This window comes from Dyadobacter sandarakinus, from assembly GCF_016894445.1.
Classification (GTDB): Bacteria; Bacteroidota; Bacteroidia; order Cytophagales; family Spirosomataceae; genus Dyadobacter; species Dyadobacter sandarakinus.
Genome location: NZ_CP056775.1, coordinates 5,899,385 through 5,957,055, shown reverse-complemented (window position 1 = coordinate 5,957,055; position 57,671 = coordinate 5,899,385). Strand labels below are relative to the sequence as shown.

At 49.1% G+C, this 57,671-nt stretch carries 56 protein-coding genes and 1 other RNA gene (1 of these 57 cut by a window edge); 33 read left to right on the top strand and 24 right to left on the bottom strand.

The features are described 5' to 3' along the window. The 3 genes from pta to HWI92_RS24725 form a co-directional block, all read right to left on the bottom strand. On the bottom strand, positions 1-412 hold the start of the coding sequence (gene pta, locus HWI92_RS24735; RefSeq protein ID WP_204660076.1) for a phosphate acetyltransferase. The gene continues 1,688 nt to the left of window position 1, outside the view; only the first 412 of its 2,100 coding nucleotides appear in the window; the start codon lies at positions 410-412; its stop codon lies beyond the left edge, outside the window. A 23-nt stretch (positions 413-435) separates the two neighbouring features. After that, the gene (locus tag HWI92_RS24730; RefSeq protein ID WP_229248614.1) at positions 436-1,464 is read right to left on the bottom strand and encodes an FAD:protein FMN transferase; all 1,029 of its coding nucleotides are present in this window, start codon (positions 1,462-1,464) and stop codon (positions 436-438) included. A gap of 172 nt (positions 1,465-1,636) precedes the next feature. After that, positions 1,637-1,822 (bottom strand): hypothetical protein, encoded by a 186-nt coding sequence (locus HWI92_RS24725; protein WP_204660075.1) that lies wholly within the window; start codon positions 1,820-1,822, stop codon positions 1,637-1,639. 138 nt (positions 1,823-1,960) lie between these two features. Between HWI92_RS24725 and HWI92_RS24720 the strand changes: the two genes are divergently transcribed. The 5 genes from HWI92_RS24720 (at position 1,961) to HWI92_RS24700 (ending at position 7,709) form a co-directional block, all read left to right on the top strand. Next, positions 1,961-2,200 carry a hypothetical protein gene (locus HWI92_RS24720; RefSeq protein ID WP_204660074.1) on the top strand — a complete coding sequence of 80 codons (240 nt, stop codon included), beginning with the start codon at positions 1,961-1,963 and terminating at the stop codon, positions 2,198-2,200. Between the two features lie 56 nt (positions 2,201-2,256). After that, complete coding sequence (locus tag HWI92_RS24715; RefSeq protein ID WP_204660073.1) at positions 2,257-3,840, top strand: amidase; 1,584 nt, start codon at positions 2,257-2,259, stop codon at positions 3,838-3,840. Between the two features lie 92 nt (positions 3,841-3,932). Continuing rightward, positions 3,933-5,624, top strand: coding sequence for a hypothetical protein (locus HWI92_RS24710; protein WP_204660072.1), 1,692 nt, complete (start codon positions 3,933-3,935; stop codon positions 5,622-5,624). Between the two features lie 180 nt (positions 5,625-5,804). Further along, positions 5,805-7,058, top strand: coding sequence for an asparagine synthetase B (locus tag HWI92_RS24705; RefSeq protein ID WP_204660071.1), 1,254 nt, complete (start codon positions 5,805-5,807; stop codon positions 7,056-7,058). A gap of 57 nt (positions 7,059-7,115) precedes the next feature. Continuing rightward, positions 7,116-7,709, top strand: a complete 594-nt coding sequence (locus HWI92_RS24700; protein WP_204660070.1) for a Uma2 family endonuclease — start codon at positions 7,116-7,118, stop codon at positions 7,707-7,709. Here HWI92_RS24700 and lpxB read toward each other — a convergent pair whose 3' ends face one another. After that, a complete protein-coding gene (gene lpxB, locus HWI92_RS24695; RefSeq protein ID WP_204660069.1) occupies positions 7,710-8,822 on the bottom strand; it encodes a lipid-A-disaccharide synthase in 1,113 nt (370 codons plus the stop codon). 50 nt (positions 8,823-8,872) lie between these two features. After that, positions 8,873-9,289, bottom strand: a complete 417-nt coding sequence (locus HWI92_RS24690; protein ID WP_204660068.1) for a 6-pyruvoyl trahydropterin synthase family protein — start codon at positions 9,287-9,289, stop codon at positions 8,873-8,875. 180 nt (positions 9,290-9,469) lie between these two features. On the opposite strand from HWI92_RS24690, the gene rfaD reads away from it, so the two are divergent. The 3 genes from rfaD to HWI92_RS24675 all read left to right on the top strand — a co-directional run bounded on the left by rfaD (position 9,470) and on the right by HWI92_RS24675 (position 14,384). Next, a complete protein-coding gene (gene rfaD / locus HWI92_RS24685) occupies positions 9,470-10,435 on the top strand; it encodes an ADP-glyceromanno-heptose 6-epimerase (RefSeq protein WP_204660067.1) in 966 nt (321 codons plus the stop codon). Between the two features lie 125 nt (positions 10,436-10,560). Beyond that, the gene (gene sufB / locus HWI92_RS24680) at positions 10,561-12,006 is read left to right on the top strand and encodes a Fe-S cluster assembly protein SufB (protein WP_204660066.1); all 1,446 of its coding nucleotides are present in this window, start codon (positions 10,561-10,563) and stop codon (positions 12,004-12,006) included. Between the two features lie 107 nt (positions 12,007-12,113). After that, a complete protein-coding gene (locus tag HWI92_RS24675) occupies positions 12,114-14,384 on the top strand; it encodes a cation:proton antiporter domain-containing protein (RefSeq protein WP_204660065.1) in 2,271 nt (756 codons plus the stop codon). On the opposite strand, the gene HWI92_RS24670 is transcribed toward HWI92_RS24675, so the two are convergent. Continuing rightward, positions 14,374-15,267 (bottom strand): 1-aminocyclopropane-1-carboxylate deaminase/D-cysteine desulfhydrase, encoded by an 894-nt coding sequence (locus tag HWI92_RS24670; protein WP_229248600.1) that lies wholly within the window; start codon positions 15,265-15,267, stop codon positions 14,374-14,376. The genes HWI92_RS24675 and HWI92_RS24670 overlap by 11 nt on opposite strands. 39 nt (positions 15,268-15,306) lie before the next feature. On the opposite strand from HWI92_RS24670, the gene HWI92_RS24665 reads away from it, so the two are divergent. Continuing rightward, complete coding sequence (locus HWI92_RS24665; RefSeq protein ID WP_204660063.1) at positions 15,307-16,335, top strand: RluA family pseudouridine synthase; 1,029 nt, start codon at positions 15,307-15,309, stop codon at positions 16,333-16,335. A gap of 52 nt (positions 16,336-16,387) precedes the next feature. After that, positions 16,388-16,831 carry a GNAT family N-acetyltransferase gene (locus tag HWI92_RS24660; protein WP_204660062.1) on the top strand — a complete coding sequence of 148 codons (444 nt, stop codon included), beginning with the start codon at positions 16,388-16,390 and terminating at the stop codon, positions 16,829-16,831. Between the two features lie 5 nt (positions 16,832-16,836). On the opposite strand, the gene trmD is transcribed toward HWI92_RS24660, so the two are convergent. The 10 genes from trmD to fabG all read right to left on the bottom strand — a co-directional run bounded on the left by trmD (position 16,837) and on the right by fabG (position 27,195). After that, complete coding sequence (gene trmD / locus HWI92_RS24655) at positions 16,837-17,511, bottom strand: tRNA (guanosine(37)-N1)-methyltransferase TrmD (protein ID WP_204664853.1); 675 nt, start codon at positions 17,509-17,511, stop codon at positions 16,837-16,839. Next, a complete protein-coding gene (rimM, locus tag HWI92_RS24650; protein ID WP_204660061.1) occupies positions 17,501-18,061 on the bottom strand; it encodes a ribosome maturation factor RimM in 561 nt (186 codons plus the stop codon). Before rimM ends, trmD begins: the two co-directional genes overlap by 11 nt. A 90-nt stretch (positions 18,062-18,151) precedes the next feature. Continuing rightward, positions 18,152-18,703 carry a 30S ribosomal protein S16 gene (locus HWI92_RS24645; RefSeq protein WP_204660060.1) on the bottom strand — a complete coding sequence of 184 codons (552 nt, stop codon included), beginning with the start codon at positions 18,701-18,703 and terminating at the stop codon, positions 18,152-18,154. Positions 18,704-18,842: 139 nt separating this feature from the next. Continuing rightward, positions 18,843-20,351 carry an OmpA family protein gene (locus HWI92_RS24640; protein ID WP_204660059.1) on the bottom strand — a complete coding sequence of 503 codons (1,509 nt, stop codon included), beginning with the start codon at positions 20,349-20,351 and terminating at the stop codon, positions 18,843-18,845. 53 nt (positions 20,352-20,404) lie between these two features. Further along, an RNA gene (rnpB, locus tag HWI92_RS24635) (RNase P RNA component class A) lies at positions 20,405-20,814 on the bottom strand. A gap of 108 nt (positions 20,815-20,922) precedes the next feature. Next, complete coding sequence (locus HWI92_RS24630; RefSeq protein ID WP_229248597.1) at positions 20,923-22,347, bottom strand: DUF4403 family protein; 1,425 nt, start codon at positions 22,345-22,347, stop codon at positions 20,923-20,925. 7 nt (positions 22,348-22,354) lie between these two features. Beyond that, complete coding sequence (locus HWI92_RS24625; protein ID WP_204660058.1) at positions 22,355-23,326, bottom strand: Smr/MutS family protein; 972 nt, start codon at positions 23,324-23,326, stop codon at positions 22,355-22,357. Positions 23,327-23,336: 10 nt separating this feature from the next. Then, positions 23,337-24,269, bottom strand: coding sequence for a DUF2279 domain-containing protein (locus HWI92_RS24620; RefSeq protein ID WP_229248589.1), 933 nt, complete (start codon positions 24,267-24,269; stop codon positions 23,337-23,339). 33 nt (positions 24,270-24,302) lie between these two features. Then, positions 24,303-26,375, bottom strand: coding sequence for a VWA domain-containing protein (locus tag HWI92_RS24615; RefSeq protein WP_204660056.1), 2,073 nt, complete (start codon positions 26,373-26,375; stop codon positions 24,303-24,305). Positions 26,376-26,448: 73 nt separating this feature from the next. After that, positions 26,449-27,195, bottom strand: a complete 747-nt coding sequence (fabG, locus tag HWI92_RS24610) for a 3-oxoacyl-[acyl-carrier-protein] reductase (RefSeq protein WP_204660055.1) — start codon at positions 27,193-27,195, stop codon at positions 26,449-26,451. Positions 27,196-27,317: 122 nt separating this feature from the next. On the opposite strand from fabG, the gene HWI92_RS24605 reads away from it, so the two are divergent. The 3 genes from HWI92_RS24605 to HWI92_RS24595 all read left to right on the top strand — a co-directional run bounded on the left by HWI92_RS24605 (position 27,318) and on the right by HWI92_RS24595 (position 28,637). After that, a complete protein-coding gene (locus tag HWI92_RS24605) occupies positions 27,318-27,578 on the top strand; it encodes a type II toxin-antitoxin system Phd/YefM family antitoxin (protein WP_204660054.1) in 261 nt (86 codons plus the stop codon). Continuing rightward, positions 27,575-27,835: a Txe/YoeB family addiction module toxin gene (locus HWI92_RS24600; RefSeq protein WP_204660053.1), complete on the top strand. Its 261-nt coding sequence runs from the start codon at positions 27,575-27,577 to the stop codon at positions 27,833-27,835. Before HWI92_RS24605 ends, HWI92_RS24600 begins: the two co-directional genes overlap by 4 nt. 88 nt (positions 27,836-27,923) lie before the next feature. After that, positions 27,924-28,637, top strand: a complete 714-nt coding sequence (locus HWI92_RS24595) for an SDR family oxidoreductase (protein ID WP_204660052.1) — start codon at positions 27,924-27,926, stop codon at positions 28,635-28,637. 39 nt (positions 28,638-28,676) lie between these two features. Here HWI92_RS24595 and HWI92_RS24590 read toward each other — a convergent pair whose 3' ends face one another. Continuing rightward, positions 28,677-29,750 carry a hypothetical protein gene (locus tag HWI92_RS24590; protein WP_204660051.1) on the bottom strand — a complete coding sequence of 358 codons (1,074 nt, stop codon included), beginning with the start codon at positions 29,748-29,750 and terminating at the stop codon, positions 28,677-28,679. Next, positions 29,741-30,376, bottom strand: coding sequence for an ABC transporter ATP-binding protein (locus HWI92_RS24585; RefSeq protein ID WP_204660050.1), 636 nt, complete (start codon positions 30,374-30,376; stop codon positions 29,741-29,743). Before HWI92_RS24585 ends, HWI92_RS24590 begins: the two co-directional genes overlap by 10 nt. 243 nt (positions 30,377-30,619) lie before the next feature. Between HWI92_RS24585 and HWI92_RS24580 the strand changes: the two genes are divergently transcribed. Next, on the top strand, positions 30,620-31,651 hold the full coding sequence (locus HWI92_RS24580; RefSeq protein WP_204660049.1) for an isoaspartyl peptidase/L-asparaginase family protein: 1,032 nt from the start codon (positions 30,620-30,622) through the stop codon (positions 31,649-31,651). Positions 31,652-31,686: 35 nt separating this feature from the next. Beyond that, positions 31,687-33,102, top strand: a complete 1,416-nt coding sequence (locus tag HWI92_RS24575) for an alpha-L-fucosidase (RefSeq protein ID WP_204660048.1) — start codon at positions 31,687-31,689, stop codon at positions 33,100-33,102. Here HWI92_RS24575 and HWI92_RS24570 read toward each other — a convergent pair. Then, positions 33,099-33,305: a type II toxin-antitoxin system RelE family toxin gene (locus HWI92_RS24570; RefSeq protein ID WP_204660047.1), complete on the bottom strand. Its 207-nt coding sequence runs from the start codon at positions 33,303-33,305 to the stop codon at positions 33,099-33,101. The genes HWI92_RS24575 and HWI92_RS24570 overlap by 4 nt on opposite strands. A gap of 71 nt (positions 33,306-33,376) precedes the next feature. Continuing rightward, entirely contained in the window at positions 33,377-33,664 is a 288-nt protein-coding gene (locus HWI92_RS24565; protein WP_204660046.1) for a hypothetical protein, read from the bottom strand. A gap of 206 nt (positions 33,665-33,870) precedes the next feature. On the opposite strand from HWI92_RS24565, the gene HWI92_RS24560 reads away from it, so the two are divergent. The 6 genes from HWI92_RS24560 (at position 33,871) to HWI92_RS24535 (ending at position 43,756) form a co-directional block, all read left to right on the top strand. Then, positions 33,871-35,334: an alpha-L-fucosidase gene (locus HWI92_RS24560; protein ID WP_204660045.1), complete on the top strand. Its 1,464-nt coding sequence runs from the start codon at positions 33,871-33,873 to the stop codon at positions 35,332-35,334. Between the two features lie 193 nt (positions 35,335-35,527). Beyond that, positions 35,528-36,127 (top strand): RNA polymerase sigma factor, encoded by a 600-nt coding sequence (locus HWI92_RS24555; RefSeq protein ID WP_204660044.1) that lies wholly within the window; start codon positions 35,528-35,530, stop codon positions 36,125-36,127. 87 nt (positions 36,128-36,214) lie between these two features. Next, positions 36,215-37,324: a FecR family protein gene (locus HWI92_RS24550; protein WP_204660043.1), complete on the top strand. Its 1,110-nt coding sequence runs from the start codon at positions 36,215-36,217 to the stop codon at positions 37,322-37,324. Positions 37,325-37,499: 175 nt separating this feature from the next. Then, entirely contained in the window at positions 37,500-41,078 is a 3,579-nt protein-coding gene (locus tag HWI92_RS24545) for a TonB-dependent receptor (protein WP_204660042.1), read from the top strand. A gap of 45 nt (positions 41,079-41,123) precedes the next feature. Then, entirely contained in the window at positions 41,124-42,788 is a 1,665-nt protein-coding gene (locus HWI92_RS24540) for a RagB/SusD family nutrient uptake outer membrane protein (RefSeq protein ID WP_204660041.1), read from the top strand. 5 nt (positions 42,789-42,793) lie between these two features. Next, complete coding sequence (locus tag HWI92_RS24535; protein ID WP_204660040.1) at positions 42,794-43,756, top strand: sugar phosphate isomerase/epimerase family protein; 963 nt, start codon at positions 42,794-42,796, stop codon at positions 43,754-43,756. Positions 43,757-43,850: 94 nt separating this feature from the next. On the opposite strand, the gene HWI92_RS25705 is transcribed toward HWI92_RS24535, so the two are convergent. The 3 genes from HWI92_RS25705 to HWI92_RS24525 are packed head-to-tail and all read right to left on the bottom strand — an operon-like array spanning position 43,851 to position 44,315. Continuing rightward, positions 43,851-43,913, bottom strand: coding sequence for a hypothetical protein (locus tag HWI92_RS25705; protein ID WP_445447115.1), 63 nt, complete (start codon positions 43,911-43,913; stop codon positions 43,851-43,853). Positions 43,914-43,926: 13 nt separating this feature from the next. Next, positions 43,927-44,112: a type II toxin-antitoxin system YoeB family toxin gene (locus tag HWI92_RS24530; RefSeq protein WP_445447111.1), complete on the bottom strand. Its 186-nt coding sequence runs from the start codon at positions 44,110-44,112 to the stop codon at positions 43,927-43,929. Then, positions 44,109-44,315, bottom strand: a complete 207-nt coding sequence (locus tag HWI92_RS24525; RefSeq protein WP_204660039.1) for a hypothetical protein — start codon at positions 44,313-44,315, stop codon at positions 44,109-44,111. The genes HWI92_RS24530 and HWI92_RS24525 overlap by 4 nt, the downstream gene beginning before the upstream one ends. A gap of 163 nt (positions 44,316-44,478) precedes the next feature. Here HWI92_RS24525 and HWI92_RS24520 point away from each other — a divergent pair, with 163 nt between their 5' ends. From HWI92_RS24520 to cobA, 9 genes are all read left to right on the top strand, one after another. After that, entirely contained in the window at positions 44,479-45,636 is a 1,158-nt protein-coding gene (locus HWI92_RS24520) for a sulfite exporter TauE/SafE family protein (RefSeq protein ID WP_204660038.1), read from the top strand. A gap of 99 nt (positions 45,637-45,735) precedes the next feature. Next, a complete protein-coding gene (locus tag HWI92_RS24515) occupies positions 45,736-46,923 on the top strand; it encodes a trans-sulfuration enzyme family protein (RefSeq protein ID WP_204660037.1) in 1,188 nt (395 codons plus the stop codon). A gap of 25 nt (positions 46,924-46,948) precedes the next feature. Then, positions 46,949-47,284 (top strand): hypothetical protein, encoded by a 336-nt coding sequence (locus HWI92_RS24510; RefSeq protein WP_204660036.1) that lies wholly within the window; start codon positions 46,949-46,951, stop codon positions 47,282-47,284. Next, on the top strand, positions 47,281-47,727 hold the full coding sequence (locus HWI92_RS24505) for a type II toxin-antitoxin system VapC family toxin (RefSeq protein ID WP_204660035.1): 447 nt from the start codon (positions 47,281-47,283) through the stop codon (positions 47,725-47,727). Before HWI92_RS24510 ends, HWI92_RS24505 begins: the two co-directional genes overlap by 4 nt. A 6-nt stretch (positions 47,728-47,733) precedes the next feature. Then, on the top strand, positions 47,734-48,435 hold the full coding sequence (locus tag HWI92_RS24500; protein ID WP_204660034.1) for a phosphoadenylyl-sulfate reductase: 702 nt from the start codon (positions 47,734-47,736) through the stop codon (positions 48,433-48,435). Positions 48,436-48,543: 108 nt separating this feature from the next. Next, entirely contained in the window at positions 48,544-49,503 is a 960-nt protein-coding gene (cysD, locus tag HWI92_RS24495; RefSeq protein WP_204660033.1) for a sulfate adenylyltransferase subunit CysD, read from the top strand. 188 nt (positions 49,504-49,691) lie between these two features. Beyond that, a complete protein-coding gene (locus HWI92_RS24490) occupies positions 49,692-50,936 on the top strand; it encodes a sulfate adenylyltransferase subunit 1 (protein WP_204660032.1) in 1,245 nt (414 codons plus the stop codon). A gap of 188 nt (positions 50,937-51,124) precedes the next feature. Next, positions 51,125-53,353: a ferredoxin-like domain-containing protein gene (locus tag HWI92_RS24485; RefSeq protein ID WP_204660031.1), complete on the top strand. Its 2,229-nt coding sequence runs from the start codon at positions 51,125-51,127 to the stop codon at positions 53,351-53,353. A gap of 82 nt (positions 53,354-53,435) precedes the next feature. After that, entirely contained in the window at positions 53,436-54,206 is a 771-nt protein-coding gene (gene cobA / locus HWI92_RS24480) for a uroporphyrinogen-III C-methyltransferase (protein WP_204664850.1), read from the top strand. Here cobA and HWI92_RS24475 read toward each other — a convergent pair whose 3' ends face one another. Next, positions 54,207-54,548 (bottom strand): hypothetical protein, encoded by a 342-nt coding sequence (locus HWI92_RS24475; RefSeq protein ID WP_204660030.1) that lies wholly within the window; start codon positions 54,546-54,548, stop codon positions 54,207-54,209. A 178-nt stretch (positions 54,549-54,726) separates the two neighbouring features. Here HWI92_RS24475 and HWI92_RS24470 point away from each other — a divergent pair, with 178 nt between their 5' ends. Genes HWI92_RS24470 through HWI92_RS24460 form a run of 3 tightly spaced genes read left to right on the top strand, consistent with a single transcriptional unit; the run spans position 54,727 to position 57,563 of the window. Next, positions 54,727-55,641: a lysophospholipid acyltransferase family protein gene (locus HWI92_RS24470; protein ID WP_204660029.1), complete on the top strand. Its 915-nt coding sequence runs from the start codon at positions 54,727-54,729 to the stop codon at positions 55,639-55,641. Then, on the top strand, positions 55,634-56,620 hold the full coding sequence (locus HWI92_RS24465) for a glycosyltransferase family 9 protein (protein WP_204660028.1): 987 nt from the start codon (positions 55,634-55,636) through the stop codon (positions 56,618-56,620). Before HWI92_RS24470 ends, HWI92_RS24465 begins: the two co-directional genes overlap by 8 nt. 40 nt (positions 56,621-56,660) lie before the next feature. Beyond that, positions 56,661-57,563: a carbon-nitrogen hydrolase gene (locus tag HWI92_RS24460; RefSeq protein WP_204660027.1), complete on the top strand. Its 903-nt coding sequence runs from the start codon at positions 56,661-56,663 to the stop codon at positions 57,561-57,563. The last annotated feature ends 108 nt before the right edge of the window (positions 57,564-57,671 follow it).

The following is a 57,671-nucleotide window of genomic DNA, read 5'->3' as shown; positions in this document are numbered from 1 at the left end:
GTACGGGCGCGCCGAGGTTTTTGGCAATCGCAGCATTGGTTTCAAATTCAAATGCAATCCCTTCGCCGAGAAAGTCGCTGCCTTCAATAACTGTGAAATCATAAGCTTCTTCCAGCTCTTTGAACTTCCTGATCACGGTTTCGATGATACCGCCCCAGTTCTGGGATTCACTCTGCTGCAAAACCTCCTGGCGCGTGAAGGCAAAAGTGTCTTCATAAGCGATGGGCAGGGAAAAGTAGCTCAGGATGGTTTCAATGTGCTTATCCTTTGTATCTGGCACCTGCTGGGAGATGATAGGCTTGAAAAAGCCCACCTTTTTTGTCTTGCCCAGCAGCATGTGGATCAATCCGAGTGCCACCACAGATTTGCCGGAATAAGGTTCGGCGGATGCGATGAAGATATTTTTTGTCATAAAAAAAGCAATGCTGCACAGGTTTATTCGAGCATATTCCAGTTGGCAACACGTTCATCCTGTTTTTCTACCAGCCAGACTTTGCTGCCGGGAAAACGTTTGAGGTAAACTTTGCTTTTCTCGATTCCTGCGACACTGAAAGCGGTTGCCAGCGCATCTGCCACGGTACCATCGGGTGAGATCACCGTTGTCCGCACATGAAATAACAGACCAATGCCTGTTTTAGGATCAACGATGTGCGAATAACGTACCCCTTTGTATTCCATAAAACGATAGGTAGGACCCGAAGTAGCCAGGGCAACATTGGCAAGCTCCATGGTTTTGAGCGAATCGCTCCCATTCGAAACTGTAATTTTCCAGCCTTTGGATGCGGGAGGTGCATCCGTCAGCACGATTTTGCCGCCTGCATCCATCATAGCCGATCTGATCCCGAAGCTTTTCAGTACGCGGATCGCCTCTTCTGCCGCAAATCCTTTTCCCAATCCGCCAATGTCCAGCCGCATGCCTTTCTGGGTAAGCATAACCTTGTAACCGTCTGGATTCATTTTCAGTTTTGAAAACCCGGTGCGGTTCAATGCGTCCCGGATTTCATCTTCGGGAGGAAATATTCCCTTTCTGGTTGCGTGACGCCACAATTGCACCACCGGCCCAAGTGTCGCATCGAATGCACCGTCTGTTTTGGCACTGATATCCTGCGATATGGCGAGTATTTCATATAATTCCTTACTTACAGGTACCCACTGCCCGCTGCCGGAAGTTGCTGACAATCTGTTGATTTCACTTCCATCCAGATAGTCGCTCATGATTTCGTTGAGCTTTTCAACCCTTGCGAAAGCTGCTTTTGCAGCACGGAATGCAAGGGAATCATCCTTCGCATAGAATACCAGCTTGAAGGGTGAGCCCATCATTCCTTTTTCGTAGGTATAGCGCTTTTCCCCGCTGTCTGCCGGTGCATGGGCGGCCGCAGCCAGACCCGGGAAAAGTACAATGCAGATAAAAAACCAATGATGCAGCGGGCGTCTTTGTATTGTCTGAAAATAGGTGAAGTTCATGTAAGTGAGCTGTTACGCAAGTTTCTGTCGTAGGAAGCGGACGAAAATTAGTTCATTTTGCCGAATACCTCCGGTTTACAGACGTAAAATCCCCTTTCAATATTTTTTCAGCGCACAAAAAAAGGGCAGAAACCGGTTGATTTCTGCCCTTCCCAATACATCTATATGCACGTCAGCTGCAAAACTGGATCAGGTTGGTCCTGTCTGGCTGGTCATGCTCGGCTGCTACTGCGTCTTTGATTAATCCTGCGCCAATGAATGGGAGTGAGATGATTGTGGAGATCACCATAGCGACAAAAAGTATCGTCGCAAAAAGCAGCTTCCCCGTGTAGAATATAATGTTGCTTATGAAATTCATGATCTTATACGTTATGTGATATTTTTCATTGTCAAAAGTAAATAAATAAGTATGCCAAACAAATTCGTATGAAGAATATCTTATATATTTATATGATTTTAAGAAACCTCTCTATCACATACCTATCACTCGTCAAACATGCGCATACTTTCGATCCTGCTGCATAAAGTTAATTACACAAGGAGTTTTGCAGATGTAGAACTTTTTGGCAAGCCTACACATACTTTAACTATTGAGTCAGTGATTGTTATGCTGATCAAGCTGCTGCTCGGAGCCATTTTGCTTGCAGCCACGATCATTACCGGCATCATCATCCTGCCATTCTGGCTTGTTTTCTGGATAGGGAAAAGACTTGACGAGAAACCGCCTTTGCTGTAAAAAATCAATTGTCATACGCTTATATTGCATAGGTACAGCATCCTTTTTCTGAACCTATGAATAGAAGATCTTTCGTCCGGCTGTCGTCCTCTGCATGGCTGGGCTCGCTGGCGCTTGTGCGATGCTCGTCCGGCAAAACAGAAGACAAAAACACCGCCTTCGAGCTTTCAGAATTGTCCATCGCTGACCTGCAGGCTGCCATGAGCAGCGGAAAATTTACTTCCCGCTCCATTACGCAGCTGTACCTGGACGAAATTGCGCGTATTGATAAAGCCGGCCCAAAGCTGCGTTCGGTAATCGAGATCAATCCCGATGCACTTTCCATGGCCGAGGCACTGGACACTGAGCGCAGGAAAGGCAAACTACGCGGCCCGCTGCATGGCATTCCCATATTGCTGAAGGACAATATCGATACGGCTGACAAAATGCAGACTACCGCCGGCTCACTTGCCCTGGAAGGAAATCGTGCCTCAGCGGATGCATTGTTGACAAAAAACCTTCGCGAGGCCGGAGCGGTAATCCTGGGCAAAACCAACCTGAGTGAATTTGCCAACTTCCGGTCCAATCAATCATCCAGCGGGTGGAGCAGCCGCGGCGGGCAGACGCGGAACCCGTACGTTCTTGACCGTTCTCCCTGCGGATCGAGCTCAGGGTCGGCGGTGGCAGTAGCCGCCAACCTTTGTGCCGCAGCGGTAGGTACTGAAACAAATGGCTCCATCGCCTGCCCTGCTTCCATGAACAACATCGTGGGCATCAAGCCAACCGTCGGGCTGATAAGCCGCACGGGCATTATCCCTATTTCTGCTACCCAGGATACCGCAGGCCCATTTGGCCGGAACGTAGCCGACGCGGCTGCCTTGTTGATTGCCATGATTGGTCATGATGTCCATGATCATTTTGCTAAGGTCAAAGAGGAAGAAATCCTGGACCTGCCCTCGTACCTGCTGCCCGGCGGCCTTAAAGGCAAACGCATTGGTGTGGAAAAATCCTTTCTTAAAAAGCAGGCAGGCATTGACGCACTTTTACAAAAAGCATTGGAACAAATGCGCTCGGCCGGCGCTACAATCGTGGAAGTGGAGTACATGAAAAGCGAAGACCTGGGTGAGGCAGAATCCACTTTGCTGCAATATGAATTCAAGGACGGCCTGAACAAATACCTTGCAAATTCAAATGCAAAAGTAAAATCCTTACAGGAAGTTATTGATTTCAACAAGGCCCATGAAGCTACGGCTATGCCCACCTTCAAGCAGGACCTCCTGGAAATATCCCAGGCAAAGGGAAACCTTGATGATCAGGAATACAAAGCGGCACTTGCAAAGATCCTGCATGTCCGGATGTTGCTCGACAGCCAATTTACCGATCACCAGCTGGATGCGCTCTGCGGACCTGCCACAGGCCCATCCTGGTGTATTGATCCCGTTAATGGCGATTCGTGGACAGGGTATGGTGCTTACGGGCCGGCTGCAATCGCAGGATATCCATCCATCACAGTGCCGATGGGTTTTGTACAGGAACTTCCGGTCGGGCTATCGTTCCTGGGCCGGCAGTACCACGACAGGCAGGTGGTAAACATCGGGTATGCCTACGAGCAGATTTCCAGAAACCGCAAACCGCCCCGGTTTCTGCCCAGCATCCAATAGCAGGCGTTTTTCTATTTTAAATAAAATCAATCAGATAAAGTAACCGGTTATTGCATTGCACTTTTCTGTAACAAACTGGAACATACAGCGAAATGCAGCGAAGAATATTTTTAAGCCGGAGCCTGACATTATGCGCCGCCCTGCCGGTGCTCAGGCTCGACCTTCAGCCCCATATGCCGGAGTGGCTGGTGACCTTGGTCAAGCAAAATGACCTGGGTGTTGCATCGCTCCTGAATTATCAGGTAAAGGACGAAAACAGTGAAAACCTGGGCGGGCTGAGAGACAGCTTCGACATCCTGAATCCGCATAGTACCGCAGCTCTGGTACAGTGGGGTACCTGTGCCGTTTTTTCTCCAAAATCCAGGTTCTACCAGTCGGAAGAATTGCTTTCAGCCATGAACCTCGCCGTTATGTACCTGCTTAAAACACAGCATTCTGACGGCACCATTGACCTGCTTTCTACCAATTTTCACTCTACACCTGATACGGGTTTCCTGGTAAAAAGGCTGGCCATTGCTTATTCGTTGCTCAAAAAATCGGCAGCACCCGGAGCTGGCAAGGTAATGGACAATCTGAAAACCTTTCTGCTGCGTTGCGGTGAGGCGCTTATTGTCGGAGGCATTCATACTCCCAATCACCGCTGGGTGGTATCCGCCGTGCTTGCCCGGCTTAACCAGCTCTGGCCTGATCCTAAATACGCCGCAAGGGCTGAACAGTGGCTTTCCGAGCACATCGACCTGGATGCCGACGGACAGTATAATGAGAAAAGTACCTTCATTTATTCCTCACTCAGCGACAGGTTGCTGATAACCATTTCCAATAGCTTCAAGAAAACCGGGCTACTCCAATATGTGCGTAAGAATTTGGATATGACCATGTACTATGTTCATCCCAATGGGGAGATCGTGACGGATGCATCGGGCAGGCAGGATAAGGCGGTAGTCGGAACACTGGAAAACTACTATTACCCTTACCGGTACCTGGCTGTCTACGATAAAAACGGTCAGTATGCAGCCATGTGCACGATGATCGAGAAAACAGCGGGCCTCAAAATCGCGGGCTATCTGGACTACCTGCTGGACGATCCGGCGCTTTGGGCTGAGCTACCCGTCGCGAAACCTGTACCTGTTAATTTCGTGAAAGCATTCCCTAACTCCGGGCTGGTACGTATCCGCCGCGATCAATGGGATGCTACGCTGATCGCCAACAACCCGGTATGGCTTACTTTTATGAAGGGAAGTGCGGTACTGCAGGGCATACGCTTTGCTTCTTCTTTCTTTGGAAAAGGCCAGTTTGTAAGTGAGAAACTGGATGCTGACGGCCCAGGCTGGAAACTCACGCAAAAGCTCGAAGGTCCTTATTACCAACCCTATCCCAAGGACTACATCCCGACCGATGGCGACTGGGAGAAAATGCCCAGGTATTTCAGGCCGCAAAGCGAAGTCCAGAAGCTGGAAACGATCATCTCTATCAAAGAAATAGAACATGGGATGGAGATTACCATCAAAACCAGGGGTACGGAGCGGGTACCTGCTGCATTGGAGCTGATATTCAGGCCGGGCGGCACTTTACATTCCGTCAGTAAGCTTGACCAGACAAAAGATACCTGGTTGCTGGGCGATACAATGGGCACCTATACCCTGAATGGTGATCAGATTTCTTTCGGGCCGGGAAAAGCACTGCATAAGAATGTAGCGTTGCGGGGTGCCCTGCCACCCATGGACGCACCCACGGTCTTCATTACCGGCTTTACGCCATTCAGCCATACCATCCGGCTCACTTAGGCGGCGATCAGCATTATAAAAGCCAGCCGGCAGGCAGCTTCCAGCTTCCGGAACAATCTGGGCAGTGTTCATGAAAAATGCTAAAAATCACGGCATTAAGCCCGGATGATTTAGACTTATTTTTCATAAATTTGATAAACCTCCCCTTCGATACAGCTCTGGATTTAAACTGCGACGGCCATGCTGAAAAGGGCTTTGTTCTTCATTCTTCTTGCATTTTCCGGAATTTGCCAGGCCAATAGCATCCTGATCCCAATGGACCAGCTGCAGACCAACCATTTGAAAGCATACGGCCTGGCGTATGTTCTGCTGAAAGGGGAAATTGACGTTGACTGGCTGCTCAACTATCGGGGCGGCAGCTTTATGGTGCAGTACAGCAAAACCATTGAAAATGAATGCAAGCTGCGGGCAATTTCCTATGAGGTCCTTTCCAATGCTGCAAGCCAGCAGATCGTTGCTGAGATCAGCAATCCAAATGTCAATATGGACGTCGTAAAGCTGCATAAAGCGGCAAAAATCGCTGTGTACTCACCTATCAAGATCAGTCCGGCAGAGTTTGAAAATACAGATGCCGTGCTGCTGGTGCTGAAATATGCAGAGATCCCTTTTGATGTGGTTTATGATGAAGAAATCCTGCGCGGCGATCTGCCGAAATACGATTGGCTGCATTTGCACCATGAAGATTTCACCGGGCAGTTTGGAAAAAACCTGCGCCGTACTACCCAGGCCGACATTCAGGCGCAGGAAGCAATTGCAAGCCGGTTTGGATATGCCAAGGTTTCGCAGATGAAGCTGGCAGTGGCCAAATCCATCAAGGAGTTCTGTGCCGGCGGAGGATTTTTGTTTGCCATGTGCTCCGGGGCCGAGACTTTCGATATTGCACTGGCAGCCGAGGGCGTGGACATTGTTGACAACATGGATGGTGATGGGATTGATCCGGATGCGCAGTCGAAGCTGGATTTTGATAAAACCTTTGCATTTCAAAACTTCAAATTGCAGCTCGACGAGTACGACGGGATGAACTTTTCGGATATCAACTCATCGGCGGGCCGGTTCCGCGGCTGGGGCGAAAGCAATGAATATTTCAGTTTGTTTGATTTTTCTGCAAAATGGGACGTCATACCCGCTATGCTCGTCCAGAACCATGAACATCTTGTCCGGGAGTTCTTTGGCCAGACTACGGCGTTTTCCAAATACACGATCAAACCCAGTGTGCTGGTAATGGGTACCAGTAGCTCGTCTGACCGGTACATCTATGGGGAACTCGGACGCGGGCAATGGACATTTTACGGCGGACACGATCCGGAGGGGCGCGGAGGAGGGGGTCGCCGGATGCCGACAGATCTTAATTTATATCCCAACTCCCCGGGTTATAGGCTCATCCTGAACAATGTACTCTTTCCTTCGGCTCGCAAGAAGAAGCGCAAGACCTGAGCCGCAGCATTGGGGATTCACAGGATTTTGGCTAGTTTTACCCTAAACCGACATGCTATGACCCCTATAACGAACATCAATCAGCTCGACCTGAACGGTACATACACTTACGCCGACTACCTGCTATGGCGCTTTGAAGAGCGCCTGGAACTGATCAAAGGCCGCATTTTCAAAATGTCGCCTGCGCCCAATGTACGGCACCAGCGGATTTCTACCCAGCTTCAAGGCAGGCTTTTCAATTATCTGAAAGGACAATCCTGTGACCTGTTCAGCGCACCTTTTGATGTGAGACTCTCCAGTTCCAAAAAGTTGTCGAACTCCAATCCGGAAATATATACGGTTGTGCAGCCTGATTTGTGTGTCGTTTGTGATGCATCAAAACTCGATGAACGTGGCTGCCTGGGTGCGCCTGACCTGATTGTGGAAATCCTTTCGCCTGGTAATTCGCGCAAGGAAATGGACCTGAAATTTCAGCTGTATGAAGAATGCGGCGTGCGGGAGTACTGGCTGGTAGAGCCGGTTGAAAATGCCGTATTTGTCTACGTCCTGAATGATATGGGCGTATATGTCGGGCTGAAACCCGCAGTTTCCACGCTGCGCTCCTACATCTTCCCGGACATGGAAATCGACCTCGAAAAGGTTTTTGCGTAATCAGCTTTTCAAATACCTGACGATCATACTGCCGGTACGTTGCGATGCGCCGGAATCTCCTACTTTCTGCCGAAGCGCAGCATAATCTGATTTCATGCGGGCCTGATCCTGGCCACCGGGCAGGATCTTTTTCAATTCACTGACAAGCATCTCTTCATTCAGATCGTGCTGGATCAGCTCGCGTACCGTCTCTTTTTCCATGATCAGGTTGACCAGCGAAATGTAGGGAACACGGATAAGCCTTTTGGCTACGGCGTAGGAGATTGTACTGGTTTTGTAACAAACAATTTCAGGCACACCGAGCAGTGCCGTTTCCAGCGTAGCAGTACCCGAAGTTACCAATGCAGCCTCTGCATTGACCAGCAGATCATAGGTAGCTTCATAAACGATGGATACACCCGCATTTGCGAGATATTGCTCATATAGAGATGCAGGCAGGCTATTTACACCTGCGATAACAAACTGATATGCGGGAAAATGCGGCCGCACTGCCAGCATCACGTTCAGCATTCCCTCGATTTCCTGCCGCCTGCTGCCCGGGAGCAATGCAATGATCGGCTTGCTGCTATCCAGGTTATTTTTTGCCCGGAACGCCGGATCAGGCGTAAATGCCTTAATCGCGTCCATCAAGGGATTACCCACATAGTCGACCTTAAAGTCGTACTTTTTATAAAAATCTACCTCAAACGGGAAGATTACGAACATGCGGTCGACAGTCTCTTTAATTTTCCAGGCACGCCGCTGGTTCCAGGCCCATACCTTGGGGGATATGTAATAAAAGACCTTTAAGCCCCGCGATTTGGCAAAAGCTGCGATACGAAGATTAAATCCCGGATAATCAATGAGGATCAGCGCATCGGGCTGCCAGGAAAGGATATCGGACTTACACTTTTTCAGAAACCCCCGGATCGTGCCCAGGTTTTTGGCGACCTCCCAAAATCCCATAAAAGCCGTATCCTTATAGTGTGTAACGAGCTTCATGTGCTCAACTTGCATCATATCACCTCCCCACCCCCGGAACTCGGCCTCCGGATCGCTGGCACGAATGCCCTTGATCAGGTTGGAGCCGTGCAGGTCGCCGGAACGCTCACCGGCTATGAGGTAGTACTTCATTCAGTTTTGAGGGAGTGAGTTAGTGAGTTCGTGATTGAGTTTTTGAGTTATTAACCGTAGTACTCGACGAAGTTTTTGGGGGTTTCGATGAGTTTGATGTAGTGCAGCTTGGCGTCAGCGGATACTGCTGAGATTGCGGGAGCAAGGATTTTCCAGATTTCGGTCACGAATATTTCACAGGAAGCCATTTTTCCCTGCATGAAGTCCACGTCAAGGTTCAGGTTCTTGTGGTCAACCTTATCAACAATTTTCTCCTTGATCAAATCTCCAAGCACTTTCAGGTCAATCACAAAGCCGGTATCAGGATCAGGTTTTCCCTTTACCGTAACAATCAGCTCAAAATTATGTCCATGCCAGTTGTTATTGGCGCAAGGGCCAAATACCTCCTGATTCCGCTCGTCTGACCACGCCGGGTTAAAAAGTCGGTGTGCCGCATTGAAATGCTCCTTTCTGGTTACATAAATCATAATTCTCCTTCAACCTTGGTAAACTGAATGCAAAATTACAGCTTGTATGCTTAGTTTTACATTTTAACAGCCTGAGAACTGGAAAAAATCCAATTTCAGGCATTTTCCTGCAAGCAGATCTCGTAAAATCAAGGCACTTACCCGGCATTTGTTTTACCATTTAAACCATTGATCTCCACTATGATAATTGTTACAGGTGCAGCCGGATTCATCGGCAGCGGGCTTATCAGCCGCCTTAATCAGGATGGTTTTAAAAGTATCATCGCCGTGGATGATTTTTCCAAAACGGAAAAGACCGGAAACCTGGAAGGCAAAACAATCCTTCAGAAAGTAGAACGAACCGACCTAGCGACGTGGCTCGACGAGCACTACCGCGATGTTGAATTTATCTTTCACATCGGCGCACGCACGGATACGACCGAGTTTGACAAGCATATTTTTGACGAACTCAATGTCAATTATTCCAAAATGATCTGGGAAAAATGCGTGGCCTACCAGCTTCCGCTGGTGTACGCATCCTCAGCAGCTACCTATGGTTTGGGAGAGCATGGCTACGACGACGATGAGTCGGCCATCGGCGGATTGAAACCGCTCAACCCTTACGGAGATTCCAAGAACGAATTTGATAAGTGGGCCCTGCAGCAGGAGAAAAAACCGTTTTTCTGGGCAGGGTTGAAGTTTTTCAATGTATATGGCCCCAACGAGTACCACAAAGGCAGAATGGCATCGGTCATTTTCCATGCCTATAACCAGATCAATGCAACGGGTAAAATGAAGCTTTTCAGATCCCACCATCCTGATTACAGGGACGGAGAACAAATGCGTGATTTTATTTACGTCAAAGACCTGATCGATGTTTGTATATTCCTGATGCACCATCGGAAAAATCCGGGTATTTACAACCTGGGAAGCGGGCAGGCACGGACTTTCAAAGACCTGGTCACCAGCACCTTTGAAGCTATGGGCAAGCAACCCGACATCTCGTATATTGATACACCGGCGGATATCAGGGACAAATACCAGTATTTCACAGAAGCAAACATGGCAAAACTGCGCAGTATCGGCTACGAAAACCCATTTACCTCCCTGGAAGATGGCATCCGCGACTATGTGCAGCAATACCTGGCGACGCACACCTACCTATAAAGGTCCGGGCCGGGTTCCACAAGCGGTTTCTCAGCAATTTTGCGTATTTTTGACGCTCAAAACAAACTCTATCCCGGTTGTATATGTTACCCTTTAGCATAACACAGGGTGATAATTGAAAGACTATGAGCAAAGAAGAAGAATTGTTGGAAGAAATCACCAGTTCGGAATACAAATATGGTTTTGTAACGGATATCGAGGCGGATGAAGCTCCGGCGGGGTTGAATGATGATATCGTCCGCTTTATCTCTGCCAAGAAAAACGAACCCGAATGGATGCTGCAGTGGAGGCTGAAAGCCTATCATATGTGGCTGAACATGGAAGAGCCTCAATGGCCTAATGTGCATTACCCGAAAATTGATTTTCAGGCCATTAAATATTACTCCGCTCCGAAAAAGAAAAAAGCGGTTGAAAGCATTGACGACATTGACCCCGAGCTGCGCGATACTTTCGAAAGGCTGGGCATTTCATTGAATGAACAAAAGAGGATTTCCGGAATTGCGGTTGATGCCGTGATGGACTCGGAGTCGGTTTTTACGACATTCAAGGGTACGCTCAAAGAAAAAGGAATTATTTTCTGCTCAATCAGCGAGGCAATCCGCGAGCATCCTGACCTGATCAGGAAATACCTGGGATCGGTGGTACCGCCCAAAGACAATTATTATGCAGCGCTTAACTCGGCTGTATTTTCCGACGGATCTTTCGTATACATTCCAAAAGGTGTTCGCTGCCCGATGGAGCTCTCGACTTACTTCCGCATCAATGCGGCAGGTACCGGGCAGTTTGAGCGTACACTGATCGTGGGAGATGAAGACAGCCATGTCAGCTATCTCGAAGGTTGTACTGCACCTATGCGGGACGAAAACCAGTTGCATGCGGCCGTAGTTGAGATTTTTGCGCATGAGAATGCAAATGTTAAATACTCGACCGTTCAGAACTGGTATCCTGGCGACAAGGATGGTAAAGGGGGTATTTACAACTTTGTAACCAAACGCGGACTTTGCGATGGTGCAGGTTCCAAGATCTCCTGGACGCAGGTGGAAACCGGCTCAGCGATCACCTGGAAATATCCGTCTGTGATCCTGAAAGGCGATAACTCAATCGGTGAATTCTACTCGGTAGCAGTGACCAATAACATGCAGCAGGCTGATACAGGTACCAAAATGATCCACGTTGGTAAAAATACCAAAAGCAGGATTGTTTCCAAAGGTATCTCTGCCGGTAAAAGCCAGAACTCCTACCGCGGACTTGTGCAGGTTTTTAAAAGAGCAGAAAAGGCCCGTAACTTTTCACAATGCGACTCGTTGTTGCTGGGTGATAAATGCGGAGCCCATACATTCCCGTACATCGAGGTGAGCAATCCTTCTGCAACTGTCGAGCACGAGGCAACTACTTCAAAAATTGGTGAAGACATTCTTTTTTACTGCAACCAGCGGGGTATTCCTACGGAGCAGGCAGTAGCATTGATCGTAAATGGTTATGCAAAAGAGGTGTTAAACCAGCTTCCGATGGAGTTTGCGGTAGAAGCCCAGAAATTACTTGAGATCAGTCTGGAAGGCAGCGTAGGCTAGCAGAACGATCCTCTTTTTACCCGATTAAATCCTGAAAGCCTTTGATTCGTCAGAGGCTTTTTGTATTTTATTGATCTTACCGAATGATTCACTAACGCTAAACCTTCATGACGCACGTTCCCCAGCTGATCGTAGACCTTTCCTTAATACTCACAATGGCGGGTATCATTACCCTTATTTTCAAGAAATTGAAACAGCCCATTGTGCTAGGCTACATACTGGCGGGATTACTTGTTGGTCCTAACTTTCATCTTTTTCCCACCATCACGGATATCAAGACGATCGAGATCTGGGCTGAGATCGGGGTAATTTTCCTTCTCTTTAACCTGGGTTTGGAATTCAGCTTCAAGAAGCTGGTGAAAGTAGGAAGTACTGCTGCAATTACAGGTTTATTTGAAGTTACACTGATGCTAGTGACGGGCTTTGTGACGGGCCAGCTGCTGGGCTGGGACAAAACCAACAGCCTCTTTCTGGGCGGAATTATCGCGATCTCGTCCACGACCATTATCTTCCGGGCATTTGACGAATTGGGCCTGAAAACGCAGCAATTCACAAGAGTAGTACTGGGGATACTGGTGATCGAGGACCTTACCGCCGTGTTGCTGATGGTGTTACTTTCCACCTTGTCCATCAGCCAGCAGTTTGCAGGTTATGAGCTCCTGCAGTCCATTGCCAAGTTGTTCTTCTTTCTTACGCTGTGGTTTCTCGGGGGCATATTCGTCTTTCCAACCCTGCTTCGCCGCTACCGTAACCTGATGAACGACGAAAGTGTACTGATCACCTCCATAGCCTTGTGTTTCGGGATGGTGTTTCTTGTGACAAAAGCAGGGTTTTCAGCTGCACTGGGTGCATTTATCATGGGCTCGATCCTGGCGGAGACCACCCACGCCGAAAAGATAGAACACCTGCTCAAACCCGTCAAAGACCTTTTCGGGGCTATATTCTTTATTTCAGTAGGAATGCTTATTAATCCGGGGCTGCTTGTGCAGTACGCCGTGCCTACTGCCATCCTGGTGTTCGTTGTTATTTTTGGTAAAACGATTTTCGTGACCCTGGGCGCAGTCATCTCGGGCCAGCCTTTGAAGCAGTCGCTGCAATCGGGTATGAGCCTTTCGCAAATCGGTGAATTCTCATTCATTATTGCCAACCTTGGAGTGGCCTTAAAAGTTACCGGTGATTTCCTCTACCCCATTGCAGTCGGCGTATCCGTGATCACCACATTTACCACCCCCTACATGATGAAAGCCTCAGAGCCGCTGTACGACTGGCTCGACGGGGTACTGCCTGAAAAATGGCGGCTTTATCTTAACAGGTACAGTACAAGTACCGGAGGCATTTCACAAACCACCCACTGGAACCTGATCCTGAAATCCTATGCACAAACGGTTATACTCAACACAGTTGTTATTGTAGCTGTCACGCTGGCTGCATCCCGCCAGCTTGCCGACTTGCTGCACACGCATGTCCCCGAAACCTTCCTGACGAATTCGGTGCTGGCTGTTATCACCTTCCTGCTGATCGCACCGTTTTTGTGGGCATTGGTTTTCAAAAGATCGAACAGGAAAGCCTACTCGTCTATCTGGCTGCACAGAAAATACAGCCGCGGGCCGCTCCTGCTGCTGGAACTCTCGCGCGTAGTCATTGCAGTGATCCTGATGGGCTTTTTACTGAGATCTTTCTTCTCTACTCCTACTACCCTGACCATTGCAGCCGCGATCATGCTGCTATGTTTTAGTGTTTTCTACCGCCGTCTGCAGCAATTTTACAGTCGCATTGAAGATCGTTTTCTGCAGAACCTGAATGCACGCCAGCTGGAAGGCAGCGGCAAGTCAAGGAGGATATTGCTTCCCTGGGACGCTCACTTTGCATTTCTGGAAGTAAGTGCAGATTCGTCCCTGATTGGCAAAAGCCTGCAGGATCTGGCCATACGCGAAAAATTCGGCATTAATGTGGTCTTGATTGAAAGAGGAAGCAAGACGATCCAGCTGCCCAGGCCCACCGAGGTACTGTATCCATGTGACAGGATTGAGGTAATCGGGACCGACGATCAGCTGGATGAGTTCCGGAAACATATTGAAGTAAGTACCAATGGAGACGCCTATATGGCTCCGGAAGAAAGCGTGGTACTGGAAAGAATTGAGGTTAAAAGCATTTATAACATACGCGGCAAGTCTATCCGCAACAGCCAGATCCGTGAGAAAACCCAGGGAATGATCGTCGGACTGGAAAGAAATGGCGAGCGTATCCTGAATCCCGACTCTTCCATGATCATTGAAAATGGCGACGTGCTGTGGATCGCCGGTGACCGTGAGCTGATCAGGGAGTTTGTAAACCTGAAAAACGCCAATAACGAAGAAGAAGCGGAAGTTATCTCCTGAGCAAGCCCTGCAAACCTCCGGTATGTACCGCTACAATGGTAGCATTGGTGAGATTTCCTTTTTCAATAAGATCAAAAAGCCCGTAGAACATTTTTGCAGTGTACACCTGTTCAAGCTGGATCTGATTTTCTTCTTTGAACTTGTCCATAAATGCAAGCAGGTGTTCATTCCACCGGGCATAGCCGCCAAAATGGTAATCTGTATAAAAGGTTAGCCTGCCATAATCAGGCACATCGGTGAGCAGCTTTGTAATATCTTTTTGTAAAAAACCGCCACCCTTTAACGCAGAAAAAGCAAGCACATCTGCATGCGCTGCCATGATCCCGGCTGCTGTACCACCGGTACCGGCCGCCACGGCGAAGTAGTCGGGCTGGAAACCCAGCTGATTTTTCACCTCTTCTACCATTTCCCCTACCCCCTTCAACGCCAGATCTGACGTACCGCCCTCGGGAATGATAAAGGGCTTGTCAAACTGTGTTTCAAGCTCAGAAAGGAAGTTGGCGCTGGTACGCAGCCTGTATTTCTCACGCGAAATAAAATGGAGTTTCATCCCCCGCTCCCGGCAAAACTGCAGTGTGTGCGTTTCGTTCAATGCATAGTCTTCTCCCCGTACCATTCCGATCGTTTCAAACTCCAGTGCAGCTCCGGCGGCAGCTACTGCATACAAATGATTTGAAAAAGCACCACCGAATGTCAGCAGTGTGGTGGCACCTGACTCCCGTGCTGCGAGAAGGCTGTACTTAAGTTTACGCCACTTATTGCCGGAAACATACGGATGAATGAGGTCGTCGCGCTTGATGTACAGGCGTATACCTGCATTCCGGGTTAGTTCATTTGAGAGCTCCTGCAGGGGCGTCGGCAGGGAGGAACCTGTTAAGTCCACTTTATTTGATATTTTTGTTTTACTACCAACAAGAAAAAAATGTCGCAGGATACTGCTGAAATACTTCCGGAAGAAGACGATCTGTACGAGCATTACCGCATTGTTGCCGATAAAGGCCAGGGATTGATCCGGCTCGACAAGTTCCTGAACCTGCATGTAGCCAATGCATCGCGGACAAAAATACAAAACGGAATTGACGCAGAAGCTGTGAAGGTGAATGGGCAGGCTACCAAAGCCAGCTACAAGGTAAAGCCCCTCGATGTAATTACGCTTTCACTGCCCGAGCCGCCTAGGGACACTGAAATTATTCCGGAGGACATTCCTTTGGACATTATTTATGAGGATGACGTGTTGCTGGTGGTTAATAAGCCAGCCGGAATGGTGGTACACCCCGCTTATGGTAACTGGACCGGCACGCTGATCAATGCATTGGTGTACCACTTTCAGCATTTACCTACCGGACGGAATGGTGAAGGCCGGCCCGGCCTTGTACACCGGATTGATAAGGATACATCCGGACTCCTCGTGATTGCAAAAACCGAATTTGCCATGTCGTTCCTGGCAGGCCAGTTTGCCGATCACAGTATTGAGCGCACTTACAATGCCATTATCTGGGGAGAGCCCAAGGAACCCAAAGGAACCATTACCGGTCACGTAGGCCGGAGTGTGCGTGATCGCAAGGTCATGGACGTATACCTTGACGGTACCCATGGTAAGCATGCGGTAACCCACTATGAGGTTCTGCGCCAGCTCAGGTATGTTTCTTTGGTAAAATGCAACCTTGAAACCGGCCGTACACACCAGATCAGGATACATATGAAGCACCTGGGACATCCGATTTTCAATGATCCTGTTTATGGGGGCGACAAGGTACTCCGGGGGAATTCGGTAGGAAGTTACAAGGCCATGGTAGAAAGTTGCTTTAAGCTGCTGCCCGGACAGGCACTGCATGCACGCTCACTCGGCTTTATACATCCTGCAACCCGGAAATGGATTCAGTTTGACTCCGAGCTGCCGGTAGGCTTTCAGGAGATCCTCAGCAAGTGGGAAACCTTTGTAAACCCCTGAATGGGCTAGTATATTTCCCTTTCGGGGGTGTTTTAATGATAAATACAAAACTATGACTGTAATAACCCGCCAGGGAACCCTTGAAGATATACCCGCTATTTTTGAGCTTGTAAAGGAGCTTGCCATTTATGAGCGTGCGCTCAATCAGGTATCAAATACGCCCGAGAAAATGGCGCGGGATTACAAAGATAAACTTTACGATTTTTTTGTGGCGGAACACGATTCCAAAATTGTCGGACTGTGCCTCTACTATTTCCGGTACTCAACCTGGAAAGGGAAACGCCTGTATATGGAAGATATTATCGTAACGGAATCCATGCGGGGAAACGGGATCGGCAAAATCCTTTTTGATGCAACAGTTGCCGCTGCCAAGCAAACCGGCTGTACCGGCATGCTTTGGCAGGTGCTCGACTGGAACACTTCTGCAGTAGGCTTCTACCGCAAGTACGGCACCAATTTCGATAACGAATGGATCAACTGCAGTCTCGATTTCTGAGACTGCTACTGCAGTAAATCCGGGCGGCGTTCACGGGTTCTTTTTACAGATTGCTCATGCCGCCAGGATTCAATTTTAGCTTCATGCCCGGACATTAAAATTTCCGGAACCTTGTGACCTTCAAAATCTGCCGGTCTGGTGTAAACAGGCGGTGCCAGCAGGTCGTCCTGAAAAGAATCCGTTAATGCCGACGTTTCATCATTTAGTACACCCGGCAGCAGGCGGATTATTGCATCGGAAAGTACTGCAGCGGCAAGTTCACCTCCGGAGAGTACATAGTCCCCAATGCTTATTTCCATGGTTACAAAAAGATCACGCACACGCTGGTCCACACCTTTGTAATGCCCGCAGATCATCATCAGGTTACCTTTCAGGGAAAGCCTGTTAACCATGCCCTGCTGCATCAGCTCACCGTCGGGAGTAAGATAAATGATCTCGTCATAACTCCTCTCCTGCTGCAACTTTCTGATACATCCTGCAATCGGCTCTATCTGCAGCACCATACCTGCTCCCCCGCCAAATGCGTAATCGTCAATCGTACGGTGCTTGTTAGTGGAATAATCCCTTATGTCATGAACCACCACTTCGGCAAAGCCCGCCTGCTGAGCGCGTTTCAGGATTGAATGCGCAAAAAAGCTATCGAGTAAGCTCGGGACGCATGATAGAATATCAATCCGCATCGTCGGGAGTGTTGTCAGATTCATTGTCCAGATATACTTCCAGCAGACCTTCGGGAAGATTAACGATCAGCTTCTGTTGCTGCTTGTCAGCCCTGAGCACGATATCGTCAGCAGTCGGTATAAGCACTTCCGAACCCTGGTAATCCATAGCGATAAGATCTTGGCCATTCAGGGAATATACCTCGCGTACAATCCCAAGTTCTCCCCGGGTTTCGTCCACAACCTGGTACCCTTTAATCTCATGATAATAAAATTGGTCACCTTCGAGTTCTGCAAGCTCATCCAGCGGCAGGTAAAGTGAGTTACCTACCAATGCCTGCGCTTTTTCAATGGTATCAACATCTTCAAATGCTACGATAGCATTGCTCTGTTTCTGAATATTAAGGTCGTCAATAAAATAAGGCACCAACTCCCCTTTTACCTCCACATACACGGATTCGAGGCCTTCGTATTCCTCCGGATAGTCCACGTCAAGGTAAATGACCACATTACCGCTGACACCGTGTGTACGGAGAATGTAGCCGAGCAAATAACAATTATCCTGTTTCACCAGTATGAATGTCTTAGACTTGTTTATAAAAAATATGAGTCTGTACGGAAGCACCGACAGACCCATAAAAACTGTATTTCGAAGTATTGCTTATTCTGCCGATTCTTCGGTTGCAGCTGTTGTTGTTTCGTCGGCACCTTCGGCGCTAACTTCCGTTTCCGGCTCAGCAACTTCCTCAGCAGGAGGCGTATTTTTCTTGGCGATTGCTTCTGCACGCGACTGGCTAACTTTACGTTCAGCGTCCAGTTTGGCTTGTTTTTCAGCATCTTTCTTCTGAGCCAATGTATCCGCTGCAGTAGTTTTACGGTCAGTTTTAGAGCCTTTCCACTCTTCAAAGCGAGCGTCAGCAACTTCCTGCGTAATAGCTCCTTTGTTTACTCCCACCTGAAGGTGCTTGCGGAGCATTACTCCTTCATGCTGAAGAATCGACTTCGCTGTATCCGTAGGCTGAGCTCCTTTTAGAAGCCAATCCACAGCTTTGCTTGATTCCAGTACGATGGAAGCAGGATTTGAATTCGGGTTGTAAATACCCAGTTTCTCAATAAAGCGACCATCACGTGGTGCTCTGGCATCTGCGACAACGATATCGTAAATCGCTTTCTTTTTGCGTCCACGACGCGCTAACCTGATTTTAACTGCCATTTCTTATTTTGGTTATTTGCGGGAACTCGTCCCTTAATTAAACAGGGTGCAAATGTACTGATTTTCTTTCTATAAAGATGTACACCCATAAAAAAAGGGAGGCTTTAAGCCTCCCTTTTCGAAGTATGTTTTTGTCCGGCTATCTGCGGAAACCAGCAGGATAAGTAGAGCGGATCGTGTTCATCGGCAGGATTTTGATCTCTACACGACGGTTAGACTGCAAACCTTCCACTGTTGTATTCTCAGCGATCGGGCGATATTCACCGTAATATTCTGTAAGAATACGGCTAGGATCCTGCAAGCCTGCACGGATAATGAATCTCTTGGCAGCGTCAACCCTGCGGCGTGATAGCCCTACGTTGTAGTTGTCAGAAGCACGTGCATCCGTGTGTCCTACCAGTACAATGCGGCAGTTGGTACGCATGTTCAGAAGTTCCACAACCTTGCTCAATGTCTCTTTTGAAGGATTGCGGATGATCGCTTTATCCGTATCGAATTCGATGTTGCTGAACAATGCTTCGCACTCGTCTTTAGGCAGATTGTTTTTGATTGCGTCGCGGATGATCTTATCCAGATCCATAGCTACACCACCACCTGATACTACACTTCCAGCAGGAGTGTTAGGCTCTTTGTCAAACAAATCGGCTACGCTGTCACCATCAGAGTCAGTATAAAGGCGTGGATCAACCGGCTTGGGCATATTAGCCTTCGCGATAGAATCCGCATCGTTCATTGTAGGATTGTAAGGAACCGGAATTAGTGACTGAGGATTAGTCCAGCGCAGGTGGTAGCGGCCGGCAGCAGCGTCATATTTTCCACCTTTGGCACGTACTGCATTTTTACCCAGCTTGTAAGTCAGTGCCAGGTTCAGCATTCCGTAAGCATCATTTTTAGATTCACCCTTTGCAAACGTCCAGATGCCTTGCTGGGTAGTATAATCGCTCAATCCGCCCACAGTTGCATCCATTTTCTCGGTATTCACAAAGTTGTGCGTGTAATCAATACCAAGATCAAAACGTGAAGAAAGTTCGTAGTGAACTGTCAGTCCGGTTGGAACAACCCATTCACGGGTGTACGTTGAACCATTACGTTCCCACTCACCTGCTGTTTTAGAGCTTGCATCCGAGTTGGTGGAGAAGCTGCCGGTAAGGCCACGGGTAACGTTTGTATAGTCTACGTCAGTGTGGTAATAAATGATACCGCCACCCAAGTGTGCATCCACTTTCCATCTGCGCATCTTTTTGTATCCGAAAAGCAGACGTGAAAGATTGGCAGTTCCGTCCAGTGTAACCTGTACAAAAGAAGGGCTGTTGAAAGTTGCATTATAAACGTTTCCTGACAAAGAGCTCACATGACCATCCTTGGAACCCTGCAGACGACCATTGTAACCAACAAGCTGAATTCCAAAAATCGGTGAAAGCTGCTTGTTGACCGAAAGACCCCATCCGCCGGTAAGCACTTCATTGTCTCCGCGTTTGAAGCCGTTGTATTGCGATAAATCTCCGAAGAATTTTGTTATACCCCCATAACCTGTGATGGACCAGGTATTCATTTTATTGGGTCCTTCGTACGATCTGTTTTGGGCAAACGTACTTGAACTCAGCAGGGACAAACAAAGTAAAGCAACGTAAAGATTCTTTCTCTTCATGGGAAACACCAGTTATGTGATTCAAATATTCACTGTTAATTAACTCAAAATCAGAAAAGAACAAGCCTGTAAGCCGGATTCTGTACCTTTCATTGAACTAAGTCGACAAAAGTTCCTGCCATTTATCCAGGATTCCGGTCACCCGGAACCTCTAACGATCTACCCGTGCCGGCGTCTTGAAGACGGGGACGAGTAACCCCACAAACCAGCACCTATTTGATCTTTCAGCCCGTAAGGTTTACCGTGCCTCTGCGGTCACCCGGAGAGCGGTGGGCTCTTACCCCACCTTTTCACCCTTACCTCAGCATAAAATTTTATGCCAAGGCGGTATAATTTTCTGTGGCACTTGCTGTCAGCAAACCGTTTCCGGCGTGCTGCCTTCCCGTTAGGAAGTACGGTACTCTGCGCTGTCCGGACTTTCCTCCCCGGTCTAAAAAACCGCGGCGGCAGGACGGCTTATTCCCTTCCGTTGCGCACAAAGCTAAGAAATACTTTCGTTCGTTCGGCAGTTAATATACCATAAAAAGTAAAAAAATATAGCAATCTCCCCCCTAATTGTACAAAAATTCCTTTACAAAGCTTTCAATCCGTCTACCCTCAAGTTCACCTTTCCTGACGCAAATACAACGGAATACAAATGCTCCGGCGTGAGGTAAACCTTATCGGGTTCAATGGTGTTGAGCGCTCCTTTGAGGCTGATGCCCTCGGCTACCTTGTAATTTGCCAATGCTTTCTGTATGGTACTCTTTGCATCTGTAATCTGTGTACCTACGGGAAAAATCATCTTCTTTTCCATCATCCTGGTAAACTGCCCCTGCAACAGCCAGCTGGCTGTTTTTACCATTGCATTGCGGGTCTCCAGATCGTAGTCTAGTTCTTTAAAAGAAAGCTGCTGGGATGCAGGATCATACGTAGGGATACCTTTGAGAAATACAAATCCGTTGATACTTCCCTTCAGACCGGCCTTGATGACCAGCTTTTCATTCTGACCGTACATGTCAATAGAGGTGACTTCCACATACTGCCCGCCCAGAAAGGAAAATCTTTCCCCTGCAAACTTTGTCGTAGCAAGCCTGGCGGCATCTTTGTAGGAAATAAGGCTGATCAGCCCTACCTTAAATTCATCCGGTACCTGCGCCACTATTTTTAGGTTAGGGAGCTTGCTGCTGCCTTGTATTTCAGGCTTGGTGGCGGACGTAATGGTTTGCGTGTAACCTTTGATGCCGATGGTAGCCCGCAGCACATTGTTCTTGGCCAGCAATGGTGTCATCACTACCTCCCGGGGTGTTACCAGGAGCCAGGTATCAAACTCTTTAGCAAGCATAACCGGCTGACGAGCAAGGTTCCAGGCCAGCTCGGCATTTTTTTTCAATTCCAGATTGCCGGATACCTGCTCGTCTATCGCAGTTGTGATTTTATCAAAATTCTTGTTCAGCATCCGGCTCACCATGCTCTTGATAGGGATTTTGAATGCACCCACCTTTACATTCGGCTCCGAGATCCAGTCATAGCTGTCTACATAGGTCTCCGACCGGATCTGCCAGTTAGGCTGAATACCGATCTTTGAAATCAGCCGGATGCGCAGCGAAAACTCCGTATCCTTATAGCCCGACATCGTCATCCCGAGGGGGCTGATCTTGTAACCCGCACTCACCCAGATTTTAATCGGAACCTCAAACAAAAAGGAAGAATCAATGGCAACGATCTTGATCGGGCTCAGTTTCCAGACTTTGGCTTTCAGGTTATCCTGATTCTCGTCCTCGTAGCTGTTGTCCTCATAAATAACGCCCTGGATACGCGCATTAAGCTGATTTTCAATTTCCTGAATAGGAAGCTCAACCGGCACGTTCAGTACCGAAAGATGTTTTTCATTCTGGATTTCCTGATCCGAGTATTTGTAGGCTTCCATAGGTGCTTTGGGATCGGGGCTTTTCGGCCGGCATTGCCACAGGCACACCGAAGTGCCCATGATGATCAGCAACAACCAGCATTTCACATTGATCTTACTTGATTTTAACAAGGGTTGCACCGTATCCGAACTTTTCTTTTTGTGCATCTCTAAAAAATTGTACGTGCTGGTTTTTGCCAAGCCGCCGGTGAAGCTCACTTTTCAGCTTTCCGCTTCCTGCCCCATGAATAAACGTGATCTCTTCCATTCCGTTTGCAATAGCCATTTCGAGGTTACTTTCAAAGGCGGCCAGCTGCGCCTGAAGGATCTGGTCACCCGACAAACTCCGGATGTCCGTATCCAGTTTTTCCGCATGAAGATCTACCACATCACTGGGCTTGGCCAATCCGGTGGTACCTGGCTGCACCACATTCAGGCCGTCTTTCAATGCATCAGGCAGGTCACCCGCAGCGGACTGTTCCTTTTTCAGGTTTTCTATATCCAGCTGATATACAAATGCATCCTTGTCCAGTACGGGTGCCTTTTTCTTGTTTTTATAAAAAGATTGCGCTCTGCATTTGATCCGGGTCGTTAAGCCCTGTGGCAGTACATGGATACCCGTCCTGTAATAAAGCATCCTGAACTCAAATGTGGGCCAGGCTTCAAAATCCTTTACCAATAATTCGGTCAGCTTTTGTGCTGAACGTGGCTGCAACACGCCGCCAGCCAGCCCGTTACTAACCTGCTCCGATGTTGCGGCAGCCGTAAACGGGAGAATCCAGTCGGTGTTGTTAATCAGGTGTGCAGTTACTGCCCGGTCATTTACCGATACAAATGCAAGATAAATTCCTTTTTCGGCAAACGGCTGATTACGAGGGACCACCGGCTCGGGAGTAACTTTCCGCACTGCGTCATCCTTGACCATCCGCTGCGATTCTACCGGCGAAATCGTTACGATTTCCTTTTTCAGTACCGGAATCCGGAAACCATCCTCTATTTCAACTTCCACTACATTTCCAGGCAGAAAAGCATAAATAACGCCCTCTTCCCTGCCATGTACCAACCTTACTTTATCTCCGATATTCATTTTTGTGTATTTAAAAATAGAAGGGTTTGAATCCAAACCCGTTTTTGTCTATCTGCAATGCAGGTGCCGGGATTTTCAGCGAACCCGCCAGAAAACCCAGTGTACGAACAAATTTACTCCGCGTTTTGATCCTCGTCAGGTCAATGTCCAGAGAAAGATAAAACTGCCGGTAAGGCACATACCCCATTTCTTTACTTTTGCTTTGCTCAGCGGATACCATATCGTGAATGCCATATCCCACCGAAATGCAGAGCCACTCCGGCCAGCCCGAACCTTTGAAGAATGTCCCCGGACTGGCTGAGAGCCAATAGGTTTGTCCATTGTAATCTTTCAGCCAGCGCTCATATGGATTGCTGCCGAGCAAACCCGGCCTCACTGCCGCCAGCCGGGTTGAATGAAATGAAAACTTGGGCTGAATGCGCGGCTCATCCCACCATGCAACCTGCAGGAGATAGATCGCCGAGCCGGCCATATTGGCTACCATATCCCCGGGCGAGAAGCCATAATCGGGAGAAAATCCATCCAGGATTTCAATAGGAGTTTGAAAAATAATCCCTGAAACTGCACCGTAAATCAGCATTTGCTTCTTTGAAATGCCTGTTTTCCGGTAAATGGCGGCCGTATGGCGCGCAATCTGGTACGATGTGTAAAGGTGCCCCATTTTGTCCATTTGGAGCCACTCGTACGTATCATCCTTAATGGTGAAGTTGGTCAGCGGATTCTTGTACCATGATCTGCTGAGTCCGTACAAGGTGCCCAGGTACAAGGCAGACTGCCCTGCAAAAATACCCCGCAGCCGCTTATAGTTGGGGCGGACAGCCGTATCTGCCTGCACCCTGGCCGAATTGGTCTGCGCAAAAAGCGCCTCCCTGCCGCTCAGCAGGAAAACCAGTAAAATGAAGGTAAAAGATCGGAGGCAGGTACTTGAAAAGTATTTCGTCAAAACTGGAAATCTGTTATTCGGCCACGGCATGGGTTAGTAGCCGCCATGGTACTTTCTCAAACCCCATTCTACCCCCAAAAGCAGGATAAGCACAAAGAAAAGCCATTTCATAAAAATAAGCTCTACCATGTCCTCCATGCTGTCGAGGCGATCCGCGGGCCTGTTTTCCCGGAGTTTTTGTAAAAATGTGCTGAGTGAAGCCGCAGTCAGGAATTCGCCTCCTGAACGTTTGGCCAGCTCGCGGAGCATTCCAAAATCTGCGGTAGTATTGTTCATTTCCAGATCAGCATTGCGTACAACAAACTGCCCGGTGACACGCTCCTGCTTTCCAAGCACAGTAGCAGATGCCGCATACTGATACACGCCGTCCGAAAGACCGCTCACATTGAAGCGCGGATTTTCTTTGGTATGGGTGTAGGCAAACTGCCGGTTCCTGCCTTTTTCATCACGGATGTCCAGCTTCACCTCCTGCCCAAAAACCGGCTCGTAGATATCATTATAGATTTCAGTCTGAAAAATAACCTGCTCGCCCGCATCAAATTCATTACTCACAGGATATACCCTGAACTTTCTTTTATCCTCCCGCACAGAAAGTACCTGTATGATCTTCTGAAAAAAATTATCAACTACCTCCTGGCTGCCGGTCTGTGCAAACTCTTCCTGGCGCCATTGCCAGATTCCCTCCCCGGCAAGCACGGCGGTTTTCTGCTCACCATTGGTATTAAGTACCAGCAGCGGTTTGCTGGTGTTCAATGTTCCAATTTTTTGAAAAAGCACGGTTTCAGATCCTGAGGATACGTTGTACTCGCCAAAAGGCACTGAGAGCGGCGGCAGACGTTCAAGCAGTTTCAGATTTTCGGGGTCGAAGTTTAGCTGCTGGAAAGAGGTATTGTACCGTGCGGTAACTTTGTCTGTCTGGTTGCTGGAAGTATTGATCGTCAGGGAACGGTTCAGCGAGTTGGCCAGCGGCACGGCCGACTGGTTTCCCAGCACAAAAAACAAAGGTGTTTTCTCGTCTATGTACTTCCTTACCAATGCATTGCCCAATCCAAGCACATTGGGTACCTGGTGCAGGATTACCAGATCATAAGGTTTGGCAGCCGGGGGCGTGTTGGAGATGGAGAGGATATTTACATCCAGCTCATAATTGTCATTTGCCTCAACCAGGCTACGGATGCTTTTGATGTCGGGATGCGGCGCCAGAGCAAGTAGCAGGATCTTTTGCCGGCCATCGATAATGTCAATGTAAACATCTTTCTTATTGTTGCCGACAGAGGTTTCACCGGAAACATTGCCCAGCTCAATGGTAAAATGCTGCACGCCTTTCTGACTGGATGAAGCCTTAAAGTTCACCGCATTGAAGTAAGCCGGACTGTTGATATTCAAATTCTGAGTGGATATTACCCTGCCATTCTGTTTCAATGTGATGCTCGTCGACTTGCCGGCTAATCCATTTGCAACGATTTCGGCCCGGATCGGAAATTCATTACCGAGGTAGGCAATGCGGTTGGTTACTACATCCTTGATCCGGATGTCCAGATCAGGCACGGTATCCCCTACTGCGAGCGTACTGATACGGAATGGAAACTGATTGTAGGTTGGGGATATGCCCTGGTTCACGATCCCGTCAGAAACCAGCACGACATCGGTCAGGTTACGTCCTTCAAAGTTGCCCTTAACCGTTTGCAGCAGCCCGTTGAGGTCTGTTTTATTTTCATTAAAACGAATGGAATCCACGTCAGCAGCTGTGCGGTTTTTGTCCAGCGTTTGCACACTGACTTCAAACCCCTCAGCCGCCAAGCTCGCTGATGCCTCCCTGATCTGGCGGATCAGCGCCTGCGCATAGGGTTTTACCGACTCCGAATTGTCGATCGCCAGCACAATTTTCGCCTTATCGACGGAAGTTTCTGTTTTTTTGACCAGCGGGCTGAGCAGCAGAAAACAAATCAGCGATACCGCCACTCCCCTGAATGCGGCCAGGAGGTAGTTCACTTTTTTACCCCACGACGCCGAAGGCTGGTACAGCAGGTAAGCATATGCCACACCAGCAATCAGGCAAAAAAGAATGAACCAGTAAGGAGTTTGGAAAATGAGTTCAGACCGCATGTATCAACAAAAAAAGCTGGCAGCTTACAATATACAATGAATCTGCCAGCTATTCCATTAACGAAGTAAAAGTCTAGGTCAGCATACCGCCGTCCACCTGAATTACCTGTCCGGTGATATACCGCGAAAGATCCGAGGCCAGGAACACGCAGGTATCGGCCACTTCTTCGGGCCGGCCACCGCGCTTCATGGGAATGGATTGCTTCCATTCTTCCATGGCTTTTGGGTCGATCACACCGGTCATTTCCGTTTCAATAAAGCCTGGCGCTACGGCATTGGACCGGATGTTGCGGGAGCCGAGTTCGAGTGCGACCGATTTGGTAAAACCGATAATACCCGCCTTGGAGGCCGCATAATTAGCCTGGCCGGCATTTCCACTTATTCCTACTACCGACGTAATATTGATGATAGAGCCGCTTTTGGCACGCATCATCGTTTTGATGGCAGCCTTGCTCAGGTTGAACACGGATTTAAGATTAATCCTGATCACATCATCCCATTGCTCTTCACTCATGCGCATCAGCAGCCCGTCGCGGGTTACGCCTGCATTGTTGACCAGCACGTCCAGCTTCCCGAAGTCGGCCACCACACTGGTGATCAGCTCGTCGGCAGCCGTGAAGTCCGAAGCGTCGGAACGGTAACCCTTGGCGCGCACGCCGAATTGTTCCAGTTCTTTGACCAATGCCTCCCCTTTTTCCACGCTGGACAGGTAAGTAAATGCCACGTCGGCACCTTCTTCGGCCAGGCGCAATGCAATGCTCCGCCCGATTCCTCTCGACGCTCCGGTAACCAGCGCAACCTTGTTTTCGACTATTTTCATAAGTAAAGTTGAAGTTCTTTTTTTAGGTCGGCAAAAATAGAGAATGTATCAGATTTGGGCAAAGAGTATTGCACTACACTCTGTAAGTACTTATATTAGTACTTTATTAAATACTTAAAGCCATGATCGCAGCTAATTATACCGAGTTTAGAAACGGATTAAAAAAGTTTCTTGATGAGGTGGAGGAAAATCATGAAACGCTCATTGTAAAGAGAGGTACAGGAAAAGGTACTGTCGTCATTTCCCTGGATGAATACAATTCCATGCTGGAAACCATGCATTTACTTAGCTCCAAGAAGAATGCTGAGCGGCTGTACGAGTCTGTAAGCCAGATGAATACAGGAAAAACAATTACGCTGGACGAGCTGCCTTCCGAGCAATGAAAATCGTTTTTTCCGAAAATGCCTGGGATGACTATAAATCCTGGCAGGAAGAAGACAAAAAGATGGCAAAACGGATCAACGATCTGATCAAAGACATTCAGCGCCATCCATTTGAGGGTATTGGTAAACCTGAACCATTAAAGTTTGACTTCAAAGGCTACTGGTCCCGCCGGATTGATCAGGAACATCGCCTGGTTTATAAAATCGAGAACGACTCCCTGCTGATATATGCCTGCCGGTACCATTACGACCGGTGATATGCTTGGATAGTCCGTTTTGCCGGGCAGTATTTCGTGGCACGACTGTTTCCGCTGCTCTTTGTTTTTATACCAAAACAAAAAGAAAATGGCAGAGACAACAAAAACCGCGCTCATTACCGGCGGTTCAAAAGGCATTGGCTACGGAATTGCAGAAGTACTCATCAGCGAAGGCATTAAAGTGGCGGTAACCAGCCGCTCTAAACAAAATGCAGAAGAAGCCGCAGCCCGGCTCAACCAGATCAGGGAGGGTTATGCACTCGGCATCGAGTCGGACGTAAGAAGCTTTGAATCGCAGCAGCTGGCCGTGCAAACTGTAATTGAACATTGGGGACAGCTGGATTATTTCATAGCGAATGCAGGTGTGGGGCACTTTGCACCGATCCAGGAACTTACTCCCGAGCAATGGCGCGAAACCATCGACATCAACCTGACCGGGGTGTTTTTCAGTGCCAAAGCATCTGTCGACGCACTGACCGAAACAAAGGGCTATTTCATCACCATTTCCAGTCTGGCAGGAACCAACTTCTTTGAAAAAGGCACTGCCTACAATGCGAGTAAATTCGGCGTAGTAGGCTTTTCACAGGCTATGATGATGGACGTCCGGAATGCGGGTATCAAGGTGACCACCATCATGCCGGGCTCCGTCGCTACGGAATTCAACAACCACGCACCATCAGAAAAAGATGCCTGGAAAATCCAGCCGGAAGATATCGGCCGCATTGTTTCAGATCTGATCAAGCTGCCGGCACGCACCCTGCCGAGCAAGATCGAAGTTCGGCCAACCATGCCTTCCAAATAGCGCTTTGTGGGAGAAAGCACGCGCTGCCTTCTCCCACTTCTATATTTTATACCAGCTTCTGAACTTCCAGCCTGCAAATACCAGCATGGCGGCGGCCAGAAGCCAGGGCGGAATGTGGTACATGATCAGCAGGGTGGCAGCAATGAATGCAAAAAGTATCGTGGGCAGGCAGTCTTCCAGCAATCCTCTTTTTTTGTAAAAGAACAGGTGCAGCAACACCAGCCCTCCCAGCCCCAGCAGGTAGAGCTGGCATATTTCTGTAAATACAAGTTTTTCACTCCTCAGCATCATCAGCGACTCCGGCAGGATCAATGCGGCATGTACCAGCACAACCCTGAAAAAGCGGGTGTAAGCAGCTACCGGCAGCGATCGTGTCCACAACCATACTTCCTGCTCCCATTTAAAAACCTCAAACGAAATACCTGCATTGAGCAAGTAAGCCAGCGCCATACCAACCGCAGGCAGCCGCAGATCGTACGTGTCGGTAGCGTAGTAAAGCATGGTTGCCGAACAAACCAGCATTGCGCCCAGCTTGCCCAGCAGCAGGGTCACTCCTTTTTCAAGAAACAGCCATTCGATTGTCCAGGCCGGCCAGGAGGCGGGTCTTTGAAAAGGCAATTTTGATCTGCCGTCCCTTTTTTCCATCACCCTGTGCGGATGTCCGAGGCGGTACTTCACAGCGGCAGTAAGGATACCAAGCATTGCTACCCAGCAAGCCGCTACCAGCCCCAGGGACCGGAAATGTGCGTGAGCGAATGCGGTTAAAAGCAGGTAAATGCCATACAAGAAAACAGGCATCAGCAATCCGAAAGCGGCTCCGGCAAGCCTCGCCCACTGAACCGTCGACGGCAGCAGGCCAGCCTGGTACATGAAAGCATACTCCTGCCGCAGCCAGAGCTGGTTCACAAACTGGGCGCAAAAGAGAGTATAAGCAAGCCAGACGCCGGCGAGATAGAAGATGCCGAAAGCGTCCGTCAGAAAGAAAATTGCCAGTGCCTGATGCTCCTGTGCTCTCAAAAACCCGAAAACAATCCCAAGCACCACAAAAAAGAACCCGGACTTTTGTCTGAAAAACTCGCGCACAGTGGCCGTAACCAGCACTTTCATAAGCATACGGGAACCAGGTTTTTGTTGGCCAAGGAGTATGAGCCTGTTAAGGCGAGGCCCTCGTCCCGGAACGACTGGTGCGACGATAGCAGGAAAGTAGTACCCTGCTCATGGTAAGCGCGTATCAGGGTAAAAAGCGCAGCTCTGGCTTCCTGATCAATCGTGATCAACGGCTCATCCAGGATAATGACCGACGGACGGCCCAGAAAACTCAGTGCCAGCGATACCTTTTTGACCATCCCGCTGGAACAGCTGCCAAATGGATGCTGTAAATAGTTGATACCTAACACGCCCGTGAGCTCCTCCACCTGCCCCGCAGGGCTCTGACGTGCCTCTGCCACAAAGGCGAGCAGGTCGGCCGGAGTAAGAAATGCAGGATACAGCGGCTCGGCCTCGCCCAGGCTTAGCCGCAGCCGATATGCTACCGGGTTGGTTGCAAGGTTAAAAGTCTGCTCAAGCAGGATGGTACCGGTAAAAGGGAGCATGCCGGCCAGGGTGCGAAAGAGCGTCGATTTGCCTGCTCCGTTTTCACCCTGTATCCAGTAAATGCCTGTGCTGATCTGCCATGAAGGAATGTATAACACTTCCCGGCTCCCATACCTTTGGCGCAGGTTGCTGATTTCCAGTACCATTATTTATTTTTCAAAAATCCGGAAAGACACTCATGACTGCCAACTCAGCTATCAAAACAGCTTTGCAGAAACAAATCAACATAAATCCGAATATCATAGATTTAAATTTCCGGTTTGCTACATTGTACCAAATATTGCTTCTATTGATTGGCAACTTAGAAGCACAACCCTATATTTGAAAAAATTTTAAAAATACCTGGCTACCGAAAAAGTACCGGTAAAACTTTCCAACCTCATCCACTCATGACATCAAACCGCCGGTCCTTTCTGCGCCTGTCCGCTTTCGCGATTCCTTTTGGAAAAATCAGCGGGTTGCTGCCCAAAAAAGCAGCGAACATGCCCATCGTCGTGTCCACGTGGGACAGCGGACAAATATCGAACGGTGCTGCATGGCCCGTACTTGAAAAAGGCGGAAAGGCTATTGATGCGGTGGAGCAGGCGGCGATCGCCATTGAAAATGATATTAACTGCTGTGTAGGACTGGGCGGCAATCCCGACCGCGACGGCCGAGTGACGCTGGACGCCTGCATCATGGACGAAAAATCCAATTGCGGCTCCGTCGCCTTTGTGGAGCGCATCAAGCATCCTATTTCACTGGCAAGAAAGATCATGGAAACAACGCCGCACGTATTTCTGGTGGGCGAAGGTGCGCAGCAGTTTGCCATAGCCAATGGTTTTCCGCTCGAATCAGGCAAGCTTTCCCCGGATGCGGAAAAGGCATACAAGCAGTGGCTGGTCAAATCCGAGTACAAGCCGGTCATGAACATTGAGCGCCAGCAATCGCATCCGAAAGGTCACGGCCCGTTTGCTCCTATGCGGCTGGAAGACGGCTCTTTCAACCATGATACGATGGGCACGATTGCACTGGACGCCAAAGGAGATGTATCGGGCATGTGCACTACCTCCGGTATGGGTTTCAAAATGCGGGGCCGCGTGGGCGACTCACCGGTGATCGGTGCAGGTCTTTTTGTAGATAATGAAGTAGGTGCGGCCACCTCTTCGGGTCAGGGTGAGGAAGTGATCCGTGTTTGCGGCACGCACCTGGTGGTGGAGTTTATGCGCAACGGACTATCACCCGGGCAGGCCTGCAAAAAAGCGGTGGAACGCATTGTAAAACGGGATCCCGAAAAGGCTAAGAATTTTCAGGTCGGATTTATCGCCATCAACAAGCAGGGTGAAGTAGGTGCCTATGCAGTTCAGAAAGGTTTTAACTATACCGTGACCCAAAAAGACGGTAAAGGCAAGGTCTTCAATTCAGAGAGCTATTTTGCCTGAGCAGGTTGCCAGGAATTTCTTTTATTTTTTTCCAGATGAAGTTTAAACTTACCCTTATGGCCGGGCTGCTGCTATCGGCCCGTTTGTTTGCGCAGCAGCATGCAGAGCAGGATCACTCCAAGTATGTAGCTCCTACCGACCCGCTGGTGCAGCAAAAACTCGCCAAATGGCAGGATATCAAGTTTGGTCTCCTGATGCACTGGGGGACGTATAGCCAGTGGGGTATTGTGGAATCGTGGTCGCTGTGCCCGGAAGATGAAGGCTGGTGCGAGCGCCGGGGACCGCATGCGCATGACTGGTACGAGTACAAGAAAGCCTATGAAGGTATTGCCAAAGAATTCAATCCGGTCAAATTTGATCCCGAACGCTGGGCAGCCGCCGCCAGGAATGCAGGCATGAAGTACGTGGTGTTTACAACCAAGCACCACGATGGCTTTGCCATGTTCGACTCCAAATACACCGATTACAAGATCACCAACACGCCTTTTAAGTCCAATCCGAAAAGCAACGTTACCAAGGAAGTACTTGCCGCTTTCCGTAACCAGGGATTCATGACGGGCACCTACTTCTCGAAGCCGGACTGGAACAATGAATATTACTGGTGGAAATACTTTCCGCCCAAAGACCGCAACGTATCGTACGATCCCAAAAAGCGGCCCGAGCTTTGGAACAAATTCAAGGATTTCACTTATAACCAGATTGAAGAGCTGATGTCGGATTATGGCTCTGTGGATATTCTTTGGCTTGATGGTGGCTGGGTCCGGCCTTTCAGCACCATTGATCCGAATATCAGCTGGCAGAAAACCATTCCTTATGATCAGGACATTGATATGGCACGCATTGCCAAAATGGCCCGCTCGCACCAGCCCGGTTTGCTGGTCGTGGACAGGACTGTGACGGGAGAGTTTGAAAACTACGTGACCCCGGAGCAGTCGATCCCGGATCATCACATGCCAATTCCCTGGGAATCGTGCATGACCATGGGTGACTCATGGTCGTACATTCCGAAAGAGAATTTCAAATCAACCCGCAAGCTGGTTCATACCCTGGTGGATATCGTGGCCAAAGGTGGTAACCTGCTGCTTAACATTGCCCCGGGTCCCGACGGAGCCTGGCACAAGGAGGCTTACCAGCGCCTGGAAGAAATCGGAAAATGGATAAATGTGAACGGAACGGGCATTTACGAAACCAAACCCCTGGCTCCCTACCGGCAAGGCAAATGGGCCTATACACAAAAAGGAAAAACGACTTACGCGTTCTACCTGGCCAACGAAAATGAAAAGCTCCCTGCCACATTGAAGCCCGAGGGCCTGGCGCTTACGGCCAATACCAGGATTACGCTGGCAGGCAATAAAAAAGCATTGAAGGTAAAGAATGGCGGCATTGAACTACCCGCCAAGGTTATCACCGAGGCAGGTGTGCAGCCAGCTTATCTGTTTGTGATTGACTAGGATTTGGGCGGGAAAGACTGATACACACTTCCCCGCACCAGTACCCTGAGCAATGTAATATTGGGATGAATGTATTCCATCCCTACGCGCCAGTCACCAATGCGGATGCGATAGTAGTTTTCACCGGCCTTCTGACCTTCAATGCGTCGGTAATCAACGCCGGATGTTTCCAGGTTCTCAGCTGATGCAAGTTTTTCCATCATTTCAAGAACTTTTACCTGGATATGGGAAGGAACGTTACGAAGATCTTTATGAAACCTTTTAACGTAATTCACTACCATCCCATTTCCTTTTTCAGGTTCGCAACGGGTAAAATGGTTTCATCTTTTTCGGCACGCATCAATTCAAGCAGAAAGAAGTCTTCGAGCTTTTCGCTGTCTATAATATCGAGGATCTGCTTGATTTCAGAAGGCGTCCAGCTCCCGCGCTGCTTCTTAACACTGAAAGTGGGTGCAGGCATACCGATCTGTTCTGCCAGATATGCATTTTTATAACCTGACTTGTTAATCAACGTTCCCATGCTTTTTTTCAATTCCATATAGTTTTCGACGATATTGAACATAAATGAAGTTGTTTAAGAACGTTGATCTGATATCAAAAATAGCAATAAAATTAAGAATTTTGTTATGATCGTGAAGAAAGCCTGGCATGACCTATCCTCATTAAATACTGCATGAAGATGCGGTTTAAAAATAGATCAACTGTTTTAAAAAAAGCCGATCTTCACTGCTTCATCTCTGTGCAAATTACCTACTTACCTGATAAAAGATGATCAAACCACTAACCTGCTTATTCTTCCTAACTGCCTCCCTTTCCTTCGCCCAATCTCCTCCCAAACCTTACGGCGCGCTGCCTGCAGCCAGGCAGATCGGGTGGCATGAGACGGAAGTTTACGGAATTATGCACTTTACCCCGACTACCTTTGAAAACAAGGAATGGGGCTATGGGGATGCCGACCCGAAAACATTCAATCCATCGGATTTCAATGCAGAACAGATTGTACTGGCTGCAAAAGCCGGCGGACTGAAAGGCATTGTACTGGTGGCCAAGCATCACGACGGCTTTGCACTCTGGCCGACCAAAACAACCGACTACAACATAACCAAAAGTCCGTTCCGCGGCGGCAAAGGTGACCTGGTAAGGGAAGTTGCAGACGCCGCACGCAAGCACGGCCTCAAATTCGGGGTGTACTGCTCGCCCTGGGACCGTAATAATGCAAAGTACGGAACGCCCGAATATCTGAAAATATACCGCGAACAACTGCGGGAGCTGTATACCAACTATGGTGAGCTGTTTATGTCGTGGCACGATGGTGCCAATGGGGGTGACGGCTACTATGGTGGCGCGCGTGAAAAACGCTCTATCGACAATACGACTTACTATCAGTGGGACTCCACCTGGACCAATCTTACCCGCAAGCTGCAGCCCAGCGCCAACATATTCAGTGACATTGGCTGGGACGTGCGGTGGGCCGGCAACGAAGACGGCAGCGTGAATGAAACTTCCTGGGCCACGCTGACGCCCAAACCGTCGGAAGGACAGAATGTGGCGGTACCCGGCCAGGCCAATGCAACGGAAAACCCCGGCGGAACGCGGGGCGGGAAGTTCTGGATACCAGCCGAATGTGACGTACCATTGCGAAAAGGTTGGTTTTATCATCCCAACGAAAAGCCAAAATCGCCCGACAAGCTTTTCGATCTGTACCTGAAAAGTGTAGGCCGGGGCGCGGCACTTGATTTGGGGCTGGCACCTGATACCCGCGGCCAGCTGCATGCCGATGACGTAGCTGCACTAAAAACCTTCGGAAACCGGCTGAGTGAGACATTTTCCATTAACCTGGCGGCAAAAGCTACGTCCAAAGCAGTGAATGTACGCGGGTACAATTCCGTTTACAGCGCCAAAAACCTGCTGGATAACAAATCCGAAACCTACTGGGCAACCGACGACGACTTCAAAACGCCCGAAGTGATCATTGACCTGGGCCAGGCTGCGACATTCGATATAGTTTGCCTGCAGGAATACATTAAACTTGGCCAGCGCATTGAGGAATTTGCCGTGGACACCTGGGAGAATAATGCCTGGAAGGAAATATGCAAAGGTACCAGCATCGGTGCCAAACGTCTCATAAAGCTGGAAGTACCCGTAACCGCACAAAAGGTAAGGCTCCGCATTACCAAATCGCCCGTGAGTATCGCACTGAGTGAATTCGGGTTGTATAAAGATTCAGAGTGACATACCCGAAAACCGACCAAAAAGCCGGGTCACTTTGGTGATCCGGCTTTTTGCATTTTTGTAAAACCAACTTAGAAGATGTTACTGAAAAATCATTAATAATATTCTGCAATCTAAATTAAATGCAGAATAGAATTTCAATTACGGGCTTCATTGCCTATTTTTGACTATTCTACCTTCATTGCTCCACATCTTGGCTGATTTTACAAAACTTACCGGGGATGCCGAACTTTGGACCTATTTCAGGCAGGGGGACGAAAATGCATATACTGAACTTGCCAGGCGGTACTACCGGACTTTACTGCATTACGGCCTTCGGTTTACGCCTAATCTGCAACTGGTAGAGGATATTTTGCAGGATTTACTCGTGCATTTATGGCTGCACAGGGACTCAATCAGCGACACGCCCTATGTAAAATTTTACCTGGTAAAAGCATTTCGTCACCGCATGATCAAGACTATCCGTCCATTGTCGGGCGAGGTGGAGCTGACTGATCATTTCGACAGCGTCAATCCCGAGTTTTCATCCGAAGACATGCTGATCGGTGACGAAACCGAAATTGCACTTACCCGGCAGGTCCGGAATGCCATCGATAAGCTTCCCGCCCGGCAGCAGGAGGTCATTTACCTTCGCTTTTTCCAAAATCTCCGTCCCGACGAAATCGCCGGACTTCTCTCTATCAATCCTCAGTCTGTCAGCAACATCATTCAGCGGGCACTCAGCAACCTGCGCGATTTGTGGCACACTGCCTACCCCATCCTGTTTTATTCCTTTTACCAAATTTTATATTAAGTTTTCAATATTAACAAAAATTTTATCCTGCAAGTGAGTATCTCCGCGATGTAACCGGATATTACTATAAAACCGTCTGCATCCGGCATGGACCAACACTACGCAGCACTTCTGGACCAGTTACTTGACGATCCGGCGTTTGGCGCCTGGGTACGCGGGAACAATCCTGATGCAGATGAAGCCTGGCACCATTGGGCGCAGGGTAGTCCCGGGCGCAGGGAAGTGTTGGAAAAAGCCAGGGCTGTAATCCTGGCGATGGAGACCAATGCCGGCCCTGTTTCAGACGAACACATTGACCGGAAAATCCGGGAAGCACTTGCCATTGCCCGCAACCGGGAAAGTGGGCGTGAACAAAAAACAGGTTTCCGCAGGCTTTCAGGAAAGATCTGGGCCATGGGAATAGCAGCTTCGTTGCTCATGGCATTGGGTATTGTACTAATTGTATTAAGAACAAGCCGCGAGCACATTCCAGCGGCACAAATGCAGCAACCTGAGCCGGGAGGAACATTTGTAAGCATTACCAATAAGGATCGCATGCTCCGCTATGTGCAGCTGCCCGACGGCAGCTCCGTCGTGCTGCATAAAAACAGCAGTATACAGTACCCGAGGCGGTTTGCCACCGCCAGGCGTGAAGTATCGCTAACTGGAGAGGCGTTTTTTGAGATCATCAAGAATCCGGACCAGCCCTTTTTTGTGTATGCCCATGAGCTTGTAGCCAAGGTACACGGAACAAGTTTCAGCATCAAAGCCGATGAAAGTGACCGTGAAGTAGTAGTGGCCGTCAAAACAGGCAAGGTATCCGTCTTTGCGAGTGCTGATGTCAATGCCCGGCGGTATCAGGACGAAAAAGAGCTGACCGCCCTGGTACTGGTACCCCGCGAGCAGGCGACGTTTGAGCGGGCACAGGCCAGGCTGGTACGAAGCCAGGTTAAAACACCGATGCTGTTGAATATCCCGATTGAAGATCAACTGTTCACCTATTCCGAAACTCCGGCGGGAAAAGTTTTTGACGAGCTCGGGCAGGCTTACGGCGTAGCGATCCGGTACGATGCGGAAGTAATGGGGCATTGCAGCATTACGGCAACTTTGGGAGACGAACCCCTCGAAAACAAGCTAAGGTGGATCTGCACCATTCTGGAAGCCGACTTCGAGATTCTGCCCGAGATGATCATTATCAAAGGAAACCCATGTAAATGATTATTCACCTAAACCACAAAACCGACTGACAAAAAACAAAAAGGGTGAACGATGTGGCGACATCATTCACCCGTAGAAAAATCCCCTCTCATTTTCTGACAATCTGAATGTCCCTTTTTGAGGGATACAGGGAATTATTTTGCTGATTTTTTTAACCTACAAAACAAACAAAAGTATGAAAAAAACCTTTTACCGGCAGAGTAAGCTGCTCAAAATTATGCGATTGAGCCTCATACAGTTGTTGATAGTCCTGGAATTTTCCGGGCTTGCATTTGCCCTGGACGGCTACGCGCAAACGGTACTCAGCCGACGGCTGACCATTAACATACGCGAGCAGAAAATCGGGGCTGCATTACAGCAGATCGAAAAGCTTTCGGGTGTGAATTTCATGTACAGCCCGGAGCTCATCCGCTCGCAGCGGAAAGTTACTTTTAATGCAAAGGACGAAAAGCTGGAAGCGATCCTCGACAACTTTCTGACACCATTGCAGGTGACCTATGAAGTGTCGGGCAAGCAGATCCTGCTCAAACGGGCCAATGCCAAACCCTCGCAGCAGCTGCCCGAAGGAAACGGCACGTCCACAAAAATGATCCAGAATGCAGATGTAACTGTGAGGGGAAAAGTGGCCGATGCGACAGGTGCCACCATTCCCGGCGCCACCATTGTGCTCAAAGGAAGTGCCTCAGTAGGTACCACTACGGATGCAGACGGCGCATTCTCCCTGCTCGTACCAGACGGCTCCTCCACACTGGTGGTTTCATCCATCGGGTATCTTACAAAAGAGGTGGATATTACCAACAGATCGCAGGTGGATATTGTACTGCAGTCGGATGTAAAAGCATTAACAGAAGTGGTGGTAACAGGCTACTCGTCCCAGTCCAAGAGAGATATTACAGGCGCGGTGTCAACCGTGGACGCTGCCGAGCTGACCAAAGTGGCAGCGCCCAATGTGGCTCAGCAGTTGCAGGGCCGGGTTGCAGGTGTTACGGTTACTTCCAATAATACGCCGGGCGGAGAGGCTACGGTCCGCATTCGCGGTTTTGGCACGATCAACAACAACGATCCGCTGTACGTGATCGACGGGGTTCCAACCAAAGGTGGCCTCAACAGCATCAACCCTAATAACATTGAGTCAATGCAGGTGCTGAAAGATGCCTCCTCAGCCTCGATCTACGGTTCCCGCGCAGCAAACGGAGTAATTATCATTACTACCAAAAAAGGCAAGGCAGGGGCTCCGCAGTTTACATTTAACTCCCGCGCAGGTATCCAGACCGGGAAAGTAAAACTAGACCTGATCAAGGACCCGCAGCTTTTCGGGGACCTGCTCTGGGCTCAGCGCCGGAATGCCGGCGTACTGACGGAAGGAAATCCCTCCCACCAGCAGTATGGAAACGGTGAGAATGCAGTTGTGCCGGATTATATTCTGGCCGGATCAAACTATGGCCTTTTTGAAGGTGACCCCAGAACTAACCCGTCATTGTACAACTATAACCGGACAGGATTTTATCAGATTGTAAAGGCAAACAAGGAAGGTACTGACTGGCACAAGGAAATCCTGAGGCCAGCGGCGATACAGGAGTACAACCTCGGCGCTACCGGTGGTACAGAAAACAGCCGCTATGCGATTGCATTGAACTACTTCAAGCAGGACGGCGTGCTCATCCATACTTCATTTGACCGCTACTCCCTGCGATCCAATACCGAATTTACATTCAAAAAACGCATTCGGCTGGGCGAAAACCTGGAACTGAGCTATACCGAAAACAAGGGTTACTACAACAACAACGGTACTGCGAGCTCATCGAACAACCAGGACGGTAATCCCATCGGAAACGGATATCGTATCCCGTCGATCATTCCCGTATATGATATTATGGGCAACTTTGCGGCTACCCGTGCTGCCGGCCTCGGCCCGGCTACCAATCCCGTAGCGCAGCTCTGGCGGACACGCAACAACCAGACCAACACCTTCCGTGCATTTGGTAATGCTTACCTGGAAGTGGATATTCTTAAAGATCTCACGGCAAAGTCGAGCATCGGTATTGACCTGACCAATGCGAACCGTGTGGGTTATACATTGCTTGACCTGGAAGAAGCCGAAATTGAGGCGGCAAATGCACTGACCAACGCGAGTGCCTACGACATCAATTGGACCTGGTCCAATACGCTGAACTACACCAGGACCATCGCCACTGACCATCGGCTAAGCATACTGGCAGGTACCGAAGCCATCAAAGGCCTTGGCCGCGACTTTTCTGCCACGCGTACCACATTCTTCTCGGAAGACCCGCAGTATATGTTCCTGAACTCAGGTACAGCGGGGATCGCCAACACAGGTGCAGGGTATCAATGGGCGCTGTTTTCCATTTTTGGTAAAATAAACTACTCGCTCAAAGACCGCTACCTGCTCGAAGCCACTGTACGTCGGGACGGATCGTCGCGCTTCGGCCAGAACAATCGCTACGGTACATTCCCGGCATTCAGCGCCGGCTGGCGGATTTCAGAAGAAGGTTTTATGAAGAGCATTTCCTGGATCGACGATCTGAAACTGCGTGGCGGCTGGGGACAAACCGGTAACCAGGAGATTGGTAACTACAATGGTTTCAGCACCTACCGGTCCAACCTGGGATTATCGTCCTATGCGATTGATGGTTCCAACAATGCGGTGCAGGCCGGGTTTGACACAGAAGCCTTCGGCAACCAGAACGCAAAGTGGGAAACCACCACGCAGACGAACATAGGGCTCGATGCAACTTTCCTGAAAGGCATGTTCGGCTTCAATCTGGACCTATATACGCGTACTACGTCGGACATGCTGTACCAGGTAAGTCTTCCGGCCACGCAGGGTGTGGCGACGATACCGTTTGTAAATGTGGGCGAAATGAACAACAAGGGGATCGACCTTGGGATAGACTTCAACAACAAAGCCCTGAACGGTGAGCTGACGTACGGCGTAGGTGTGAATTTTTCACATTACAAAAATGAAGTTAAAAAGCTGAACAACAGTTCAACTGCTGTACTACTGGGGCCGTCGATCAGGAGCTATACCTGGACCCGGTCGGTAGCCGGCATGCCGCTCTACTCCTTTTATGGATTGCAGATTGACGGTATCTACCAGAACCAGGGAGAAGTGGATGCAGGTCCCAAATACCCGGGCTATGCCGCTGTGGGTAAATACAAATACCACGACACGGACGGTGACGGCACCATTACGGATAGTGACCGGAAGTTTCTGGGCAACCCGCATCCGGACTTCACCTATGGTATCAACCTCAACATCGGTTACAAGGGATTTGATCTTTCGGCCTTTTTGCAGGGCGTACAGGGCAACCAGATCCTGAACATGGTGAAGCGGTGGGTCGACTTTAATAACCAGGCCGGTAACCGCAGCATGCGCATGCTCAATGAATCATGGACACCCCAGAACCCGGATGCCATCCTGCCAATCCTCGACGCAAACGACAGCCGGAGCCAGCAGCCATCGAGCTACTTTATCGAAGATGGTTCCTATCTCCGCCTGAAAAACCTGACAATAGGTTATACGATCCCAAATTCGGCCTTGTCGAAGATAGGGCTGACGAATGCCAGGATTTACTTCCAGGCTCAAAACCTGTTTACGTTCACCAAATACGAGGGCATAGACCCCGAGGTAACCTCAGTGGGCTCGACGCCGGGTTCAACGGTTCTGGGCGTGGATCAGGGCAACTATCCTAACTCGAAAATGTACCAGTTGGGCATCAACTTCGGATTTTAGGCATTGGTCAAAACATCACTTTTTTCAGCATTACATTTTACAGGTATGAAAAAGAAAATATGGTTACTCGGCAGCCTGATCTCGATGGGGCTGCTCACATCCTGCGGAGAAGAATTCCTCTCTACTACGCCGCTTGGAGTTGGAAACCAGGAAATGCTTTCCAATAAAACAGGTGTCAATGCGGTACTTATCGGTGCGTACAGCCTGCTCGACGGTGTAGGTGCTGGTCCGGTGAATACGTCAGCAGTGAGCAACTGGATTTATGGATCCATTGCTTCTGATGATGCGTACAAAGGCAGTGACGTGGGCGACCAGGCACAGATCACCACGATCGAGCGCTACATTCCGCAGGCGGATATTGGCGCCTACAATGACAAATGGGTTGCCTTATACGATGGTATCTCACGCTCCAATGACGTACTGCGCCTCATCGGAAAAGCGACCGACATGACCGATGCCGAGAAAGCTCAGGCTACCGGCGAAGCGCGTTTTTTGCGCGGCTGGTACCATTTTGAAGCAAAAAAGCTCTGGAATATGGTGCCTTATGTGGACGAAAATGTGACTGACTATATCAACCTGCCGAACAATGAGGACATCTGGCCGAAGATTGAGGAAGATTTTCAGTTTGCGATCGAGAACCTGGCAGCGACCAAGGCGCAGGTGGGCCGCGCCAGCAAATGGACGGCCAAGGCAATGCTGGCCAAAACCTACATGTACCAGCGGGATTACCAGGCTGCCAAACCTTTGCTTGTGGACATTGTGAGCAATGGTCCGTTCTCGCTCGTCAATAGCTTTCATGATAATTTCAGGATTACGACTGAAAATAACAGTGAGTCGATTTTTGAAGTACAGATGTCGGTAGGCGACGGCGGAGCCGGACAAAACGGAAGCTGGGGCGACAACTACAACTTCCCATACGGCTCGGCGCCGGGAGGCTGCTGCGGTTTTTACCAGCCATCGCAAAACCTTGTGAATGCATTTAAAACGGATGCAAACGGACTTCCGCTGCTCGATACGTTCAATGAAACGGATGTGAAAAATGATGAAGGGCTGGCCTCTGCCGACGCTTTCACGCCTTATACCGGCACACTCGATCCACGCCTCGACTGGACTGTGGGCCGCAGGGGTATACCCTTCCTGAACTGGGGTGTTCACCCGGGTAAAAACTGGATCCGTGACCAGACTTTCGGCGGGCCGTATACGTTCAAAAAGTTCTTTGCTTACAGTGGTGAAAATGCCGGTGCCGAGTCGCCCCGGGCCAATGCCAACAACTACCGCGCGATCCGCTTTGCTGATATTCTGCTGATGCGGGCAGAAGTAGCCGTAGAAGAAAATGACCTTCCTACTGCCCTATCGATCGTAAACCAGGTCAGGACCCGTGCGGGCAATGTGACTGAAATGACTGCGGACGGCAAACCGGCTGCCAACTACCTGGTCAAACCGTATGCATCGTTTGCCAATCAGGAGTATGCAAGAAAAGCGGTACGTTTTGAGCGCCGCCTGGAACTTGCCATGGAGGGCCACCGTCACTTTGACCTGGTCCGCTGGGGTGTAGCCGACGTAGTGCTGAATGCCTATATTGCCAAGGAAAAGAGCAAACGCTCCTACCTTAACGGAGCCACTTTTGTAAAAGGTAAAAGTGAATATTTCCCGATCCCGCAGGCTCAGATCGACATCATGGGAGCAAGTGTTTTGAAACAAAATCCCTAGCAAAAATGGAGAACAACCACAAAGGCTCCGAACTGGCGCCATCGCGGCGCGACTGGCTTAAAACAAGTATGCTGGGCAGTGCGGCACTCCTGGCCGGAGTACCGGCACAGGCAGCTCCGGAAGCAAAGAAAAAGGAGGGCAAACGATATCCTCTGGCCGTGTCTACTTACTCGTACTGGCATTTTCAGCAGGAAAAGTACCCCATCGAAAAGGTCATTGAGCATGCAGCCCGGCTGGGGTTTGACGGTGTCGAAATTTTGCACCGGCAAATGGAAAACGAGACGATCCCCTACATGAACAAGCTGAAAAGGCTTGCATTTGACAACGGACTTTCGCTCCCGCTACTATCTATCCACCAGAGTTTTGTACAACCAAAAGCTGAGGACCGCAGGAAAGATGTTGAACATACGATCAAATGCATTAACCTGGCTACGCAAATGGGTATTCCGGCAATTCGTATGAATACCGGCAGCTGGCGTACCGTGAAGCGCGATGCCAACTACTACAAAGACGGGAAAGAGCCACCGATGGAAGGTTTTACGGATAAGGACGCTATCAGATGGTGCATTGATTCCATGGGTGAATGTCTTGTCGCAGCCGAGAAAGCAGGTGTGGTACTGGCCATTGAAAACCACTGGGGCTTGTCGTCCAACATTGACTATCTGCTGGAAATTTACAAGCCGCTCGCATCGTCGCCGGCGATGGGCATGAACGTGGACACGGGCAACTTTGTAGGTGATCCTTACCCGCAGTTTGAACGCCTGGCGCCATACGCGACGATTGTTCAGGCTAAAACATATTACGGCGGCGGGCATTTTTATGACCTGGAACTGGATTACAAGCGGATTGCCTCCATTTTAAGGAAGGCGAACTTCAAGGGATATATTTCCTTGGAAATGGAAGGCAAGGAAGATCCCGAGACGGCCGTTTCGAAAAGCCTGAAACTGTTCCGGGAGGTTTTTAGCTAGGCAAAGGTTTTCATACTTATATTGTGTAATTGATCAAGTGCGGCTTCCCTGAGGCCGCACTTTTTTTAGCCACGGATACACGGATGTGCACGGATTATTTTTGATAGTGGTATCTGCACTGGACAATAATGATCCGGTCATTTTCCACCTTGTACACCAGCCTGTGCTCGTCAGTGATTCTTCTTGACCAATAGCCTGTAAAAGTTCAGGCGCAGCATTTCAGGCTTTCCAATCCCGAATGTGGGCGTCCTCATACAATCCTTCACAAGATCATTGATTTTCCGAAGTATGGCCTTATCTGTTTTCTGCCAGAAAATATAATCCTCCCAGGCATCAGGATGCCAGCAAAGCATCATTGCTCAGCGAGGCTATTTTTCAGCAGGATGTCTTTTTGAGATTCGATATCAGCAATAGCCCGGAATAATCGATCCCGGTTTGCGGGGCTTTGTGTCAGATATTCTGTAGTATCCCTGCCTGCCTTTTTGTCGAGAAGCAGGGCTTTGAGACGTTTGTATGATAAACTCTTAGGTTTCAACGGCTGCGGAATGGCGGTGTGCATGTGGTTTTTATGACTAGTATGCGTCATTGAGATTCAGTAGTAAGTAAAAGTAAAGTTCATTTGTACAATATCCTAAGTACTAGCTTTGTTCTTTGAAACTCGATAATTTGAATGTAAATTTGCGAGCGAAATTACTCTACAATTTTAGTATACTACATAGACTTTGAAGGAAGCGGCGGACATTTCACCCTCATCCGGAAGCAATGGAACGAGCGAATGGGAGTCATTGCAGGTAGCTTACATAGCCACCGGCAACCCTGAGGAAGACCGCCGTTTGGCCCGGCTTGCACGCGAAAAAGGACAGGCAGTTTTTCTGCGCGACCTACCTGGTGAGTCCGACAGCCGTTTTATCCCGGGCAGTACGCCTGAACCCATTCACATCCCCAAAACCAGGACTCCGCTGACCTGGGAAACCATACAGCAGAAGGTCTGGGCAGCCACCATTCGTAAAAGAACACGGACCGAAGTAGGCGTGAACATATTTTCCGCCCTGGCGCTCATGGTCATCGGGCACTTGCTGTTTACCTTTTTCACTTACGACAGGCTCACGGTACTCTGGAACGAGCTCGAACTGAATGAGAAGTTTTTTTACTACGTGGCAGGAGGATTTGTCGCACAGATGATTGATGGTGCACTTGGCATGGCCTACGGTGTGACGGCTGCCACTTTCCTCCTTACACTGGGCGTGCCGCCCTCGGCTGTCAGTGCCAGCGTACACAGTTCCGAGATTTTCACCAGCGGCGTGTCGGGCTATATGCATTTGAAGTTTGGCAATGTAAATAGCAAGCTTTTCAAAAAGATACTTTTTCCCGGCGTGCTGGGTGCAATTACCGGTGCCTACCTGCTTTCATCCCTTGAACAATACATCTACATCATCAAGCCGCTTGTTGCGGTTTACACCCTGATCCTGGGAATTCTTATCATTCAGAAAGCGTTAAAGAAGCGGGTTGAAAAACGTCCCATCAAGAATATCGGCTGGCTTGCGATGGCAGGCGGCACACTGGACTCAATCGGTGGCGGAGGCTGGGGGCCAATTGTTACTTCCACGCTGATTGCCAGGGGGCGGCATCCCAAATACACGATCGGCTCCGTCAACCTTGCGGAGTTTTTTGTGTCGCTGGCGAGTTCGGTAACCTTCATCAGCATCATCGGCTTTTCGCACTGGCAGGTGGTATTGGGACTGATACTCGGTGGAATGGTGGCTGCCCCTATTGCTGCAAACCTGTCGAGGCGGCTGCCTATCAAAACAATGATGATTATGGTAGGTACCATTGTGATCATTGTAAGCCTGAGAATTATTTATATGGTCCTGGCAGGTTAAAGTCAGGCAGTCAACACTTCAGCATCAACTTTCAAGAGAAAATAAAAATCTTACTATATAAAAGCTGAAAGCATTTCGCTGACAGCACATTGCTGACCAATGAAAAAGCAAACCAAAGCAATCCGTACCCAGACCAAAAAGTCGCAGTACCGCGAACATTCCACTCCTTTGTTTCTGACTAGCAGCTTCACTTTTGAAAGTGCCGAACAAGGAAAAGCCCTTTTCGACGAGTCGGAAGAAGGTAACATTTACAGCCGTTTTTCCAATCCCAGCGTCCAGGAGTTTGTGGACAAGGTTTGCGTGCTGGAAGACTGTGAGGATGGCGTTGCCACTGCTACGGGTATGGCGGCAGTATTTGCAAGTATCGCCGGTTTGCTGAAAACCGGAGACCATTTGATTGCCAGCCGCTCGCTTTTTGGCTCGGCTCACCAGATCATCACGCAGATCGTCAGCAAGTGGGGCATTACGCACACTTATCTGGATGCTGATGCAAGTGAAGAAGCGTGGGAAGCAGCCGTGCAGCCAAATACGCGTATGATTTACCTCGAAACACCTTCCAATCCCGGCCTCGACCTGGTAGACCTGGAAATGATCGGGCGTATTTGTAAAAAACATAACCTGATCTTCAACGTCGACAACTGCTTTGCATCCCCTGCACTTCAGAATCCGTCGGACTTTGGTGCAGACCTGATTGTACACTCGGCTACCAAATGGATGGACGGGCAGGGCCGAGTACTCGGCGGAGTAGTTGTAGGCAAAAAACAATATATCAAGGAGCTTCGGTTTTTCTGTCGCCAGACCGGACCGTCTATGTCTCCTTTTAATGCCTGGGTACTGAGTAAAAGTCTGGAAACGCTGAATCTGAGAATGGAGAAGCATGTTTCCAATGCATTAAAGCTTGCAGCAGCCCTGGATCAGCATCCTGATGTCAAGCAGGTAAAGTACCCGTTCCTGGAATCGCATCCGCAATATGAACTGGCCAAAAAACAGATGAGCGGTGGCGGCGCCATCGTGACCATTGAGCTGGAAGGTGGCTTTGAGCGTGTATCCGGATTTATGAGTGCATTGAAAATTGCCTCATTGTCGTCTAACCTGGGAGATACCCGCACCATTGTAACCAACCCGAATACCACGACGCACGCCAAACTGAAACCGGAGGAAAAGCAGCTTCTGGGAATAACGGAAGGTTTGATCCGTATTTCGGTCGGTCTTGAAGATGTTGACGACCTGATCGAAGATTTCACCCAGGCGGTCGAGGTGTCCGTGAAAAGTGATATATTGGAGTAATTTACACTTAAAACAATACATACATATGCACACTGTAACAATTGAAATACCCGACGAATTAAGCAGCAAGGAAATTTCACTTTCCATTGCAAAGCATCTTTACGAGAAGGATCTTGTATCCGCCGAGCAGGCTGCGAAACTGGCTGGTGTTGAGGATAAGGAATACGTTAAAAATGAACTATACAAAGACCGTGCTGAGGCATGGTTGAAGTTTCAGAACAGGACGGCACAGGAAGCATTGCAGGAGCAGGTCAAGAGACAGGGATATACTGGTTTGGATAAAAAGAAGCTTGATGCGCTTATCAAAAAACTGGATGTACAGGAGCCTCTTGAATTACTGCTCTCGCAATTGACTAAATGATATATGTGCTCGACACTAACGTCATTCTGGCCTATTTCAGAAAAAATGCTATTCGCTATGTTATAGAAAGTGTTTTTGATATATATGAATCGGAAGCACAGGTTATTTTACCGGCGATTATTATAGGCGAATTACGGTCCCTGTCCATTCAGAATGGTTGGGGAAAACAAAAAATTACGGATCTGGAAGAATTTGTTACGCCATTTATTCCATTTCCTGAACTAACAGAAGACATCATTGTCCGATACGCTGAGATTGATGCTTTCAGTCAGGGAAGGTTACCGGGTAAGAGACTGGAACTTTCAGCAAGGAATATGGGAAAGAATGATCTGTGGATTGCGGCGATAACAAGTACATTGAATGCCATACTGATCACGACAGACAGGGACTTTGACCATTTGCATAACCATTTCCTGAACGTCGCCCGATTTGATTTGAATTAATACACCATGAACGAAACATTAAATTCACTCAACGCTGCCATTGAAGGCAAAAGCGAGACAGAAGGCCTGGCAATTCTGGCTGACCTGTTTCCCGGAGAAGTGGTATTTTCGACAAGCCTGGGCTATGAAGACCAGGTTATCACCGATTTTATCCTCAAAAACAACCTAAACATCCAGATTTTCACGCTGGATACTGGCCGGCTGTTTGCCGAAACATACATGACTTTGCAGAAGACCAACAACCGGTATGATGCCAAGATCAAGGTTTACTATCCTCAGACAAGTGCCGTAGAAGAACTTGTCAGCACCAAAGGGCCGCTGAGCTTTTACGAATCCATTGAAAACCGCAAGGAATGCTGCTATATCCGCAAGGTAGAGCCGCTGAACCGGGCATTGAGAGGTGCAAAGATCTGGGTTACGGGTATCCGGGCGGAACAGTCGGGCAACCGGCACGATATGCCGCAGCTGGAATGGGACGAAGCGCACCAGCTCGTGAAGTTTCATCCGATCCTCCACTGGTCTTTTGACGAAGTAAAACAATACGTAAAAACCAACGGACTTCCCTACAATCCGCTACATGACAAAGGTTTTGTGAGTATCGGCTGCGCGCCATGCACCAGGGCCATCATGGAGGGAGAAGATTTTCGCGCCGGCAGGTGGTGGTGGGAAGATGAGTCCAAAAAAGAATGCGGTCTGCATGCCAAGTAGCGATTGCTACGGGCCTACCAATGCCCGCTTTTTACAAGATCAATATAATTCGAAGGCCGGATGCCAGGTGCTGACGGCCAACGTCTAATTTTTAAAAATAAGCCCAATATGTCTATTTCAGTTACAGAGGCCTCCGGATTGTTAAATTCCGATGCGCTTCAAAGCCGTAGAACTCCGGATTACCTGGATCAGCTTGAAGCTGAGGCCATTTATATCATGCGGGAGGTTGCAGGGCAGTTTGAGCGCCCGGCGCTTTTGTTTTCAGGAGGAAAAGACTCTATAACCCTCGTCCACCTGGCTCAGAAAGCCTTTGCTCCCGGAAAAATCCCTTTTCCGCTGGTGCACGTGGATACAGGCCACAACTTCGCCGAAGCGATCAGCTACCGCGACAACCTGGCCGAGACAACCGGAGCAAGGTTGATCGTGCGGTTTGTGGAAGACACCATCAAAGCCAAAGGGCTGAAAGAGCAAACAGGTAAAAATGCAAGTCGTAACTGGCTGCAGACTTACACTTTGCTGGACACGATTGAAGAATTTGAGTTTGATGCCTGCATTGGCGGAGCCCGCCGGGATGAAGAAAAAGCACGTGCAAAGGAGCGCATCTTCTCATTCCGCGATGAATTTGGCCAGTGGGATCCGAAACGCCAGCGGCCCGAGCTCTGGAACCTTTTCAACGGACGCATCCAGAAAGGCGAAAACGTGCGCGTTTTCCCGATCTCCAACTGGACCGAACTGGATGTCTGGAATTATCTGAAAAGAGAAAATATCACACTCCCGTCAATCTATTTTGCACATCAGCGCGAAATGATCCTGAGAGACGGAAAGCTTCTTTACAATACCCCGGTCATTGAGAAGGATAGCGAAGACCAGATTGTTACAAGGCAGGTAAGGTTCCGCACGGTGGGTGACATGACGTGTACCGCAGCTGTTGAATCCGATGCTTTTACCCTGGACGAAGTTATTGCTGAGATTGCAGTTTCAAGGATCAGCGAAAGAGGTGAAACCCGCATTGACGACCAGCAGACCGAAGCTGCCATGGAGGATCGGAAAAAGGGAGGGTATTTTTAAGGAGCCCTTCGACTCCGCTCAGGGTGACAAAGGAAGTGCTTCGACTGCGCTCAGCATGACAAGGTGGGTGCTTCGACTGCGCTCAGCATGACCAATGAGGCCGGCTGAGCATGACGAGGCAAAATATTCACTCATTCACTAACTCACTCATTCAAAATTCAATCATTCAGTCATTCAAAATTGCCCCCGTGGACTTACTAAGATTTATAACCGCAGGCTCCGTAGATGATGGTAAAAGTACCCTCATCGGGCGTCTGCTTTTTGACACAAAAAACATACTGGCTGACCAGATGGAAGCCATTGAGCGGGCCAGCAAAACACGCAATGCAGGCGAAATTGACCTCGCACTGCTGACAGATGGATTGCGTTCCGAGCGCGAGCAGGGTATTACCATCGATGTTGCCTACAAATATTTCCAGACTCCCAACAGGAAGTTTATCAGTATTGATGCGCCCGGCCATATCCAGTACACGCGCAACATGGTGACAGGTGCTTCCAATGCCGACCTGGCGATCATTCTCGTGGATGCCCGTCACGGCGTTGTGGAACAAACCCGCCGGCACTCGCTGATCGCTTCCATGCTCGGCATTCCGCACGTGATTGTGGCCATCAATAAAATGGACCTGATCGGGTACTCTGAAGATGCCTTTCTTGAAATTGCGAAAACTTACCAGGACCTGGCAACCAAACTGGCTATCAAAGACCTGACGATCATACCGGTAAGTGCATTGAATGGGGACAATATCGTAGATCGGTCTGAGGGAATGAGCTGGTATACAGGAGAAACATTGCTTTCTGTTTTGGAAAACGTAAATGTGCTCAAAGACCAGAACCTGGAAGACGGGCGTTTTGCGGTACAATACGTGATCCGGCCGCAGACAGACGACCTGCACGATTACCGCGGCTATGCCGGCCGGGTACAGAGCGGCTCATTCAAAAAAGGTGACCTGATCAAGGTACTTCCCTCAGAAAGAGAATCGAAGATTGCCAAAATCGAGTTTGGCGGAAACGAAATAGAGGAGGCGTCTGTTCTGGATTCAGTGACTATTCTTCTTGAAGATAACATTGATATCAGTCGCGGGGATACCATCGTGTCGATCAACAACTCCCCTATCGTAAGCCAGGATATTGAGGCGCTCGTGTGCTGGATGGATGATCGGAAACCATTAAAAGCAGGTAATAAATATATTATCCAGCATGGTACCGCAAGGTCACGTTGTTCAATCCGCGATATTGAGTACCAGATCGATATCAATTCTTACGAGAAGCAAGATGAAGTGGACAGCCTCAAACTGAATGATGTAGCCAGGATTGCCATCCGTACTGCCCAGCCGATCGCTTATGATCCGTATCAGATAAACCGGGCAAATGGTGCGGCTATCCTGATTGATGAAACATCAAACGTGACCGTAGGAGCCTGCATGATCGGGTAAGTGAAAGATCATTGCCGGTAAGGTTGAAGCAAGTTTAATCCGGTACTGGTGTTGTCACACGCAAATTCACAAAGCTGGTTAATGCTGGCGCTTGTTACCAGCAACATTGCAAGTGCCGACCGCATAAGCGCATAGAATCACGAAGTTGTTGGTGACAACAACAGCAAAATATAGAATACCATCATACCATGAGCGAGATAATCATTTCTGACAAAGTATCCGCCGTAGCAAAGCGTGATATCATTGATTTGAATCAAAAAATCAATGCATTTAATACGGGAGAAACGCCGGAAGAAGCTTTTCGTAAGTTCCGCCTGACACGCGGTGTTTACGGTCAGCGCCAGCCGGGTGTGCAGATGATCCGAATTAAGCTGCCCTATGGCCGCATTACTGCCGACCAGCTGGTGCGCATTGCGGATACTTCGGACAAATATGCTACCGGGAACCTGCATGCTACCACCCGCCAGGATATTCAGCTGCATTTTGTAAAGCTTTCCGATTCGCCCCAGCTCTGGGCAGATCTTGAAGATGCCGGTATTACCCTGAAAGAAGCTTGCGGAAATACGATCCGTAACGTAACTGCCTCCTCGGTAGCTGGTATTGATCCGGATGAGCCTTTTGATGTAACTCCGCTTACACATTCCATATTCCAATATTTCCTCCGCAATCCGATTAACCAGGATATGGGACGGAAATTCAAAATTGCGGTTTCTTCCAGTGAGAAAGACTCTGCGCTTGCGTTTATTCATGACGTCGGTCTTATCGCCAAAATGGGCGTAAACGCAGCTGGTGAAGCTGTAAAAGGATATAAAGTGCTGATTGGCGGCGGATTGGGCGCGCAGCCTTTTTCTGCTCAAACTGCATTCGAGTTCCTGGAAGAAAAAGATGTAATTCCTTTTATCGAGGCATTACTGCGTGTTTTTGATCGTTACGGAGAGCGTGTGCGCCGCCACAAGGCACGGATGAAGTTCCTTCTCAACGACCTGGGCCTGGAAGAAATGCTGGCACGGGTGGAAGAACAACGTGTGGCGCTCAAGAACAAAGTGTTTACAATTCCCGAAGACCTGTTTGGTACAGAAAAGGCCGAATCCATTAACTATGCGGCTCGCCCCTCTCTGACCGAAGCAGATATTCTGAAAATTGCAGCTGAAAGCATTGATGCTGACAAGCTCGGTATTTTTACTAAATGGCTGCGTACCAATACTTTTGAACAAAAACAAAAAGGCTGGTATGCGGTACAGCTGCGGGTTTTGCTTGGTGACATGCACTCGTCTACGGCACGCAGCCTCGCTGACGTTGTCCGCAAATATGCTGCCGACGACATCCGGGTTACGGTAAATCAGGGCTATATTCTCCGGTTTGTAAAAGGCGAAGACCTGGTGGCGATCTATCATGAGCTGGCAAAGCTGGGCCTGGCGGCTCCGGGCTTTGATAGTACCATGGATATCACTACCTGCCCCGGAACTGATACGTGCAACCTGGCAATTTCCAGCAGCTATGGCATTACGCGCGTTCTGGAAGATGTAATGCGTGATGAATATCCTGAAATGATTTATAACCAGGATATCAAAATCAAAATCAGTGGTTGTATGAACGGTTGCGGGCAACACAATGCGTGCAACATCGGTTTCCACGGAAGTTCGATCAAAAACGGCAAGCTGGTACTACCTGCTTTGCAGGTATTGCTCGGCGGTGGATTTTCAGGTGACGGCGTCGGTCTGATTGGTGATAAGGTAATCAAAGTTCCTACCAAGCGCGGACCAGAGGCACTCCGGATGTTATTCAATGACTTTGAAGCAAATGCATATGATGGCGAATACTATAACCAGTATTACCTGCGCCAGACTAAGAATTACTTTTTCCAACTACTGAAACCACTGGCAGACCTCACGACCTTGTCGGATGACGACTACCGGGATTGGGACCACGATGAGCTTTTCAAAACTGAGATCGGGGTTGGAGAATGCGCGAGTGTTCTGGTGGACCTGGTAGCTACCACGATCACCGAAGGTCAGGAAAAACTGAACCTTGCCAAAGAAAACTACGAGTCGGGCATTTGGGCCGACGCGATTTACCATGCATATAATGTGCTGATTACCGGTGCAAAAGGCCTTCTGATGACCAAAGATGTGAACCTCAACACACAGTATGGTATCGTGAATGACTTTGAAGCGAACTTTGGTCATGAGTTCAGGTACGAAACACCGGCAGCCTTCGACTTGCCTGAAAAAGCAGAAACACCTTTCAAGGCGCTGGCTTTCAGCATCAATAAATTTGAGCCTACTCAGGAGTTTGCTACGTACTTTATACAAACTGCCGGCAAATTCCTTGACTTTGTTCGCACTACCCGCGAAGCACAGCTTGTGGAAACCGGCGAACCTGCATTGCAGGAGCTAAGCTTTGGAAAAGACAGTTAAATGACTGTCGGCTTTCGGCATCCGGTTGTTGGTTTTATAAAAATCTGACAACCGGATGCCAGAAGCCGGAGTCCTCTCTCCTATGAAACTCACATTGATAGGCGCCGGCCCCGGTGATCCTGACCTCATTACCTTAAAAGGAATCAAGGCACTGCAGAAAGCCCGCGTGGTGCTGTACGACTCTCTCGCACATCCCTCCCTGCTTGAATACTGCCCTGATGATTGCGTGAAGGTGCTTGTCGGAAAAAGATTTGGCAAGACCAGCTGCGGCCAGGATGAAATCAATGCATTGATCGTGACTTTTGCTCAATCCCACGGAGAAGTGGTCCGGCTCAAAGGCGGCGACTCCTTTATTTTCGGACGGGGATATGAGGAACTGATGTATGCAGCCCGGTACGGCATAGCCACAGAGGTGATTCCCGGCATATCCAGCAGCTACGCAGTACCTGCCTACGCCGGCATTCCGCTTACTTCTCGGGGAGTCAGTGAAAGTTTCTGGGTAATTACGGGTACTACCAAGGCACACGAGCTATCCAAGGACCTTTACCTCGCAGCCCAGTCTTCGGCCACGGTAGTGGTACTGATGGGTCTGCATAAGCTAAACGAAATTGTAGCTATGTACTCCGGCCTGGGTAAGCTCGACGAGCCCATTTCCATTATACAAAATGGCACGCTTGAAAACCAGAAAGTGGTAACGGGCAAAATCAGCAACATCGTACCGCTCAGCAAAGTGAGCGAGATGAGCTCACCGGCTATTATGGTGATCGGCAAAGTAGCCGCCCTCCCCGACCTGTCGTACGATCAGGTCATGGATATGATGCAGAAGAATGACAATGTTTCCAATAACTGGTGATCAGAGGAGCTGCAAAAACCAGTGAAGATCGAGGTGCTTGTCGCGGCCCCCGAATTCAAGAAAATAAATGACGCCTGCCAGGATTGCGTAGCTGATAAAAAGCCACTTCTTCTTGATTTCAAACTGTGCGGGATGATGGAAGTAGTCGTATACCATCGCGGCAGAAAAGCCAAACACCATCAGCACAAACGAAAGCAGCCCGCAGTCCGTACGGTAATGATGATACGTATGCAATGCAGGCGCACCCAGTACCAGGTACATCAGCCACGCCCCAAATCCCATCCGGTACAGGTACATCCCCAGGCGACGGTCATTTCTGATATCGAATAATCCTTCCAGCATGGTATCTGCACGATGGTTTGAACGAGTGAATATAAGCAACCGCATGCACAAAAACCAGAAACTGACCAGGATAAGCAATCCCCCACGCGGTGCTGCCCAACTTCCGCGATAACTGAAAGTAACACTTAGTTGCTACCTTTGTGGCCGGCCATTGTCAAAGCCCGTCATTTACAGTAGCATGCAATCATTGATTACCCGGTTATTTCTCAGGCTTCTGAACTCGGTTTCCAGGCTGTCGTGGAAAAACCTGTACTATGCTTCGGACATCTTCCGGTTCTTCGCTTTTGACGTTTTTCAGTACCGTAAAAAGGTCATCCACACCAACCTGAAAAACAGCTTCCCGCTTTCCAGTGAAAAAACGATCCACACGATCGCCCGGAAGTTTTACAGGAATTTTGCGGATATCATCTTCGAAACGATCAAACTCAGGAGCGTTTCCAAAACCGACCTGCTGGGACGCTGCGAGTTGGATCCTGCACTTCTGGACTATTACCATGAGAAAAAACAAAGTGTAGTGGTCGTGGCAGGACATCTGGGAAACTGGGAAATGATCAACCTTTTTGCTGCCGCCAGGATCAGCTACCAGATGGTGATCGTGTACCATGAGCTCGCCAATGAAGTAGCCGAAGCATGGATAAAAGATATCCGCACGAGGTTCGGGACCGAAATGGTGCCGATGCGGGATGCAATTTCACAAGCATTGATACCCCGTAGTGAGCCCATCATTTACATACTGATCAACGACCAGAGCCCCGCGCCGGCGAAAGCATACTGGACCACGTTCCTCAACCAGGATACGGGCGTGTTCCGCGGAGGAGAGCTCATTGCCCGCAAGCTCAACTGCCCGGTGCTGTACATGGGCGTGCAGCGGGACGAGTACAGCCGCGGACGTTACCACATACACCTTAGCCTCGTGACCGACAATCCGCGCGATGTTCCGATGAATGGTATCCTGGAAAAACAGATCAAATTTCTGGAAAAAGACATTACAGATCAGCCTGATAACTGGCTATGGAGCCACCGCCGGTGGAAACATGCGCGCCCCCACAGGCTTTTGCCCTCACAGCAACTTCAAGAACTAAAAAGTGAATAAACCCGCCAAATTCCTGATCCTCCGGTTTTCGTCTATCGGTGACATAATCCTGACCACGCCCGTGGTGCGTTGCCTGAAAAACCAGTATCCGGAAGCAGAAGTGCATTATTGTACCAAAGCAAAATTCGGCTTTTTACTGGCAGACAATCCGTATATCGACAAAGCCTGGCTACTGGAAAACAATACAACTGAGCTGCTGAAATCACTTAAGGCGGAAAAGTTTGACTACATCATTGACTTGCACAATAACATCCGCACGCTTCGCTTCAAGCTTACGCTGGGCGCCAGGGCATTCAGTTTTGACAAGCTGAATGTACAGAAGTGGCTGCTCACCCGGCTCCGGATCAACTACCTGCCCGATGTCCACATTGTGCACAGGTACATGGATACGCTGCGTACTCTCAAAATTACCAATGACGGGCAGGGACTCGATTATTTTATACCCTATAAAGACAATGTAGAACCTGGCTGGTTGCCGGATACCCACCGGCAGGGCTATGTGGCCTATGCAATCGGCGGCCAGCATCATACCAAAAAGTTGCCCGTGGAAAGAATGGTAGAGCTTTGCAGGAAAATCAACTATCCTGTGGTATTGCTCGGTGGGAAGGAAGACTTTGAAAATGGTGAAATTGTAAGGCATTCGCTGGGTGACCGGATGATCTATAATGGGTGCGGAAAGTACAATTTCAACCAGTCAGCTTCGCTGGTTGAGCGGGCGGTTGTTGTGTTTTCTCACGATACCGGACTTATGCACGTAGCAGCCGCATTGAAGAAGAAAGTGTACTCCATCTGGGGAAATACGGTGCCGCAGTTTGGCATGTACCCGTACAAAACTCCGTTCGAGGTGCTGGAAAACAATAATCTGAGCTGCCGGCCATGCTCCAAGATAGGCTATGATAAATGTCCGCTGCAGCATTTCAAATGTATGAACGAGCTTCCTTTCAACTTCACGATTAAAGAACTACCCGGCAACAATTAGTGTTCAAAAGCCGGATACTTCCCCTTTTTCACAAACAACTATGACTAAAAAAGTAAACATAGGTATCGTACAAATGAGCTGTACGGCTGATGTTGAAGCCAATTTTCAGAAAGCTATTGCCAAAATCCGCGAGGCCGCCGCGCAGGGAGCCCAGATCGTCTGCCTGCAGGAATTGTTTAAATCATTGTATTTCTGTGACGTAGAGGATCATAGCAATTTTGCATTGGCCGAAGCCATTCCTGGTCCGTCCACCGAAGCACTGAGCAGCCTGGCCCGTGAGCTGGGTGTGGTGATCATCGCATCCCTGTTCGAAAAACGTGCACACGGCCTCTACCATAATACAACTGCAGTGCTGGACGCAGACGGTACTTACCTGGGCAAATACCGCAAAATGCACATTCCGGATGACCCCGGCTATTACGAAAAATTTTACTTCACCCCGGGCGATGCGCCTGCGAGCCAGGCTGACAGCGACGGGTACAGGATATTTAATACCCGGTTTGCAAAAATCGGCGTGCTGATCTGCTGGGACCAGTGGTACCCTGAGGCAGCACGTATCACAAGCCTGATGGGTGCCGAGATCCTGTTTTATCCGACTGCAATCGGATGGGATACCAACGAAACCGATCCGCAGATCAACGAAGAGCAATATGGCGCATGGCAGACCATCCAGCGCGGACACGCCGTAGCCAATGGTGTGTATGTTGTAGCGGTCAACCGCGTCGGGCGTGAAGCGGATCAGCAATTCTGGGGCGGCTCGTTTATCGCCAACCCGCATGGAAGATTGCTGTACCTTGCCCCGCATGAAGAAGAGGTGACCCACGTTCAGGAACTTGACCTTCAGAAACTGGATGTATACCGTACCACCTGGCCCTTCCTGCGCGACCGGCGCATTGATTCTTACCAGCCGATCTTGAAGCGTTTTATTGATCAACCAGAATAATATTATATAATATTTTCCAGAACAAACAAAAAGGAGCTCCGGTCAGGATGCTCCTTTTTGTTTGTAAAAACCTGCATAAAAACTAGCACTGATGATGTAACCGTGTGT

What these genes read in the sequence shown, in the direction of transcription:
- HWI92_RS24730 (WP_229248614.1), bottom strand. Translation starts at nt 1,464, where the DNA reads ATGAACTTCACCTATTTTCAGACAATACAAAGACGCCCGCTGCATCAT.
- HWI92_RS24725 (WP_204660075.1), bottom strand. Translation starts at nt 1,822, where the DNA reads ATGAATTTCATAAGCAACATTATATTCTACACGGGGAAGCTGCTTTTT.
- HWI92_RS24720 (WP_204660074.1), top strand. Translation starts at nt 1,961, where the DNA reads ATGCGCATACTTTCGATCCTGCTGCATAAAGTTAATTACACAAGGAGT.
- HWI92_RS24715 (WP_204660073.1), top strand. Translation starts at nt 2,257, where the DNA reads ATGAATAGAAGATCTTTCGTCCGGCTGTCGTCCTCTGCATGGCTGGGC.
- HWI92_RS24710 (WP_204660072.1), top strand. Translation starts at nt 3,933, where the DNA reads ATGCAGCGAAGAATATTTTTAAGCCGGAGCCTGACATTATGCGCCGCC.
- HWI92_RS24705 (WP_204660071.1), top strand. Translation starts at nt 5,805, where the DNA reads ATGCTGAAAAGGGCTTTGTTCTTCATTCTTCTTGCATTTTCCGGAATT.
- HWI92_RS24700 (WP_204660070.1), top strand. Translation starts at nt 7,116, where the DNA reads ATGACCCCTATAACGAACATCAATCAGCTCGACCTGAACGGTACATAC.
- lpxB (WP_204660069.1), bottom strand. Translation starts at nt 8,822, where the DNA reads ATGAAGTACTACCTCATAGCCGGTGAGCGTTCCGGCGACCTGCACGGC.
- HWI92_RS24690 (WP_204660068.1), bottom strand. Translation starts at nt 9,289, where the DNA reads ATGATTTATGTAACCAGAAAGGAGCATTTCAATGCGGCACACCGACTT.
- rfaD (WP_204660067.1), top strand. Translation starts at nt 9,470, where the DNA reads ATGATAATTGTTACAGGTGCAGCCGGATTCATCGGCAGCGGGCTTATC.
- sufB (WP_204660066.1), top strand. Translation starts at nt 10,561, where the DNA reads ATGAGCAAAGAAGAAGAATTGTTGGAAGAAATCACCAGTTCGGAATAC.
- HWI92_RS24675 (WP_204660065.1), top strand. Translation starts at nt 12,114, where the DNA reads ATGACGCACGTTCCCCAGCTGATCGTAGACCTTTCCTTAATACTCACA.
- HWI92_RS24665 (WP_204660063.1), top strand. Translation starts at nt 15,307, where the DNA reads ATGTCGCAGGATACTGCTGAAATACTTCCGGAAGAAGACGATCTGTAC.
- HWI92_RS24660 (WP_204660062.1), top strand. Translation starts at nt 16,388, where the DNA reads ATGACTGTAATAACCCGCCAGGGAACCCTTGAAGATATACCCGCTATT.
- trmD (WP_204664853.1), bottom strand. Translation starts at nt 17,511, where the DNA reads ATGCGGATTGATATTCTATCATGCGTCCCGAGCTTACTCGATAGCTTT.
- HWI92_RS24645 (WP_204660060.1), bottom strand. Translation starts at nt 18,703, where the DNA reads ATGGCAGTTAAAATCAGGTTAGCGCGTCGTGGACGCAAAAAGAAAGCG.
- HWI92_RS24640 (WP_204660059.1), bottom strand. Translation starts at nt 20,351, where the DNA reads ATGAAGAGAAAGAATCTTTACGTTGCTTTACTTTGTTTGTCCCTGCTG.
- HWI92_RS24625 (WP_204660058.1), bottom strand. Translation starts at nt 23,326, where the DNA reads ATGAATATCGGAGATAAAGTAAGGTTGGTACATGGCAGGGAAGAGGGC.
- HWI92_RS24615 (WP_204660056.1), bottom strand. Translation starts at nt 26,375, where the DNA reads ATGCGGTCTGAACTCATTTTCCAAACTCCTTACTGGTTCATTCTTTTT.
- fabG (WP_204660055.1), bottom strand. Translation starts at nt 27,195, where the DNA reads ATGAAAATAGTCGAAAACAAGGTTGCGCTGGTTACCGGAGCGTCGAGA.
- HWI92_RS24605 (WP_204660054.1), top strand. Translation starts at nt 27,318, where the DNA reads ATGATCGCAGCTAATTATACCGAGTTTAGAAACGGATTAAAAAAGTTT.
- HWI92_RS24600 (WP_204660053.1), top strand. Translation starts at nt 27,575, where the DNA reads ATGAAAATCGTTTTTTCCGAAAATGCCTGGGATGACTATAAATCCTGG.
- HWI92_RS24595 (WP_204660052.1), top strand. Translation starts at nt 27,924, where the DNA reads ATGGCAGAGACAACAAAAACCGCGCTCATTACCGGCGGTTCAAAAGGC.
- HWI92_RS24590 (WP_204660051.1), bottom strand. Translation starts at nt 29,750, where the DNA reads ATGCTTATGAAAGTGCTGGTTACGGCCACTGTGCGCGAGTTTTTCAGA.
- HWI92_RS24585 (WP_204660050.1), bottom strand. Translation starts at nt 30,376, where the DNA reads ATGGTACTGGAAATCAGCAACCTGCGCCAAAGGTATGGGAGCCGGGAA.
- HWI92_RS24580 (WP_204660049.1), top strand. Translation starts at nt 30,620, where the DNA reads ATGACATCAAACCGCCGGTCCTTTCTGCGCCTGTCCGCTTTCGCGATT.
- HWI92_RS24575 (WP_204660048.1), top strand. Translation starts at nt 31,687, where the DNA reads ATGAAGTTTAAACTTACCCTTATGGCCGGGCTGCTGCTATCGGCCCGT.
- HWI92_RS24570 (WP_204660047.1), bottom strand. Translation starts at nt 33,305, where the DNA reads ATGATGGAAAAACTTGCATCAGCTGAGAACCTGGAAACATCCGGCGTT.
- HWI92_RS24565 (WP_204660046.1), bottom strand. Translation starts at nt 33,664, where the DNA reads ATGTTCAATATCGTCGAAAACTATATGGAATTGAAAAAAAGCATGGGA.
- HWI92_RS24560 (WP_204660045.1), top strand. Translation starts at nt 33,871, where the DNA reads ATGATCAAACCACTAACCTGCTTATTCTTCCTAACTGCCTCCCTTTCC.
- HWI92_RS24550 (WP_204660043.1), top strand. Translation starts at nt 36,215, where the DNA reads ATGGACCAACACTACGCAGCACTTCTGGACCAGTTACTTGACGATCCG.
- HWI92_RS24545 (WP_204660042.1), top strand. Translation starts at nt 37,500, where the DNA reads ATGAAAAAAACCTTTTACCGGCAGAGTAAGCTGCTCAAAATTATGCGA.
- HWI92_RS24540 (WP_204660041.1), top strand. Translation starts at nt 41,124, where the DNA reads ATGAAAAAGAAAATATGGTTACTCGGCAGCCTGATCTCGATGGGGCTG.
- HWI92_RS24535 (WP_204660040.1), top strand. Translation starts at nt 42,794, where the DNA reads ATGGAGAACAACCACAAAGGCTCCGAACTGGCGCCATCGCGGCGCGAC.
- HWI92_RS24530 (WP_445447111.1), bottom strand. Translation starts at nt 44,112, where the DNA reads ATGATGCTTTGCTGGCATCCTGATGCCTGGGAGGATTATATTTTCTGG.
- HWI92_RS24525 (WP_204660039.1), bottom strand. Translation starts at nt 44,315, where the DNA reads ATGCACACCGCCATTCCGCAGCCGTTGAAACCTAAGAGTTTATCATAC.
- HWI92_RS24515 (WP_204660037.1), top strand. Translation starts at nt 45,736, where the DNA reads ATGAAAAAGCAAACCAAAGCAATCCGTACCCAGACCAAAAAGTCGCAG.
- HWI92_RS24510 (WP_204660036.1), top strand. Translation starts at nt 46,949, where the DNA reads ATGCACACTGTAACAATTGAAATACCCGACGAATTAAGCAGCAAGGAA.
- HWI92_RS24505 (WP_204660035.1), top strand. Translation starts at nt 47,281, where the DNA reads ATGATATATGTGCTCGACACTAACGTCATTCTGGCCTATTTCAGAAAA.
- HWI92_RS24500 (WP_204660034.1), top strand. Translation starts at nt 47,734, where the DNA reads ATGAACGAAACATTAAATTCACTCAACGCTGCCATTGAAGGCAAAAGC.
- cysD (WP_204660033.1), top strand. Translation starts at nt 48,544, where the DNA reads ATGTCTATTTCAGTTACAGAGGCCTCCGGATTGTTAAATTCCGATGCG.
- HWI92_RS24485 (WP_204660031.1), top strand. Translation starts at nt 51,125, where the DNA reads ATGAGCGAGATAATCATTTCTGACAAAGTATCCGCCGTAGCAAAGCGT.
- cobA (WP_204664850.1), top strand. Translation starts at nt 53,436, where the DNA reads ATGAAACTCACATTGATAGGCGCCGGCCCCGGTGATCCTGACCTCATT.
- HWI92_RS24475 (WP_204660030.1), bottom strand. Translation starts at nt 54,548, where the DNA reads ATGCTGGAAGGATTATTCGATATCAGAAATGACCGTCGCCTGGGGATG.
- HWI92_RS24470 (WP_204660029.1), top strand. Translation starts at nt 54,727, where the DNA reads ATGCAATCATTGATTACCCGGTTATTTCTCAGGCTTCTGAACTCGGTT.
- HWI92_RS24460 (WP_204660027.1), top strand. Translation starts at nt 56,661, where the DNA reads ATGACTAAAAAAGTAAACATAGGTATCGTACAAATGAGCTGTACGGCT.